Source organism: Rugosimonospora africana (assembly GCF_016862975.1).
GTDB lineage: Bacteria > Actinomycetota > Actinomycetes > Mycobacteriales > Micromonosporaceae > Rugosimonospora > Rugosimonospora africana.
This window is the reverse complement of record NZ_BONZ01000007.1, coordinates 1-56,932: the sequence shown is the minus strand read 5'-3', so window position 1 is coordinate 56,932 and position 56,932 is coordinate 1. Positions and strand designations below refer to the sequence as shown.

General features: G+C 68.0%; 54 protein-coding genes, 1 tRNA gene and 3 pseudogenes (1 of these 58 cut by a window edge). 36 read left to right on the top strand and 22 right to left on the bottom strand.

All coding sequences use genetic code 11. The features are described from left to right. Positions 1-1,253, bottom strand: partial view of a RecQ family ATP-dependent DNA helicase gene (locus tag Raf01_RS03410; protein WP_203916222.1) — the 5' portion only. Its footprint begins 895 nt before the window's first position; only the first 1,253 of its 2,148 coding nucleotides appear in the window; it begins with the start codon at positions 1,251-1,253; its stop codon lies off the left edge, out of view. A gap of 278 nt (positions 1,254-1,531) precedes the next feature. Between Raf01_RS03410 and Raf01_RS03405 the strand changes: the two genes are divergently transcribed. Beyond that, positions 1,532-2,650 (top strand): FHA domain-containing protein, encoded by a 1,119-nt coding sequence (locus Raf01_RS03405; protein ID WP_203916221.1) that lies wholly within the window; start codon positions 1,532-1,534, stop codon positions 2,648-2,650. 142 nt (positions 2,651-2,792) lie between these two features. Here the strand turns inward: Raf01_RS03405 and Raf01_RS03400 are convergent, their stop codons facing one another. Beyond that, complete coding sequence (locus tag Raf01_RS03400) at positions 2,793-4,508, bottom strand: VWA domain-containing protein (RefSeq protein ID WP_239133333.1); 1,716 nt, start codon at positions 4,506-4,508, stop codon at positions 2,793-2,795. Positions 4,509-4,965: 457 nt separating this feature from the next. Here Raf01_RS03400 and Raf01_RS03395 point away from each other — a divergent pair, with 457 nt between their 5' ends. Then, positions 4,966-5,628, top strand: coding sequence for a DUF4097 family beta strand repeat-containing protein (locus Raf01_RS03395; RefSeq protein ID WP_203916219.1), 663 nt, complete (start codon positions 4,966-4,968; stop codon positions 5,626-5,628). A gap of 129 nt (positions 5,629-5,757) precedes the next feature. On the opposite strand, the gene Raf01_RS03390 is transcribed toward Raf01_RS03395, so the two are convergent. Then, positions 5,758-6,309: a beta-class carbonic anhydrase gene (locus Raf01_RS03390; protein ID WP_203916218.1), complete on the bottom strand. Its 552-nt coding sequence runs from the start codon at positions 6,307-6,309 to the stop codon at positions 5,758-5,760. Between the two features lie 229 nt (positions 6,310-6,538). On the opposite strand from Raf01_RS03390, the gene Raf01_RS03385 reads away from it, so the two are divergent. Then, positions 6,539-6,877: an MmcQ/YjbR family DNA-binding protein gene (locus Raf01_RS03385; protein ID WP_203916217.1), complete on the top strand. Its 339-nt coding sequence runs from the start codon at positions 6,539-6,541 to the stop codon at positions 6,875-6,877. 82 nt (positions 6,878-6,959) lie between these two features. Then, positions 6,960-7,658 (top strand): siderophore-interacting protein, encoded by a 699-nt coding sequence (locus tag Raf01_RS03380; RefSeq protein ID WP_203916216.1) that lies wholly within the window; start codon positions 6,960-6,962, stop codon positions 7,656-7,658. Positions 7,659-7,916: 258 nt separating this feature from the next. On the opposite strand, the pseudogene Raf01_RS03375 reads toward Raf01_RS03380, so the two are convergent. Both Raf01_RS03375 and Raf01_RS03370 read right to left on the bottom strand, forming a co-directional pair. After that, positions 7,917-8,117, bottom strand: a pseudogene (locus tag Raf01_RS03375) (aminoglycoside phosphotransferase family protein); the annotation flags it as partial. A 279-nt stretch (positions 8,118-8,396) separates the two neighbouring features. After that, positions 8,397-9,077 (bottom strand): hypothetical protein, encoded by a 681-nt coding sequence (locus tag Raf01_RS03370; RefSeq protein WP_203916215.1) that lies wholly within the window; start codon positions 9,075-9,077, stop codon positions 8,397-8,399. 394 nt (positions 9,078-9,471) lie between these two features. Between Raf01_RS03370 and Raf01_RS03365 the strand changes: the two genes are divergently transcribed. Both Raf01_RS03365 and Raf01_RS03360 read left to right on the top strand, forming a co-directional pair. Further along, the gene (locus Raf01_RS03365) at positions 9,472-10,089 is read left to right on the top strand and encodes a hypothetical protein (protein WP_203916214.1); all 618 of its coding nucleotides are present in this window, start codon (positions 9,472-9,474) and stop codon (positions 10,087-10,089) included. Positions 10,090-10,286: 197 nt separating this feature from the next. Beyond that, positions 10,287-11,480 (top strand): low temperature requirement protein A, encoded by a 1,194-nt coding sequence (locus Raf01_RS03360; RefSeq protein WP_203916213.1) that lies wholly within the window; start codon positions 10,287-10,289, stop codon positions 11,478-11,480. A 345-nt stretch (positions 11,481-11,825) separates the two neighbouring features. On the opposite strand, the gene Raf01_RS03355 is transcribed toward Raf01_RS03360, so the two are convergent. Continuing rightward, positions 11,826-12,296, bottom strand: a complete 471-nt coding sequence (locus Raf01_RS03355) for a hypothetical protein (RefSeq protein ID WP_203916212.1) — start codon at positions 12,294-12,296, stop codon at positions 11,826-11,828. Positions 12,297-12,592: 296 nt separating this feature from the next. Here Raf01_RS03355 and Raf01_RS03350 point away from each other — a divergent pair, with 296 nt between their 5' ends. From Raf01_RS03350 to Raf01_RS50490, 3 genes are all read left to right on the top strand, one after another. Further along, positions 12,593-13,183 carry a hypothetical protein gene (locus Raf01_RS03350; protein ID WP_203916211.1) on the top strand — a complete coding sequence of 197 codons (591 nt, stop codon included), beginning with the start codon at positions 12,593-12,595 and terminating at the stop codon, positions 13,181-13,183. Between the two features lie 130 nt (positions 13,184-13,313). Next, positions 13,314-13,757, top strand: a complete 444-nt coding sequence (locus Raf01_RS03345; RefSeq protein ID WP_203916210.1) for a hypothetical protein — start codon at positions 13,314-13,316, stop codon at positions 13,755-13,757. Positions 13,758-14,552: 795 nt separating this feature from the next. Then, positions 14,553-14,681: a hypothetical protein gene (locus Raf01_RS50490; RefSeq protein ID WP_275412951.1), complete on the top strand. Its 129-nt coding sequence runs from the start codon at positions 14,553-14,555 to the stop codon at positions 14,679-14,681. Here Raf01_RS50490 and Raf01_RS50840 read toward each other — a convergent pair. Beyond that, the gene (locus tag Raf01_RS50840) at positions 14,641-14,856 is read right to left on the bottom strand and encodes a YcxB family protein (RefSeq protein WP_373319455.1); all 216 of its coding nucleotides are present in this window, start codon (positions 14,854-14,856) and stop codon (positions 14,641-14,643) included. The two genes, Raf01_RS50490 and Raf01_RS50840, sit on opposite strands and share 41 nt — an antisense overlap. Before the next feature lie 1,044 nt (positions 14,857-15,900). Between Raf01_RS50840 and Raf01_RS03335 the strand changes: the two genes are divergently transcribed. From Raf01_RS03335 to Raf01_RS03315, 5 genes are all read left to right on the top strand, one after another. Then, positions 15,901-16,299, top strand: a complete 399-nt coding sequence (locus Raf01_RS03335; RefSeq protein ID WP_203916208.1) for a PadR family transcriptional regulator — start codon at positions 15,901-15,903, stop codon at positions 16,297-16,299. Beyond that, positions 16,296-17,306 (top strand): hypothetical protein, encoded by a 1,011-nt coding sequence (locus Raf01_RS03330; protein WP_203916207.1) that lies wholly within the window; start codon positions 16,296-16,298, stop codon positions 17,304-17,306. Before Raf01_RS03335 ends, Raf01_RS03330 begins: the two co-directional genes overlap by 4 nt. 1,633 nt (positions 17,307-18,939) lie before the next feature. Beyond that, a complete protein-coding gene (locus Raf01_RS03325) occupies positions 18,940-19,869 on the top strand; it encodes a hypothetical protein (protein ID WP_203916206.1) in 930 nt (309 codons plus the stop codon). Positions 19,870-20,059: 190 nt separating this feature from the next. Then, positions 20,060-20,428, top strand: a complete 369-nt coding sequence (locus Raf01_RS03320; protein WP_203916205.1) for a hypothetical protein — start codon at positions 20,060-20,062, stop codon at positions 20,426-20,428. A 204-nt stretch (positions 20,429-20,632) separates the two neighbouring features. Next, positions 20,633-22,579, top strand: coding sequence for a hypothetical protein (locus Raf01_RS03315; RefSeq protein WP_203916204.1), 1,947 nt, complete (start codon positions 20,633-20,635; stop codon positions 22,577-22,579). Positions 22,580-22,704: 125 nt separating this feature from the next. Here Raf01_RS03315 and Raf01_RS03310 read toward each other — a convergent pair whose 3' ends face one another. Continuing rightward, entirely contained in the window at positions 22,705-23,415 is a 711-nt protein-coding gene (locus tag Raf01_RS03310) for an HAD family hydrolase (RefSeq protein WP_203916203.1), read from the bottom strand. A 75-nt stretch (positions 23,416-23,490) separates the two neighbouring features. Here Raf01_RS03310 and Raf01_RS03305 point away from each other — a divergent pair, with 75 nt between their 5' ends. The 13 genes from Raf01_RS03305 (at position 23,491) to Raf01_RS49345 (ending at position 35,932) form a co-directional block, all read left to right on the top strand. After that, positions 23,491-24,699: a helix-turn-helix domain-containing protein gene (locus Raf01_RS03305; protein ID WP_203916202.1), complete on the top strand. Its 1,209-nt coding sequence runs from the start codon at positions 23,491-23,493 to the stop codon at positions 24,697-24,699. A gap of 366 nt (positions 24,700-25,065) precedes the next feature. After that, positions 25,066-25,362 (top strand): hypothetical protein, encoded by a 297-nt coding sequence (locus Raf01_RS03300; RefSeq protein WP_203916201.1) that lies wholly within the window; start codon positions 25,066-25,068, stop codon positions 25,360-25,362. Between the two features lie 176 nt (positions 25,363-25,538). Further along, positions 25,539-26,267 (top strand): GntR family transcriptional regulator, encoded by a 729-nt coding sequence (locus Raf01_RS03295; protein ID WP_203916200.1) that lies wholly within the window; start codon positions 25,539-25,541, stop codon positions 26,265-26,267. 55 nt (positions 26,268-26,322) lie between these two features. Beyond that, on the top strand, positions 26,323-26,865 hold the full coding sequence (locus Raf01_RS03290; RefSeq protein ID WP_203916199.1) for a hypothetical protein: 543 nt from the start codon (positions 26,323-26,325) through the stop codon (positions 26,863-26,865). Between the two features lie 98 nt (positions 26,866-26,963). Then, on the top strand, positions 26,964-29,123 hold the full coding sequence (locus Raf01_RS03285; protein ID WP_203916198.1) for an ATP-binding protein: 2,160 nt from the start codon (positions 26,964-26,966) through the stop codon (positions 29,121-29,123). Positions 29,124-29,274: 151 nt separating this feature from the next. Then, positions 29,275-29,697: a hypothetical protein gene (locus Raf01_RS03280; protein ID WP_203916197.1), complete on the top strand. Its 423-nt coding sequence runs from the start codon at positions 29,275-29,277 to the stop codon at positions 29,695-29,697. A gap of 96 nt (positions 29,698-29,793) precedes the next feature. Beyond that, positions 29,794-30,156, top strand: a complete 363-nt coding sequence (locus tag Raf01_RS03275; RefSeq protein WP_203916196.1) for a hypothetical protein — start codon at positions 29,794-29,796, stop codon at positions 30,154-30,156. Next, positions 30,153-30,554, top strand: coding sequence for a hypothetical protein (locus Raf01_RS03270; RefSeq protein WP_203916195.1), 402 nt, complete (start codon positions 30,153-30,155; stop codon positions 30,552-30,554). Before Raf01_RS03275 ends, Raf01_RS03270 begins: the two co-directional genes overlap by 4 nt. Positions 30,555-30,566: 12 nt before the next feature. Then, positions 30,567-31,994 (top strand): FtsK/SpoIIIE domain-containing protein, encoded by a 1,428-nt coding sequence (locus Raf01_RS03265; RefSeq protein ID WP_239133335.1) that lies wholly within the window; start codon positions 30,567-30,569, stop codon positions 31,992-31,994. After that, entirely contained in the window at positions 31,991-32,581 is a 591-nt protein-coding gene (locus Raf01_RS50835) for a DUF2637 domain-containing protein (protein WP_373319454.1), read from the top strand. Before Raf01_RS03265 ends, Raf01_RS50835 begins: the two co-directional genes overlap by 4 nt. Continuing rightward, entirely contained in the window at positions 32,578-34,356 is a 1,779-nt protein-coding gene (locus tag Raf01_RS03255) for a replication initiator (protein ID WP_203916193.1), read from the top strand. The genes Raf01_RS50835 and Raf01_RS03255 overlap by 4 nt, the downstream gene beginning before the upstream one ends. A gap of 29 nt (positions 34,357-34,385) precedes the next feature. Continuing rightward, positions 34,386-34,559 carry a helix-turn-helix transcriptional regulator gene (locus tag Raf01_RS03250; protein ID WP_203916192.1) on the top strand — a complete coding sequence of 58 codons (174 nt, stop codon included), beginning with the start codon at positions 34,386-34,388 and terminating at the stop codon, positions 34,557-34,559. Continuing rightward, positions 34,556-35,932: a tyrosine-type recombinase/integrase gene (locus tag Raf01_RS49345; RefSeq protein ID WP_239133331.1), complete on the top strand. Its 1,377-nt coding sequence runs from the start codon at positions 34,556-34,558 to the stop codon at positions 35,930-35,932. Before Raf01_RS03250 ends, Raf01_RS49345 begins: the two co-directional genes overlap by 4 nt. 202 nt (positions 35,933-36,134) lie before the next feature. Here Raf01_RS49345 and Raf01_RS03240 read toward each other — a convergent pair. Continuing rightward, positions 36,135-36,207 (bottom strand) — tRNA-Arg (locus Raf01_RS03240). A gap of 139 nt (positions 36,208-36,346) precedes the next feature. Between Raf01_RS03240 and Raf01_RS03235 the strand changes: the two genes are divergently transcribed. Next, positions 36,347-36,835, top strand: a complete 489-nt coding sequence (locus Raf01_RS03235) for a hypothetical protein (RefSeq protein ID WP_203916191.1) — start codon at positions 36,347-36,349, stop codon at positions 36,833-36,835. Here Raf01_RS03235 and Raf01_RS03230 read toward each other — a convergent pair. The 5 genes from Raf01_RS03230 to Raf01_RS03210 form a co-directional block, all read right to left on the bottom strand. Beyond that, on the bottom strand, positions 36,825-38,120 hold the full coding sequence (locus Raf01_RS03230; protein WP_373319453.1) for an RNA polymerase sigma factor: 1,296 nt from the start codon (positions 38,118-38,120) through the stop codon (positions 36,825-36,827). The genes Raf01_RS03235 and Raf01_RS03230 overlap by 11 nt on opposite strands. After that, positions 38,117-38,449: a YciI family protein gene (locus tag Raf01_RS03225; protein WP_203916190.1), complete on the bottom strand. Its 333-nt coding sequence runs from the start codon at positions 38,447-38,449 to the stop codon at positions 38,117-38,119. Before Raf01_RS03225 ends, Raf01_RS03230 begins: the two co-directional genes overlap by 4 nt. Beyond that, a complete protein-coding gene (locus Raf01_RS03220) occupies positions 38,446-38,979 on the bottom strand; it encodes an SRPBCC family protein (protein ID WP_203916189.1) in 534 nt (177 codons plus the stop codon). The genes Raf01_RS03225 and Raf01_RS03220 overlap by 4 nt, the downstream gene beginning before the upstream one ends. Positions 38,980-39,078: 99 nt before the next feature. Then, positions 39,079-40,245 (bottom strand): alpha/beta hydrolase, encoded by a 1,167-nt coding sequence (locus Raf01_RS03215; protein ID WP_203916188.1) that lies wholly within the window; start codon positions 40,243-40,245, stop codon positions 39,079-39,081. A gap of 78 nt (positions 40,246-40,323) precedes the next feature. After that, complete coding sequence (locus Raf01_RS03210; RefSeq protein ID WP_203916187.1) at positions 40,324-41,247, bottom strand: LysR family transcriptional regulator; 924 nt, start codon at positions 41,245-41,247, stop codon at positions 40,324-40,326. Between the two features lie 209 nt (positions 41,248-41,456). Between Raf01_RS03210 and Raf01_RS03205 the strand changes: the two genes are divergently transcribed. Together Raf01_RS03205 and Raf01_RS03200 are read left to right on the top strand one after the other, a co-directional pair. After that, on the top strand, positions 41,457-42,710 hold the full coding sequence (locus tag Raf01_RS03205) for an AMP-binding protein (RefSeq protein ID WP_203916186.1): 1,254 nt from the start codon (positions 41,457-41,459) through the stop codon (positions 42,708-42,710). A 114-nt stretch (positions 42,711-42,824) separates the two neighbouring features. Further along, entirely contained in the window at positions 42,825-43,859 is a 1,035-nt protein-coding gene (locus tag Raf01_RS03200) for a lysylphosphatidylglycerol synthase transmembrane domain-containing protein (RefSeq protein WP_203916185.1), read from the top strand. On the opposite strand, the gene Raf01_RS03195 is transcribed toward Raf01_RS03200, so the two are convergent. From Raf01_RS03195 to Raf01_RS03180, 4 genes are all read right to left on the bottom strand, one after another. Then, the gene (locus Raf01_RS03195) at positions 43,843-44,523 is read right to left on the bottom strand and encodes an NADPH-dependent F420 reductase (protein ID WP_203916184.1); all 681 of its coding nucleotides are present in this window, start codon (positions 44,521-44,523) and stop codon (positions 43,843-43,845) included. The genes Raf01_RS03200 and Raf01_RS03195 overlap by 17 nt on opposite strands. A 202-nt stretch (positions 44,524-44,725) precedes the next feature. After that, entirely contained in the window at positions 44,726-46,651 is a 1,926-nt protein-coding gene (locus Raf01_RS03190; RefSeq protein ID WP_203916183.1) for an EAL domain-containing protein, read from the bottom strand. A gap of 7 nt (positions 46,652-46,658) precedes the next feature. Further along, positions 46,659-47,225 carry an RNA polymerase sigma factor gene (locus Raf01_RS03185; RefSeq protein ID WP_203916182.1) on the bottom strand — a complete coding sequence of 189 codons (567 nt, stop codon included), beginning with the start codon at positions 47,223-47,225 and terminating at the stop codon, positions 46,659-46,661. Beyond that, positions 47,222-47,527: a hypothetical protein gene (locus tag Raf01_RS03180; RefSeq protein WP_203916181.1), complete on the bottom strand. Its 306-nt coding sequence runs from the start codon at positions 47,525-47,527 to the stop codon at positions 47,222-47,224. Before Raf01_RS03180 ends, Raf01_RS03185 begins: the two co-directional genes overlap by 4 nt. Positions 47,528-47,826: 299 nt before the next feature. On the opposite strand from Raf01_RS03180, the gene smpB reads away from it, so the two are divergent. After that, a complete protein-coding gene (gene smpB, locus Raf01_RS03175) occupies positions 47,827-48,333 on the top strand; it encodes an SsrA-binding protein SmpB (protein ID WP_203916180.1) in 507 nt (168 codons plus the stop codon). A 69-nt stretch (positions 48,334-48,402) separates the two neighbouring features. Here smpB and Raf01_RS03170 read toward each other — a convergent pair whose 3' ends face one another. Then, positions 48,403-48,891, bottom strand: a complete 489-nt coding sequence (locus Raf01_RS03170) for a DoxX family membrane protein (protein WP_203916179.1) — start codon at positions 48,889-48,891, stop codon at positions 48,403-48,405. A gap of 182 nt (positions 48,892-49,073) precedes the next feature. Here Raf01_RS03170 and Raf01_RS03165 point away from each other — a divergent pair, with 182 nt between their 5' ends. The 4 genes and pseudogenes from Raf01_RS03165 to Raf01_RS49335 all read left to right on the top strand — a co-directional run. Continuing rightward, the gene (locus tag Raf01_RS03165; protein WP_203916178.1) at positions 49,074-50,219 is read left to right on the top strand and encodes a low temperature requirement protein A; all 1,146 of its coding nucleotides are present in this window, start codon (positions 49,074-49,076) and stop codon (positions 50,217-50,219) included. 103 nt (positions 50,220-50,322) lie between these two features. Then, positions 50,323-50,769, top strand: a complete 447-nt coding sequence (locus tag Raf01_RS03160) for an alpha/beta fold hydrolase (protein ID WP_203916177.1) — start codon at positions 50,323-50,325, stop codon at positions 50,767-50,769. Between the two features lie 149 nt (positions 50,770-50,918). Then, a pseudogene (locus Raf01_RS50785) lies at positions 50,919-51,668 on the top strand (PA domain-containing protein); the annotation flags it as partial. Positions 51,669-51,746: 78 nt separating this feature from the next. After that, positions 51,747-52,409: pseudogene (locus Raf01_RS49335) on the top strand (M28 family metallopeptidase); the annotation flags it as partial. A 214-nt stretch (positions 52,410-52,623) separates the two neighbouring features. Here the strand turns inward: Raf01_RS49335 and Raf01_RS03150 are convergent. From Raf01_RS03150 to Raf01_RS03140, 3 genes are all read right to left on the bottom strand, one after another. Beyond that, positions 52,624-54,171, bottom strand: a complete 1,548-nt coding sequence (locus Raf01_RS03150) for an alkaline phosphatase family protein (RefSeq protein ID WP_203916175.1) — start codon at positions 54,169-54,171, stop codon at positions 52,624-52,626. 99 nt (positions 54,172-54,270) lie between these two features. Then, positions 54,271-55,596, bottom strand: a complete 1,326-nt coding sequence (locus Raf01_RS03145) for a glycoside hydrolase (protein ID WP_203916174.1) — start codon at positions 55,594-55,596, stop codon at positions 54,271-54,273. Next, complete coding sequence (locus Raf01_RS03140) at positions 55,593-56,141, bottom strand: SigE family RNA polymerase sigma factor (RefSeq protein ID WP_203916173.1); 549 nt, start codon at positions 56,139-56,141, stop codon at positions 55,593-55,595. Before Raf01_RS03140 ends, Raf01_RS03145 begins: the two co-directional genes overlap by 4 nt. A gap of 124 nt (positions 56,142-56,265) precedes the next feature. On the opposite strand from Raf01_RS03140, the gene Raf01_RS03135 reads away from it, so the two are divergent. Next, positions 56,266-56,823, top strand: a complete 558-nt coding sequence (locus tag Raf01_RS03135; protein WP_203916172.1) for a TetR/AcrR family transcriptional regulator — start codon at positions 56,266-56,268, stop codon at positions 56,821-56,823. Positions 56,824-56,932 lie beyond the last annotated feature (109 nt).

Genomic DNA, 56,932 nt, shown 5'->3' with positions numbered 1-56,932 from the left:
AACCGCGCCCGCCGCAGCTCCACCTTTGTCTCGAGCAGCGCGGTGGACTGCGCGCGCTCGTGTGTCAGGGCGGCGAGCGTCGTGCGCACCTGGTCCTCGGGCGGGAACGCGAGCGAGGCGAAGTACCGCCAGATCGCGGTGTCCTCGGCGCCGGGCAGCAACAGGACCTCGGCGTGGTGCACCGCGCGCCCGGCCCGGCCGACCTGCTGGTAGTACGCGATCGGTGAGGGTGGCGCGCCCAGGTGCACGACGAAGCCGAGGTCGGGCTTGTCGAATCCCATGCCCAGCGCGGACGTGGCGACCAGTGCCTTGACCCGGTTGCCGAGCAGGTCGGCCTCGGCGGCGCGGCGGTCGGCGTCCTCGCTCTGCCCGGTGTAGTCGGCGACCTCGAATCCCCGGGAGCGCAGGAACTCGGCGGTCTCCCGGGCAGCCGCGACGGTGAGCGTGTAGATGATCCCGGAGCCGGGCAGTTCGGCCAGGTGGTCGCCGAGCCAGCCCAGCCGGTGCGCGGGGCTGGGCAGGTCGAGCACGGCCAGCCGGAGTGACTCGCGGTCCAGGCTGCCGCGCAGCACCAGCGTCTCGCCACCGGTCGCGCTGGCGACTGGTCTGGGTCCCTGCGCGGCGCCAGACGCGCCGAGCCAGACTGGTCGGCTCAGCTGTTCGGCGACGTCGGTGACGACCCGCGCGTTGGCCGTGGCGGTGGTCGCGAGTACCGGGGTGTCCGGCGCGAGTTCGGCGAGGAAGGTGCGCAGGCGCCGGTAGTCCGGGCGGAAGTCGTGACCCCAGTCGGATACGCAGTGTGCCTCGTCGACCACGAGCAGTCCGGTGGTGCCGGCCAACTTCGGGAGTACCGAGTCGCGGAAGTCCGGATTGTTGAGCCGTTCCGGGCTGATGAGCAGCACATCGACGGTACCGTCGTGGACCGCCGCGGTGATCTCCTCCCACTCCTGGAGATTGGCCGAGTTGATGGTGTACGCCCGGATTCCGGCGCGAGAGGCGGCCTCGACCTGGTTGCGCATCAACGCGAGCAACGGGGAGATGATGACCGTCGGACCGGCGTGCTGGCGGCGCAGCAGAGCGGTGGCGATGAAGTACACGGCCGATTTGCCCCAGCCGGTGCGCTGGACGCAGAGCACCCTCCGGTGGCCCACGACCAGCGCCTCGATGGCGGTCCACTGGTCGTCGCGCAACCGCGCCTGATCCCCGGCGAGCGCCCGGAGCACCTCTTCTGCCTGATCGCGCACTGTCGGCATCCGTCGACCCTACCGGCGCCGGCGCCCGGCCCAGCAGCGATCCGGATTCGCGGCGCGCTGTGTGACCGGCCCGACACGGCCCGGATCGAACCGATCCACTCCGACCAGTCTGGCTCGGCGCGTCTGGCGCCGCGCGACGACCCAGACCAGTCGCCGTTCCTGCGCCGATCGTCCACTGTGGATATGGTGTGAGGCGATCTGATGTGACCCGGCCCCTGGACATCGATCCGTCGGGCGGCATGATAGGGCCCAGGATCAACTGGCCAGGGGAGCAAATCGTGCGTTTTGGTATCAGTCACGTGCTCGACGCGATCGAGCGGCGGATCAGTACCGATCCGACCGCTGCCGGTGGCGTGACCGACCTCGGCGAGGTCGTACGCCGCGCCGACCTGGACGGTGGGCGTCCGGCACACCTCCTACGCCTCGGTCTGGTCATCGACGCCCTCAGCAAGCACATGGCGGATCCGCGTGTCGCCATCTACGCGGTGGCGGACCGCGCGCTGCTCTCCGACACCGACCTGACGGCGAACGAGCGGATGGTCATCCGGCGCTGGTCCGACGATGGCAAGGTGGAGGTGGTCCGCAACGGCGGTCCGACCGCCGCGCTGCGCGCCCGCGAGATCGCCGCGCTGACCGGGCTCCCGCTGATCAGCCGCAACAGCACCGGCTTCCCCGGCCTGTCGTACGCGCCGGCTCCGACGCCCAACGGCGTGGTGCTGATCCCGCAGATGATCGGACCGGGGCCGGCGGCGCCCGCGGCGGTGCTGGGCCGGCAGTGGCGCTGCCCGGAGCCGGGCTGCGCCAGCTTCGGACCGCCCGGGCAGCGCAACTCCGACCCGTTCGGGCCGCCGCCGGACGAGGACGCCGAGCCCGCCGGTCCCCCGCCGCCCCAGTTGTTGAACGGCAGGCCGCACTGTCCCCGGCACGGGGCGCCGCTGACCGACATCGGCCCGCGTCCCCGGGCGGTGACCCTGGCCGCCCGGGTGGACGGCATGGTCTGGCACCGGTTCCAGGTGACCGAGGCGGAGCCGGTACCGGTCGGTCGGGCACCTGAGGAGCACAACGGGGTCGGGCTCGGCCTGGCACTGGACGACCGCGGCCTGCGCTGGGTCAGCCGCAGTCACCTGCGGTTCGAACTGCGCGGGCACACCCTGCAGGTCATCGACACCAGCACGAACGGCAGCACGGTGCTGCTGCGTACCGGGCCGGCGGACGCGCCCCGACGGGCGCCGCTGAACCGGGGCGAGGTCGCTCCGCTCACCGAGTGGGACACCGTCGAGCTGTACGAGGGCGTCGAGCTGGGCCGCGCCGACCGGGCGTCCGGGCCGGTGACCGGAGCCCCGTCGACCGGTTCGGTGATGGCCGAGGCGCCGACCCAGTCGATCCGGCTCGCCTGAGCCTCGGCTCCCTTAGCCGCCACGCGCTTCCGGCGGGCGCCCACGTGGAGCTTTTCGCGGGCGCCCACGTGGAGCTTTTCGCGGGCGCCCACGTGGAGCTTTTCGCGGGCGCCCACGTGGCGAAGGTGGGCGCCCGCTTCGGTCAGCCGCCCGAGCCGGGCCGCAGCGCGATCGCCTGGAGGAAGATCTGGTTGATCTTCGACGGGTCGCTCGCGAAGAACACCTGACCGGAGGTCACGTTCGTGATCTGCTGCAGTTCGGCCTGGCTCGCCTCACCGATGCCGATCGCGATGACCTCCACCTTGCGCTGCGGGTCCACGGTCTTCTTGAGCTGCTGGATCAGCTGATCCAGGGTGAGCCCGCCGGGGTTGTCGTTCTGCCCGTCGGTCATCAGAACGATCGAGTTGACCTTCGCCGGATCCCAGTTCGCCTGCACCTGCTTGTACGCGGCGAGCACGGTGTCGTACAGGCCGGTGTCGCCGTTCGTCGGCCGAATCCCGTTCAGCCCGGCGGCCAGCGCGGCCCGCTGGCTCGACACCGGCCCGATCGGCACCAGCTGCTTGTACGGGATGCTGCCGTTCAGCTTGGTGGAGAACTCCCACAGGCCGACCGACCAGTCGTCGCCGAACAGGCTCAGGCCGCCAGCCGCCGCCTGTACGGTCACCTCTTCCCGGCTCTTGTTGCCGGCCGTCGGTACCTGCGTCTTCATCGAGCCGGACACGTCGAGTACCGCGAGGATCCGGCCGGCCTGGGTGACCGCGCTCCAGGTGTTGAGGAGCTGGCTGATCACCGCGGGGTCGGCGCTCCCGGCCGGCGTCGCGGACGTCGGCGCGCCCGGCTGGTTGGCGAACCCCGCCGCGGTCGTTCCGTCCGCCGTTCGCAGGCCGTGCTGGGCGAGCGCGGTGCGGTACGGGGCGCCGGTCAACTGGCCGAGCAGGTCGTTGGCCGCGCTCACCGCCTGGTTCGTGGCGCTGGGCAGCACCGCGTACGGGTAGTCCAACGCGGGCGGTGCCGGATTCAGGTACACCGCCGCCAGCGGTACCGGCGGCTGCGCCGCGTTGTACGCGATCACCGCCTGCTCCGACAGCGGCGCGGCGGCCAGGCCGCCGGCCAGTGTGGTGGCGTCCGCCGCCCGCGGGAACCGGCCGACCAGATCCGCGCGTACCGTCGAGCGGTTGTTCGCCAGCCCTCGAAGCGCGGCCACGGTGGCCTGCTGGGCCTGGACGCCGCCCGACGACGCGGCCGCGGCGCTGAGCGCGAGCAGGCCGGACAGCCCGGCGGCGTCCCGCTGGGGATCGACGATGCCCGCCTTGAGCCCTGTGCCGCTGGTCATCTTCTGCAGTAGGCCGGCCCAGGTCACCTTCGCGTTAGGCCAGCCCAGCACCTGCTTCGCCAGCGGCTGCGGCACGGCCAGCACGACCGGGCTCTGCCCGACCGACTGGGCGACCGCCGGCACGATGTTGGCGTTGACCATGCGGATGCGCTCCAGCCAGAACGACGAGTCGGGGATCCACACGTCCGGTACCTGGGTCTTGCCGTTCGGCTGCCCGATCCCGGCGACGGTCGCGCCACCCTGGTGAGCGATCGCGGCGGCCACGTCGGCCGGGTCGGCGGCGGTCAACGCGACGGTGACGCAGGCGCCGCTCTGCTTGTCGCTCCAGGCGTGCGCGGTCGACTCGATGACCGGCGCGATCTCCGGGGCGGCGTCGACCCGCAGGGTGGTGTGCGAGCTGCACGACTGCCGGTTCGCGAACTTGTACCCGCCCCAGCCGACCCCCACGGCGGCGACGAGTACCACGAGCCCGACCAGTGTCCTGATGAGGATGAGACGGTGAGTATTGCGATGACGGCCTGCCACGGGTACCCATGCTGCGGAGTGTTCGGCCATAACGCCATGTACGTTCGGCCGAATCTTCTTCACAAAATTCCCCTGATGTCTCCTGAACCTACGCACCGTTACCTGGGCGTTTCCGACCGTCGAGATTCCGGTCCGGAACGGCGTCCCGGCCGCGGCCGGGAGACCTCGCCAGCGGCGTCCCGGTCGGCGTCGGCGCCTTCGCGGACGGCGTCCCGGTCGGCGTCGGACGCCTTCGGGCACCCGGACGGATCGGGAAAGTCCGGATCGGCTGCGGTCTGGGGTGTTCGCGGTCTTATTCGGATTGATGGGCTTCCGTGGTCCGACCCTGATCCGGCTCGGGGTCGGCGTCCCAGGGGTCTACCGGGGTCGGTCCCCGATCCGTTCGCCCCAGGTAGCCGGCACGCTCACTACATCAGGCGGAGAAGGGACGCAGATGCGACGGGGTGTGCTTGCGCTCGTGACGACAGCCGGGGTGCTGATCGCGAGTGGAGTGGCGGTGGCCGGCTGCTCGGTCACGTCGGCCACGAAGAGTTCGTACGAGATCGGTGACAGCATCAGGAACCTGAACGTGCAGGACCCGGCCGGCAAGATCGAGGTGATGGCGGGTGGCGACCGGGTGAAGGTGACCGAGACCGTGCGGTACAGCGACGGCGAGCCGCGGACCAGCCACACCACGGACGGCGGCACGCTGCGCCTGACCAACGGTGGCTGCGGCGGGCACGTGCACGTCTGCGCGGTCGACTACCGGATCCTGGTACCTGCCGCCACCTCGGTGAACATCACCAACGCCACCGGCCTGGTCCGGCTGACCAACCTGTCCGGCGACCTGAACGTCAGCAGCCACGCCGGCGCCATCGAGGGCACCGGGCTGTCCAGCGCGCACGCGACCGTGCGTGGCAACGCGGGCCACATCAGCCTGCGATACGCGGCGGCGCCGTCCAGGGTGACGGCCACCGACGACGCGGGCGCGATCGAGGTCCGGGTGCCGAAGGACGGGAGCTACGTGGTGGACACCTCGACCGACGCGGGCCACATCTCCATATCGGTACCGCAGGATCCGACCGCCGCTCGGACGATCAGCGCGCACACGCACGCCGGCAAAATCACGATCGGTACCTGAGCCGGTCGGCCTCTCGTCCGCCTTTCTCTGTTGCGGCCTCTCTTTTGCGGTCGCCGGCGCCCCTCTGTTTCGGCAGTGGGTCGGCGCCTCTCTGTTACGTCTGTTGCGGCATTGGGCGGGCGCCGGCGGTCAGGCCGGCACGGCCTGGCGCACCGGCGCCACCTCGCGCAGCCGGGCCGTGGTCACGTCGAAGACGAAGCCGCGGACCTCGACATCGTCGGGGATCCACGGGTGAGACCGGGCCCGGTCGACCTGTTCCCGGACGTTCGCGTCCAGGTCGGTGAACGCGGAGAACCGGGCCGGCTGGCCACCCTCCCCCCGGGCACCCTCCGGCAGCCGGGCGGCCAGGTCGCTGTCGGCGAACGTCTGCAGGGTGCAGTTGGTGTGCCCGACGACCATGATTTCCTTGATGCCGAGTACGTGGGTGGAGACCGCGAGCGACCGTACCGTGTCCTCGTCGATGACCCCGCCGGCATTGCGGAGCAGGTCGGCGTCGTCCGTCGCGAGGCCCAGCATGGACAGCAGTTCGGTCAGCCGCGGATCGGTACAGGTGACGATCGCCAGCCTGGGTTGTGGCATCCTGGCACGCCGCGCGTCGTACCCGTTCGCGATCGTCTCGTTGGCGCTCTTCGCCGCGTCGATGACACCCATGACCAGTCCCCCGCTTCCCCGCTCCTTCACCCCTTTCCCTGCCGGCACCGTGATACACGCCCGTGGCGGGCGCCGTTCGGGACGTGCGGGTCGATATCGGGTACCGGCTGGTTGGTCCGTTGCCGGCGGCTTGCCCGGTGCTGGCGGCCTGCCTGGTGCCGGCTCGATGTCGTACCCGGCCGGTACCGTGCCGGCTGCCGGCTGCCCGCTGCCGGCATGGGCAGGCACGAGCATGCGGCCGGGTGAGAAGGAGGGCGGGATGGTCGGAGTCGAAGACGTGCGACGGATCGCGCGGTCGCTGCCGCGCACCGAGGAGAAGCTGATCCGCGACCGGATCAAGTTCCGGATCGGTCCGATCGTCTACGTCGCGATCGCGCGCGACGAGACCTCGATGGGCTTCGCGTTTCCCAAGGAGGAGCGCGCCGGACTGGTCGCGTCCGAGCCGGAGAAGTTCTTCATGCCGGCCCCGTCCGACGAGCGGTTCAACTGGGTGCAGGTCTGGTTTGCCGCCCTCGACGTGACAGAGCTGGAGGAGTTGGTCGTCGACGCGTGGCGCATGTGCGTGCCGAAGAAGGTGTCGGCGGCGTACCCGCCGTGACGGGGCGCCGGGTTCGATCCGGTACCCGATAATCGGCGCGTGGCCCGAGCGGGTCGATCCGTACCGGACGGGAGGCAAGACCGTGCGCAACCCGATCCTCGACGCGCTCTTCATCCGCGCGACCGTCGTCAGCGTGGCGCCGGCCGGGCGCTTCCGGAAGGTGCGGCTGTCCGCTCCCAAGCTCGCCGGTGTCGACTGGACGCCGGGCCAGCAGGTGCGGATCGACTGCGGACCGGACACCGCGTTCGCTCCCACGCTCCGCACCTACAGCGTCTGGGATCACGAGGACGACTGGCTCGACGGGTACTGCCTGGTGCACGGTGACGGCCCCGGCTCGATCTGGGCCGCGCAGGCCGACGCCGGGCAGCAGGTGCGCATCACCAAGCCCAAGGGCGACTTCGTGATCCGCCCGGCCGACTGCCACGTGTTCGTCGGCGACGAGACCGCTTCGGCGGCGTTCGGCCCGATGATCCGGGCGCTGCCCGACGACGTACCGGTGCACACCATCGTCGAAACCGGCACGGAAGCGGACCGGCTTCCGCTCACCCGGGACGTGACCTGGCTGCTCCGCTCCCCCGGTACGCCTCCGGAGGATCCGTCGGCGCTGCTCGCGGCGGTCGCCGAGGCGAAGCTTCCGGACGTACCGGGTTCGGCGTATCTCGCCGGCGAGGCGCGCACGATCCAGGCGGTACGCAATGTGCTGGTGAACGACCGGGGCTGGGCGCGCAAGTCGGTGTACACGAAGCCGTTCTGGACCCCCGGCAAGCGCGGCCTGGAGTAGCGGCGCCTCCGCGCTATGCCGCGGCGGCCTTACCCGAACGCCCGCGCATCTTGCTGGTTCGAGCCGCAGTGGTTTTGCTCGCGCGCCCCGTGCGCAGCGGCATTGTGACGGCGACGCGCTCCGCCTCCGGCAGGGGCTCGACGGAGATCCGCAGTCCCAACGCCGCCGCTACTTCGGCCAGCGTGCCGAGCGTCGGGTTCGCCGCACCGGCAGAGAACAGTCGCCGGATCGTGGCCGGATCGGCGCCGATCGCACGGGGATGAAGGTGAGGACCTCGCGCCCCTGGTCATCGAGGCCGAGCGGGCGTGGTGCGCCGTGAAAGCCGACAGCATGAAGGTGATCGAGCAGGGCATGGACGGCGGGTGTCCAGGCACCGGCCGGACGGCGCACGGTGTCGCCGACGCGAACGACGGCGCTGCTCATATTGCCGCCTTCCAGCGGTAGCTCGGCGCCGGTCATCGGTTGGCCGCTCCTGCATCTGCTGGTTCGGGTATGTAGGTTTCAGCTGCTGATCCTGCCATTGGCTGACCGGTGCGTGCCACACGATGGCGAACAGTTGCAGGCTCATGTTGGCCAGATCGTGATAGGCCTAGATGCGCCGATGGAACGCGGTGCGGACGAAAACGCTGGATGCGCCACGCCTGCTCTTCACCGGAACCCTCGCACCTACTCACCCGAGGGCTCCACCACTTCGCCTGACCAGCACGTGGCGCGCTATCAGTGCTCGGCATGCTCCTCTTATCCAGAGTGCTCGGACGTACACCGCCATTCCCACTCGATGTCCGACAGGTCGGCCAGGTATTCCATCGCTGAGTGGTCGCGCGCTGCGAGGAACACTTCCCAGTCCGATGCCTCCACTCGGGATTCGTGGTGCTCTGCCGGTCCGGCTATGGCCAATATGCCGTCTCCGGCCAGCAAGTGGGTACCTGAGGTCGGCCATCGCCAAGCAGCGTGGGGTATGGGCTTGAGCGGCGCGAGGATGTCTTGGCATCGATGTCGGCTCAAGCCGGGAGCGCTGGCGCCGTGCTTGGCGCTCCAGATGGCTTCGAAGACAGCGACATGGATCAGGAAGGTCGACAGTCGTACACCGGTTCGTTGCCACGCCTGGCCCGGTTCGTTCTCCCGGTCGTACACATCGGGGTCGTCAACGTTCGGGTCGACGCCCCATTCCCAGACGCCCTGATTCTCCATCCACACCAGCGACTTGCCGTCTTCGACTCTGCTGACAGCGTCCAGGACTTGGTTCTGACTGAGGTCGAGCCCACTCCACCCTGAGATGGTGGCGAACCAGGTCCGTAAAGGACTCGGCAGCTGCCTGCCGTCGACTGCCGACGCACGTGCCGGTCGATCGGGTGGTCCGTACCAGTTCCTTAGAAACGATTCCAGTGCCGGTGGGTTCGGATCGAGCAAGTCAAGCACCCTCGCAGAGTACAGAGATTACCGTCATCCTGTTCACCGTCGACCTACACCCTGTGAAGCCGGGGCTGTCCACCGCGACGACGTCATTCGCGCAATCCCTATCTTCCGATTACAAGGGAAGGGCACGACGCGGTAAGGCCCGCCGACTTGGGTCGGGAGGTCGGTTCCATGGTATGTACGTCGCGGCCGACTGGGGTCATTTGAGCGTTACTGGCGACGGCCTTGGCGACATCCCCGGTCCGTACCGCATGCGCGGCGGCCATACCGGTACGAGGTTGGTGCGACTGGATCGTCTAGTCACGGGGCTTTGGGCGCCGTTCGCTTTCCATAATCTTGGGCCTGACGGAACGCGATATGAGATGCGAACGTGCTGCGTCGGCACTACGGTCTCAGCATGATCAGCAGCAAGGGAGCCGGACTCGGAGAGGAAGCGGCACAGCGCCTGGCGCAGCTCGGGTGCTGCAGGTTGGCTCCCGGTTTGACGGATGCCGAGTTTGACCGCCTTGAGCGGGAGTACGACATCGAGTTCGCCGACGATCACCGATCGTTCCTGGCGACCGGGGTACCAACCAACACCCCCTTCGAGAAAGAGGAGGGAGTGTTTCACGCCTGGGAGCGGCCGTGGCCGGAGTGGCGAGACGGCAACCCGGATTTGATACGACAGCGCCTCGATTGGCCAGTCGAGGGCATTCTCTTCGACGTTGAACACAACGCGTACTGGCACGGTAGCTGGGGCGACCGCCCGAAAAGCCTCGTTGAGGCCCTAGAAACAGCACGTAGCCGGTTAGCCAGGGTGCCGAAGCTTGTCCCGATTTACGGGCACCGATTCCTTCCAGGCGGGCGTGGAACATTCGGCCATCCGGTGTTATCGGTGTGGCAGACCGACATCATCTACTACGGCATGGACCTCATCGATTACGTCCATCAGGAGTTCGGCGGTCCAGGCACTGATCGGATGGACGAGCGCTGGCAGCCGCTGGCTACGGTCGACTTCTGGAAGGACTTCCTGTAACGGATGGTGAGCTGCCTCTGAACTGACGACCTCTTGGGCGAGCATCCCTGGCCGCCGGAGGCGGGATCCGGGTCGTAGTGCCAGTGGCCCTACCTGCCGGAGGCTCTACTCATGACGGCGGCGGTTCGTGCCGCACTGCCTGGATGGCGTGGTACGACTTGGTCGGAAGGCGTGAAACCGGCAGAACGAGCGAGTCGATGACGACGAGTAGAGCACCCGGGCTGCTACACGGACCCGAGGATCAGCAGCGGGCGGCATTCCTGGAGCTGTTCTTCGACCTGGCGTTTGTCTTCGCCCTCTTCCAGCTGTCGCACGGGCTGCTCCAGCGTCTGCACTGGAGCGGCGCCCTCCAGACGCTGATATTGCTGCTGGCTCTTTGCTGGATCTGGGGCAGCACAACCTGGATCACCGACAGGTTCGACTCGCAGCGGTCCGCAATACAGCTGCTGGTCATCGTGACCCTCTTCGGCAGCGTCGTCCTGGCCGCCGTATTACCGGCGGCATTCGGCAAGTACGGCCTGGTTTTCGCGGGCCTATACGTCGCGATCCAGCTCGGCCGCAACGTCTTCCTCGTGTTTGCTCTACGTGGCCACCAGTTGCAGCGCATTTTCACGTGGGCGCTGTTGTGGTGGGGTGCGTCCGCGGTGCCATGGATCGCGGGGGCGCTCGCGCGCGGTATCGGGCGTGAGGCACTCTGGGCACTCGCGGTCATCATCGACTTCACGTCCTACTGGCTCGGCTTCCCGAGGCCAGGGGCACGCCGTGTGCCAGCGTGGGAGCCGCCGGGTGGATCCCAGCACTTGGCCGAGCGCTACCGACAGCTCTTCATCATCGCGCTCGGCGAGTTGATCCTGGTGTCCGGACTGGCGCTCAGCCGCCGGGGCCTCGCGCTCGACCGGATCGCGGCGCTCCTGGTGTCGATCGCCACCACCGCGCTGCTGTGGCGGATCTACATCTACCGTTCCGGCGAGGTTCTTTCCGCAGCCTTAGCCGCGGTACCCGAACCGGCCCGCCTCGCCCGCACAGTGGGGTACACGCACATCGCAATGATCGCTGGCATCGTCGTCACCGCGGTCGCCGACGAACTCGTCATCACCCACCCCTTCGGGCAAACGGCACCGGCCTGGAGCGCTGTCATCCTCGGCGGGCCCGCGCTGTTCCTGATCGGACGCGCCGGCTTCGAACACACGGTGTTCGCCCGGGTGTCCCGGGATCGACCGATCGGACTGCTCGCGCTGGCTACCCTGACCCCGGTAACGCTCGTCCTGCCACCAATGCTGGCCTCCACCGCCGTCACTGCGGTACTGGCCGGGATCGCCATCGCCGACGCAGCCCGTGCCCGGCGCCACCCAGCCGAACCACCGTCGCCGCCGGCACGCGGACCAACATGACAAGCGGGCCGCTGACTGTGCACGGGCGATCGCCCATCGAACCGCCAGACCGTGAGGGCACCGTGGGCCTCCGCACGCAGCGGAATTCAGTGGCGAAGCCTCAGTTTGGAAGGGTGATGATTTCCGGGACCGTACGCAGGAAGGGCCGGTCATGGCGCAAGCGCGGGGCGAATTCGTGCTTGCCTGGCAGCTTTCATCAGTTGTGGGGCGTGCCCCACAGTCGGGGCGGTGGACGGAATCTCCTCGGCCGGGCAGCCGTCTCGGAGTCCTGCCGAGATGCGCCCGCCGGGTGACCGTCCCGCGCTGATTTCCGAACAGAGTGGGGGTTTCGGGGCGGAGCCCCGGCTACGGCAGTGCCAGAAGGGATCGGAGTTGCTTCGCTGCTCGGTTCCAGGTGCTGATGAATTCGGACCGAGGGACGCTCGGTCGGAGCCATGTGCCTACCGGTGGCGCCCACGGTGGCGGCGCACCCCACACTGCGCGGGTTGTGAGAGTGAAGACCACGTCAAGCTCGGTCATCTCTATGTACATGTCCAGGTGATCGAAGGTGTCGCCGAGGTGCGACCGCCTCCGGTGTTGCGGGCCGGGCCGTTCGGCCAGCGCGCATAGGTGGCAGAAGTCCCGGTAGTGCGGGTACGGGGCGGTCGTGCTGCCGTCCCCTAACGGGATCCCACGCACGTAGAGCTGGAACGTCCCGAACCTCTTGTCGCGGCTGGTCGGCGTGAACTCGACCCGGAATGTGTCAGCGAACCCGGCGCCGGTCGCCGAGCCGGGCAAGCCGTTGTCACCGTCGCCTATGCCCGTCTCGTCAGCCACGGGCCGATGTTACGGGGTCGCGGTCGGTCCGTAGCGATCACGTGAGGAGCGAGCCAGGCCATCCACCCGCGTACCTGGTAGTGATCGAGCCCGCCCCGCCCTTGGCGCAACGACATAGCCGCGGTGCACATGATGCAGTTGACGCTGGTCATGCGACCGAACCTGTGGTCATGAACGCATCAGTTACACGCATCCTGCCCGGCGGTGGTCACTGGAAATACCTGACGCAGAATTGGCCTGTTCGTGAGGACACGGTGTCGGGGCTGGCCCTGGCACGCAACGAGTAACCTTCTGCTATGCAGGGCGTGCAGGCCATGGGTTGGGTATCGCGCCGGGAGGCGGCCCGAGACATAGTGTTTCTGGCGCTGGCGTTCCTGCTTAGTGCGGGTGTAGCCGCCCTCTTCCTCGACGATGCTTACGGCACTTGGGCGGGCGCGCACGGTCGGGGCACGCTCGGTACCTGGACTGCGACTTATCCCGCGGGCTCGAAAGGCAGGATCAACTGGTACGGCAACTTCACCCCGAACAACGGTGGCCCGGCCCGGCCTAACGTGGGACTAGCCAACAACGTCATCGGGCTTCACGTCGGTCGCTCGATCCCCGCGGCCATGCTCAACAATGACCGCGTAGCATTCGCCACTACTGACACCCGGGGCTGGGTGCCATCGGCGATCTTCGGTGGCGTCTTTGCAGTGCTTGCCTCAGCCGTCGCCTGGTTCACCGTCCACCATCTGCGCGCACCGCGCCGCGTGGCTGGCCACCAACTCAGCCAGCGCACATATACCAATGGGTTCGTTACGCAGCAGCCCGGACTTCGCCTAACTACTGACGCCCAAGACGCGCGACCCGAGACCGGTGCCGGTTTGCCGGGAGGCTCCGAGCGCTAGAAACGGGTGACTGTCAGCTTGGGAATCATCGAAGATTGAGCCTCTGACCGCACCGGCCTGGGTGCGCCCCGGCCCTGATATACGGGAACGTGGTGTCATGCGCTCGTCCTGGCGGTCATGGTTCTGGAACGTGGTTGCGTTCCTGGTTCTCCTCGTGATGGCGTTGATCGCCGCGGGGTCGTTCGTGGAATCGGTGCAGTCCCGGGAGTGGTTGGGCATGATTGTGTTCGGTCCGATGACGCTCTGGCTTGGGGTTGGCGCCGCCCGCGCCATGTTCCTTGGGGTCTTCGCGCGTCGAAACGGCATCGTGATGCGCGGGCTATGGCGAACCACGGTCATTCCGTGGGACGAGGTCACACAGATCACGGATGGACAGATGACCGGCAGCGCTTCTGGCGCGGGTACCACCGTGGTCGTGCAGCGTCGTCGGCCGAACGGCGCTGAGCCGGAGCGCGTTGAGTTGAACGCGCTGGGCGGCTACGGGCTGAGTCGGGTCCGTCCCACACCCGCCGAACGCGCCATAACCGATCTCAATCAACACCTGGCGACATGGCATAACCAAGGGGCCGCCTAACTTGGCCCTGTGAACCTCAGTTTGGAGTCTTGATCTCCGGGACCGTATCCAGAACGCGCCTGGTCGCGGCGGCTCTGTTGGTAACCATTGGTGCCCGTCCGTGACCGGTCGCGGCACGGGCTACTGGCTCGTGGGTGGCCCGTTCGATCGGGCCCACACGCCGGTCGTAGCCGTTAGGGGCGGCAGTGAGGAGCCGGTTCTCTGCGTGTCTGGTCATACCGAGGGTCGCGGCTCAGGATGACACGAGCGTGCCACCGGACAATTCCCGGCGCAGCGGTGAGAGCGATAAAGAAACCGGCAACGACGAACGGGACCGGGACGCTTGTTCCAACGCTGGAGGTGTGGTGGCCGTCTCGTGTGGCGACGAGCTGAGGGTCGGTGGGTGACACGTAGATGGTCACGCTGTCGCCTCGGGAGTACGGCGGAGAGTCGCCCCATGAACCTGCCAGCGGCACGATCCGCTCTCGGCCCCCAGCGGTGTACTGGACGTGGTCTCCGAACTTGTCTCCGACGGCCACTGCCTGGACAGGTGAACCGGTGGCGACTAGGAAGTGGTTCTCGACTGCGTTGCGGTGCGCCTGGAGGATTCCTCCAACGGTCACGCAGGCTCCGAGGAGGCACACGAGCACGACACGTAGCCGAGACCGAGCGATCCATTCAAACGGGATACGTGCATGCTCGTTCGCCTGATGCCGGCCGACCACCGCGCCACCTTCATCTCATGGGACTTGTCAGGGTAGGCCACCTGTACCCGTTGTCCTGCCATTCCAGAGCTCGGAGCCCCGCCTGCTGGAGGTGACCGACGCGACAGAACGTGCCAGCGATTCGGTGGACGTGCTGCTCAAGGTGTACACGAAGTGCCTCGACGGCCAGGAGGCGACCATCAACCGGCGGATCGAGGCGGCGTTGCGGGACGCGGCGTGAGTTGTTCGGACGGTAAGCCCTGCCTGGGTCGTTCGGCCATGGAGCGCGAAGCGATGATGCTGTCGATCGCGGCCTGCTGCGAAACGTCGAAGGCGGCCCGCGGGAGGAACGCCGCGAACGGTCGGCCGCGGTACAGCAGCCAGAACTCGGGCGTTGACTCCACCCGATCGAACATCACCCATCGCACCATGACGGTGGACAGCTCTGTCCGGACCTCGTATCCATCGCTGGTCACCCGTACTGTCGCTGGCGCGCACAGCAGGGCGGCCATCCGGCTGAACATGCGTCGGTATGCCCACGCGGCGGCGATCGGGGCGGCGACGGCTCCGGCGGCCAACCCGACGCTGGCCGCGACGGCGTGCACTGATGCGCAGATCGCTGCCCCCGCCAGGAGGATCAAGGGCATTCCCCAGCGGACCAGCCTTATCTGGCGCCGCAAGCCCCGCTTGAACGCCCGGGTCACTTCACCCGGACTGAGCCGGTACTCCACTGTGAATTCCACCGAGCGATGCTAGATCATCGCGATAGTGCCCTCGAAGGACGAGATCAGCTCCCGACGCCACAGGTCGGAGTGACACGCCAACGACCACCGGCGTTACGGCCGTGCAACGTCCACTGGCGACCGCGCCTCGTGGGTGCCAAGCTGCCCCAACGGTCACCTGGCGCCGGTCGCCATTCCGGATCTTGCGCCAAACAGCCGGCATGACCTGGGAAAACTCGACCAAGATCCATCTGCGTATATTCCATGGACACCGACAAACGGCCGCTCAGGCCGACCTACGGCTGCGCATTGCGACAGGTCGACCGTTGAATATATCCGCTGCTCAGGTGCCGTTTGGCTGATCTTCGAGGTGCCCCCGGCAGGATTCGAACCTGCGACACACGGTTTAGGAAGGGGCTAGCGTCCAGTCGGGTGCGGGTACCGCGACCTGGGCCAACACCAGCCGATGCGGCCCCCTCGCCCTTGATCATTCCGTATATCTTCCGGATCTTGCCAACCTCGGTGCACGCCCTGGCCTTGACCCACCAGTGGCGCGGGCGGGCATCTCAGAGCGGCCCGGATCCAAGAGTGAGTAGCCCTGACCACCTGAGGCCGGGTCCAAGCGGCAGGGCCGCAGTCCTCCCCCCGCCGCCGGAAGCGCAGGTAGCCGCACAGCCTGCCCCGAAAGTTAGATGGCTTCGTTGCCGGTATAGCTTCGTAGACGTTATATTGCTCGCCATGCCGACACCACTACGCGAGCCAACCTTTCTGATCCTCACGGCGCTGGCCCCTGAACCGCTGCACGGGTATGCCGTAGTCGCCAAGGTCGCCGATCTGTCTGACGGTCGGATCACGCTGCGTCCAGGCACGCTCTATGGCGCGCTGGACCGGCTTGGCGACGACGGCCTGGTGGCCGTTGAGCGAGAAGAGGTGGTTGAGGGGCGACTGCGGCGTTACTACCAGCTCACCGACAAGGGAACGGAGGTCCTATACGCCGAGACCGAGCGGATGCGGCGGAATGTCGACGCGGCCACCCGCCAGATGCGTGCCCGCGACCAGCAAGCCAGTTCTGCCGCGCACCCCACCGCTGGCCGCGCGGGGAAGTCGGCAGCGCGACCGATCGGGGGCCTCGCGTGAGCGGGCGACAGGATCGGCTTGAGCGCCACTACCGGCGGCTGTTGTTGGCTTACCCGGCGGCGTACCGGGTCGAGCGGGGCGACGAGATCGTCGGCACCTATCTGGAGGCGGCCGGTTCTGACCAGCGGCTGCCGAGCGTCGCGGATGCCACGGATGTGCTTCGCGGCGGCATGCGGCAGCACCTGCGCGCCAACAGGGCGGCCGGCCTCGCTGCTGGTGCGTCGGTAGCGGCCACCTTCGCGCTGACTGCTGCCGTGGTACTGGCCGCGGTCTGGCTGGCCTACATCGAGCTGCCCCCGGCGCCGTCGTGGTTGGTCACGAGGCAGGTCAGTCCGTTCTGGTCCCTCGGGGCGGTCGTTTGGATCGCGTGGCTCGGCGCCGGCCTCGCCGCGCTCGCGCTGCCGGCGCGGCTCACCCGATGGGTCGTCCTCGCCGCGTTGGCGGCGACCGTGGCCGCGGAGCCCGTAGCCGCGCTGTCCGGCTATGATCGCCCACCCCTGCTGGTACTGGTGCCACAGTTGGCACTTGGGATGCTGGCACTCGGTTGGCCCACGCGACCGACCTGGACATCCCGGATGGCGCCCGCCATCGCCGGAACGGCGGCCCTCCTGTTCACCGTTCGAATCGGCGGCGCGGGCCACTACTACCGCGGAATCGACTCGGAAGTACTAGCCGTTGGCGCCATAGTCCTGCTGGCCGGCAGCCTCCTTCTCGCGGGTTTTTCCCGAGCACTTCACGGAGACAACCGCGGACTGTGGGCGGTGCTACTCCTGCTGCTCCCGATCGGGTTGCTGGCAATCGACCCCTTGGCCGGGGTCGTAAGCGAGGTCACCGGCCAGGCGGGACCTTACGGCAACCAGCCGAACGAATGGCCGATGCTCGCCGGCGTGACGGTGGTCGTGACCATCCTGGCGACCGGTGCAGTACCGCTCGTCATCGGGCTGCGTGCCCGATTGATCCGGCAGCGGCCAGGATTATGTCCCACCTGTGGCAAGTCGCGAACCTGATCGGACCGCCGGATCAAGCGCGACAATTCGGCTGGCTGCGGCGGTGGGTTACGACGACTACCGCCCGGTCCTCCTCGCCGTTCCCGCCGATTGCCGCGGCCGGGTGATACCGGTGGCAAGCCGCGCAGCGGCGCGGCAGCGATCGCCGGAACTACGTCGAACGCGGAACGACTCCGGCGATCGTCACGACGCCTGGTCGCGCTGCGTGGCCAGCTGGACCGTCGTGGACTCGGTGGTGCGGTGCGCCGCGGTCGCGATGCCGGCGCCCTAGCGCCGCCAGCAGCGTGCCGCGAGCGCGCCGCCGCGCCGCGCATGCGCGGCGCCTTGATCCAGAAGAGAACGAATCGGCAGTGTGGCGAGGCACGCAGGTTGTCGTGTCACGCCTGATGCTGACACCAGCGTCCCACCTGATGCTTGACGACTCTTCTCGATGCAAGCGGTGCCGCGCTCACGCTCTGTCGCATGGCCGCATGCATCGCGGCATTAGCGTCCATGCCGGGCGATCGGCGGCAGGTGTCGCAGGCAAATACCCTTCGCGGGTCGCGACGAAGCAGGGAAGATCGATCACGAGGTGATCCACGTGCGGACGAGACTGCGGCAGGTGCGAATCGGTGCACGGAACTTCGTGTGGCGTGCGGAGATTCGGCACGTGCAGGGTAGCGGTGATTGCCACCGGTGCATTCGGCTGCGGGTGTGGGGAGCTGGGAAGACGAGCCAGGCACTCCAGGCGGATCTGCTGTCGGTTGCCTGGCCGGCGCCATGGGGGGGCATGCGCCACCGACGGTGCCTATCCGACGCCGTCTGACGTACGAGCCGTCATCGGCCAGGCGCTGGGGCACGGATGGCAGCCGGAGAGGCACGGCGGAACGTTCGTGCTGTCCGAGCACGAGCACGCGGCCGGGTTCAACTTGCCCGATTTCCTTTTGACCGATCGGCTACGTACGCCCGAGAGCGCCGATCCCACGGTCCGCGTGATACGCGCCTTCGAACTTCGTCACAGTTGCCCTCCCATGGAGGCAGGGCACGTCGCACCTGGCTGACGGACGTGATCACCGACGTTAGATGCCTCGGCGAAAAGATTTAGGCCACTCGTTAAGGATCTCCTGGGGACGGATTCGTCAAGCATCAGATGGGACTCGACAGGCGAGACACGCAGGCAAGCGCGACGGGCATGGCAGGCAACCGGACAAGATCACTGTCTCCAGCGGGACGTCTAGTCCGGGACAACGAGATTCGTACCCTTACTTGGACCCGCAATCGGCTGCGTGACCCATCTCGCACCGCTACCCACCAGCCGGAGGCCAGCCCATGCAGACTGGCTCGCTAGATCGTCAACGTGGCACGTCCAGTCGCTGACGTCTGAGTAGCGGCAGCCGCGGAACCGGCCTGACTCGCGAGCTCGCGATGGAGCTGGTCAACAGCATACAGAACGAAGGCGGGGCCATTCGCCGTCAACGATCACTCGGCAGAGGAACGCCTCATAGCCACTCCGGCTCGCCATCACGTACCTCGGAGGGATACCGAAAGCCAACTGGATGGGCAGGCGTCAGCCGCGCAGACGGACTACGCCGAAAGCGGGGGGTAGCGAGACGGGGACCTTCCGTAGAGAGACCTAGGCCGATAGCCTGATGCGATGAGCGGTGCACTCTCCGGCTTGCAGGGCATGGATGGCGGCGCCTGGCAGCGTTTATGCATGCAGGTTCTGCACCGTGAGCACAAGGAGAAGTTAGTTCCAGTACCGGACACCTCCGACGGTGATGCTGGGCTTGAGGCTTACACGCACTGTGGCCTCGCCTATCAATGCTATAGCCCGAGGGAACCGTTGGCTGTGCAGCAACGGTACAAAAAGCACCGAGACAAAATGACCGAGGATGTCGGCAAGTTTATCGATAACCAAGCAAAGCTAAAAGCAATGCTGGGTACAATCAAGATCCGACGTTGGATCCTCTTAGTTCCGGTCTCGGATAGCAAAGATATAAACGTGCACTGCACAAATCAAACAACGCGGTTGCGGCAGGCCCAGTTGAGCTACGCCGATCCGGACGCCTTCGTGATGGTTCAAACCCTAGAACACTACCAAATTAGCTACGATGCGGTTGTCAATTCGCGACTCGCCCAATTGCACCTTCCGCCACTTCATGACCCGGATTTCTCAACGGTTGAAGCGGCGCTAGTCGGCGTTATGCATAGAAAGCTTTCGAAGGTTCCCAAGCTGGCCCGACTCGAGCGCCGCGGCAGGTACGTGAAGAGGCTCCTATCCTCCCTCCTCGGAGGCCGAGAGCAGAGGGACTACATTCGCGACCACTATCCAGAGCTTGACGGCGAACTCGAGCAACTACTCAACGACCTCGAAGAGCGTCTGGATGGGGAGTTCATTCTCTCTGATGACCCGCCCGAACGCATGCTCTTAAGGGTTATGGGCGATGCAGAGGAGCGAGTTAGACGCGCCTTGCCGTCGATCCGCGACGCCCATGCTCGTGCGATCTCAGAGGCCCAAATCGCGGATTGGCTTATGCGTTGCCCCTTGGATTTCGACGAGCCTGAGGCAACTAATGCAGCCTAAGCAGCCAGGAATCGGCGGGATTATGGCGCGGGACGCGTCTTTAGAACCGGCCTGGCCAGCTCCGAGCTTGGACAATCTAGCTGGTAGCGGCGATATCTTTGAGCTCGACGCCCCGGTCCGATTCCGCCGCCAACCGCGCCCTCTGCCGGCGGAACAGCGAATCTCGTATCGCATCGCGACTCTGGTGCTCATGCTCAGTCGCTTCAATCGTGCGGCAGCAACCGTCGATAGCTTGCATCTGATTAGCTGGGCTATCAGGTCTAAGCGAAGCCGTGCGATGTTATTTTCCTGGTGGGACGGTCGAAGAATCGCCGATACGGTCACCGAACGACTTGATCCAAATCTGCCCGTTACGGTGAACCTGATAATCGTCCACGGCCTTGCTCGAGTAACCAATGTCAACGGCAGACGCGTCGGCTTGACAAGCGAAGGTAAGTCGCTCGCAGCGCGGCTTGACACAGAAGTTGAGCTTTTACGCGGAGAGAAGGAGTTCCTCGCCAGGCTGGCGCCTCTTAGCGACCGCCGCATTACCGAGGTGCTGAATGCCGTGCGATTATGACCGGCGACGTTTTCTTTGCACATTCTCCCTCAGGGAAGGTCGGAGGTGCTCGCGTTGAGCCTGTTGGTCAGGGCGATTCGTCTTCGAGTTCGCACAAGATCCGGTGGTGCGGGCGCGAGCATCCGTTTCATGCCCGGGATGAATATAATTCGCGGTGAGAACACGAGAGGAAAGTCCCAGAGTCTGCAAGCTATCATCTTCGCGTTGGGCCTTGAGGGCATGTTTGGCCCCGGTCAAAGCTCACGTCTTGGAAGCGCTCTGACTCAGCAGCTGATATTTCCTGGAACCGGCGACTCGGGCGACGAGGTCACCGAAGAGGTGGAAAGCAGTTGGTGTGCTGTAGAAGTCCAAAACGACTCAGGTGACGTGCTTACCGCGCAAAGGCCAGTCAAGCATGCGACGCTGAGCCGGAACCTTGTAAGGGTGTGGAATGGCCCTGCTCTCACGCGATCGCCTGCCCAGCCGGCGGAGGACTATTTCGTGCGAGAAAGCGGTGCAACACAAAGAGCACGCGGCTTCCATACGCTTCTGGTCTCATTCCTCGGGTGGGAGCTTCCGCTAGTGCCCCGATTCACCGGCGGTGAGGTGCCTCTATATCCTGAGGTGATCTTTCCGTTCGTCTACGGCGACCAGCGCGCATGGAACTCTGCCAGTGCCAGGCAAGTTACGCATTTTCAGATTCGAGAGCCATCGCGCCGGGCAGTCGAGTTCTTGCTGGCCTTTCAGGGCCCCGCAGCTCAATCTGAACGCCAACGGCTCGAAGACACTGCCAAGTCTCTTCGTGCTGAATGGACGGCGGGCCGGCAATCGGCATTGGCGGCAGCAAGCGTAACCGGAGCTCGGATATTTGGCATTCCCGACCTGCCTGCTGGTACGCGTGCAGGCTCGAAGGGAGGGGTTAGTCCAACCTCCCTCGCCGAGGCCGGCGTCGAGGTATTGGACGGAGGGGAGTGGCGCCCACTCCCTGAGGTGCTCCGTGGGCTGATTGAACCAGGTGGCGGGCGGACGGCTGTGCTCGAAGAGCCGGCGCGAACAGTCGCAGACGTAGGGATTGAACGGCTGCAAACGCAACTGCGGCGAGCAGAAGATGAGCTGGGCGATATGCTCGCGACCGCCAGTGCGGTGGAACAGAAGTTGTCAATCAATGAATCGCAGCTTGCTGCGTTGGACCGTCGTATCACTGCGCTCGAAGAGGAGCGTCAGCGGAATCTCGATGTTAAGACCCTTATACGTCTTGGTAGCGACCATCCCGAGGACCATCTAGCTGATAATGATTGCCCAACCTGCCATCAGTCGCTAGCCTCCGTCGAGATTGATTCGCTTGGCCCTTCCCTTAACGTAGATGAGACCTTGGGACTCCTCAATGCTCAGTTAGCAACCATGCGCGGCATGCGGGAGCAAATGGGCGCTGCGGTGGACCAAGGCCGTGGTGCGTATGCTGCACTTCAGCGAGCAGCAGATTCGAGCCGAAGTCATATTCGCTCTATACAAGACGACCTCGTTGCGCCCGAGGACTATCCGAGTGCTAGTGATATCACGCAACGAGTAGTTTCTGGAGTGAGGTCAAACGAGCTTGAGCGGTTAAACTCGGCAGTCGCCGCTCAGCTAGAGCAGTTACAGCATATAGCCATCGAAATGGCTGAGACTCGCACGGAACTCAATCGCCTTCCGACTGTCGTGCCTGATGAGGATGTTCGTCGACGAACCGAACTTGCAGATCTGATGAGGGAGCAGCTGAAATCGTTCGGGTTCAGCAGTTATGACAGTGCGAAGGTCGATATCAACGAGGAAACGCTTCGCCCAGAGCGGCCCGGCTTCGATCTCGACACGGATGTGAGTGCCAGTGACGTGGTGCGCATCAAGATTGCGTACTTAAATGCGGTTCGTGAGTTGTCGAGTCGAGCGGGAGGTCCTCATCCCGGTCTTTTGATGCTCGATGAGCCGCGCCAGCACGAACTCGATGAGGCTCATTTCCGCTCAGCCATCTCTCGCTTGGCGTCCGGATCGGGCAGGCAAGTAATCATCACGACGGCGGCCTCCACTGAAGCGCTTGCCGGCCTACTGAAGGGCAATGCCGCGAATGTCATCGACTTCGGCTCCGCTCGTCTGATGCGACGGGAAGAGCCGAATGATCCACTCGACTTAATCTAGTTGTAGCGACCCGGTGGCGGTTAGGGACGATTAGTGGCCCCTCGCTTAAGGCGGCGCGGGCCGTCCGTTTGGGGCTGCCCTTGAATTCGAAGATTGTTTCGGCCTCAACAGCTTCCGGTCATGGCCTATTTGGAAGCGACGGCGTCTGTGACTGCGATTGTATCGGTAAGGTCGTTGAACACACGGTCGGCACCTGCCGCCCGTAGACGCTCGGCGGAGTCGTTGCCGGAGGCGATGGCCACGATCCTTGCTCCGCCGTTGTGTGCGGCGGCAACGTCGTGAGTGGTGTCGCCGATGACGATGGTGTTCTGGTGGGTAAACGGGCGCCCGTACTTGTCGGCGGCGCGTCGCTGGGCGACTTGGACCAGGTCGGCGCGCTCGGCACCGTCGTCCGCATAGGCGCCGACTTCGAAGTCGAGGCGGGAGTCCAGGGTGAATGTCTGGAGTTTGGTCGCCGCTACCGCCTTGTAGTTGCCGGTCAGGACGGTCTGAATAACGCCGGGGACCTGGGCCAGGGCGGCGATGGCGGCGGCGGCGCCGGGAAGCGCGCGGCCTCGTTCGCGTAGATGGTCGGCATGTTGCTGGTACTGAGCCGGTAGGGCTTGGGCGTACCGCTGCTGGTGCTCGTCGGTGGGCTCGATGCCGTGGGCACGCAAGCTTTCCGCGAGGATGACCCGTTCGGTCTTGCCGTTCGCGTCGGCCATCTCTTCGGGCCGGATACCGGTGATCTCCTCGAACGCGGCCCGCGCGAACTCGCCACCGGCGCCCCTGGTCTCGATGAGCGTGTGGTCGATGTCCCAAAGGATCAGGCGGGGGCGGGCGTCGTCGTTCGTCACTGGGGAAGTGTCTCATCTGGCCGGTACGCTGCAATGTGAGCGGACCACCAGCGCCGAGACCTGGGGACGGTGTCGATGGAAATCGACGAGTGGGCGATCGGTCAGCGCATCGCGAACCATCGCGCCCGGCGGGGGCTGACACAGGACGAGCTTGCCGGCCTGGTCGGGATCAGCCTATCGATGATGAAGAAGATCGAGTCGGGCGATCGGCAGGTGACCCGGTTCTCGCAGCTGGTCCAGTTCGCGCAGGTATTGCGGGTCAAGGATCTGCGGGAGCTGACCGGAGTTCCGTTGTCGTTGATGCCGGATGGGCACCGTGGGCATCCGGCGGCCGCCGAGGTACGCGCGGCGATGATGGATCGGGGCCGGGTCGTCGGCGAGGCGCCGAACCTAGACGAGCTGGCGCGAGGCATCGAGCGGGCCTGGCGGTCGTGGCAGGCGGCGTCGGCGTTCCGGTACGCCATGGTGAGCCAGCAGCTCCCGGCGCTGATCCGCCAGTGCGAGAGCGCGACGCGGGCGCATCGCGGCGGGGACCGGCGGCGGGCGCTGCGGGAGACGAGCAAGCTGTATCAGCTCGTGCGGACCTGGACCAAGCGGGTCGGTGAGCATGAGTTGTCCTACCTGGCGGCAGACCGGGCGGTGACGGCGGCGCTGGACGCGGACGATCCTGATCTGTCGGCCGCGGCGGCGTGGAATCTGGCGATGATCCTGTCCGCGCAGGGTAAGACGGAGCCGGCGCGGGGCGTGGTGTACCGGGCGATTGACGAGCTGCGCCCGTACCTTGACGATGCCGGGCCGGCGCGGCTGGCTGTGTTCGGCGGGCTGCATCTGATGGGCGCGACGGAGGCGGCTCGGGAGGACAACGCCGATCAGGCGCATCGTCTGCTGGAGGTCGCGGACGGTCTGGCTGCGCGAGTCGGTGAGACGAATCATTTCCGGATCGTCTTCGGGCCGACGAATGTCGCGCTGCACCGGGTGTCGACGGCGGTCGAGCTGGGCCGGACGGGTGAGGCGCTGGAGCTAGCCGAGCGGGTGGCGATCGAGGCGTCTCCAGCAGTGGAGCGGCGGCTGACGTACCACCTGGACTCGGCGCGGGCCTACGCGCGCAAGCACAACGACATCGCTGCGGTGCACATGATGCAGCGCGTCCATCGGGACTCGCCGGAAGAGCTGCACTTCAACGTCATTGCGCGGGAGACGCTGCGGCAGTTGATGGGCAGGGCCAAGCCAGCGGTGCTGCCCGACCTGCGGCCGTTGCTGGCCGCGGCGAACCTGCCAGATTAAGGGCTTCGCGCCGCGCTGAGGAACACTGGCAGTGTCCCTCACTTGTCGTGACAGCTGGTGCCGGTTGTGTGACCGAACCTGTTGTCATGACCGCATCAATCACATGTCTCTCGTGTGGTGGCAACCGTTGGAAGTACCTGACGCAGCGAACGCTTGTCCGTGAGGACGCGGTGTCCGGTGGTGCCTCGCGCTCGGTGAAGCGTCGGGCGTGCCCGGACTGTGCAGGTACCGGTTCGATGACGGTCAGGTCGTTGTGAGTCGGCACCGGGTCGGCGTCGGGGTGGTCCGCGCCGTCCGGGCCTGGCTGCTGGAACGAGGCACGGCCGGGTAACGGGGTCGTGCTGCTACCTGATGGGAGGGCGACCAATGACGTTGACGTTGCCGGAATCGCCGTGGATCGGCGGTCCTGACGAGATGTTCCATCCGGCCTGGTGTTCGCCGGCGCATTGCCGGGCGGACAGGGTGAGTCGACGCCATGAGTCCGCTCCGCTGGAGGTTGCCGGTGTCATGGTGACGGTGACCCGGTCGGTCACCGGGAATCTGTCCGATGCGCTGGTTCTGATCGACTCTGACGCTGCGGGAAGGGGTCCCTCGGTTGTGTTGAAGATGGGCGAGGTGCCAGCGTTGGCGGACCTGCTGCTGACGTTGCACCATCGGCGGTAGGGACGAGCAAGATCACGGCAGGTCCGGGTGCGTCGCGGGCCTGCCGTCTCTGCTGTTCGGGTCGGACAGGCGTGGCTTGATTGACCCGTCTTGCTTGCTTGTCTTTACAGACTGTAGTCTCATGACTTGACACGTACGTGTCAGGCGCGTTGTTGAGCACGAGGTCAGGTGAAGCCGTGGCGGCTTATGAGGTGCCGACGCCGAAGTATCTGCGGGTGCTCAACACGCTGCGTGAGCGCATTGAGGAGGGCACGTACGGCCCGGGGGCGGCGCTGCCGTCCGAGAGTCAGCTATCGACGGAGTTCGGAGTCAGCCGGCCGACCGTGCTCAAGGCGCTGGGCATCCTGCGCCAGGACGGCTGGATCGAGTCCCAGCAGGGCCGCGGGCACTTCGTGCGCGGCCGCCCACCGATCGGCCGAATCTCGCCACAGCGGGCGCGCGACGCCCTGGAGGTCGACGAGAGCGCAGCGGCCGAGCTGCTGCACGTCGGCCCGATACTTGCGCCGAGCCGGATCGCGGCCGTGCTGCACCTCCCCGAGGGAACACCGGTGTACGAGCGGCGGCGACGTACCGTCTCGGAGTTTGGCCCGGTGGATCTGGTCTCGACTTTCGTTCCGGTCGACATCGCGGTCGGTACCGACGTCACGAAGCCGGACCCGATCGCGGGCGGCCTGTTGGAGCACATCGAGCGGCGCAAGGGCCTGCGCGGGGACTACGCACATGAGTGGCTGACCACGCGTAAGCCGACTGAGGATGAGGCGAAGCTGCTCGACATCGACGCGGGCGACCCGGTGCTGAGCCTGGTCATCGCGGTCCATCAGGCGTCCGGGGAACCGATCCTCGCCTCGGTCGCGATCCTGCCGGGTAGTCGTCACGAGATTGAGGACACCTACCCCCTGCGTTAGGGCCGTGCCTCAAGTCCGAGGGCCGGCGTGACCCGCACGGTCGGTGGATGCTGCGGTGGCGGTGGCGGTCGACAATGCAGTGATGACCGTGCGCGGTGGTAGACGGTGGTGGGTTGTCGGCGGCCTGGTAGTCCTCGGGCTGGCGGTGTTCGCGCTTGCCAGGTTCTTGGCAGGTCAGCATTTGGCAAAGGCGGACCAATGGGCCAGCGTGTTCGGCTTGTTCCTGGCTATTGCCGGGCTGCTGGTGGGTGTTTACGGGGTAGTTCAGGATCGCCGTGGCGCATCGTCGGAGAACAGCGAGCGGCCGGTAGGGAAGGTCAGTAACACGATCACCGATGCCGACGTGGCCGGGCCGGCGCTGCTGGTGCGGGACGCGCGGCGGGTAAGTCTGGCCGGTACTCCGGTCCCGGCTCCCACCGATCCTGGCCGGCAGGGCGAGCCGGATCCGGCTGCGGGCCGGACGCCGGGAGAAGTGAAGAACCGGGTTGAGGGCGGCACCTTCCACGGCCCGTTGATTATGGGCCGTGACCTGCGCGACGTCGTGCTTCCCCCGCGATCCCAGCCAGATGGGCACGGCGGAGACGGGACCGTGCGATGACCACCACCGCGCCACGATCGGGCGACGATGCGGTGACGAACAAGATCACCGGTGGGGTGTTCTTCAGCGCGGTGATCCAGGGCCGCGACATCCAGGTCGTGCTGCCGGCGGAGGTCCGGCCGGCATTGACTGGCCTGCCCCCGGCATCGACGGTGTTCAGCGGCCGCGACCACGCGGTTACGACCTTGCAGGAGGCGTTGCGGCCTGGCCAGCAAGGCGGCGTTCAGCTGGTGTCGGCGGTGGCGGGGATGGCCGGGGTCGGTAAGACCGAACTGGTGCTACACATTGCGCATCGGGTGTTGGCCGAGGGCTGGTTTCCGGGCGGTGTGTTGTTCGTCGACATGTTCGGCTACGACCCTGACCGCCAAATGTCAGCCAGTGATGCTCTGGCCGGGTGGCTGTCGGCGATCGGGATCTCCGGCGAGTACATCCCCGCCAGCCAGCAGGACCGGTCCCGTTTGTGGCGCAGCGTCCTCGACGCCTACACCGCCCAGGACCGGCGGCTGCTGCTGATCATCGACAACGTCGCCGGCGAGGACCAGGTACGCCCGCTACTCCCCGGCGACGCCCGGTTGCCGGTGCTGGTGACCTCCCGGCACACCCTGGACCTTGACGCCCGTTTGCATGACCTGGAAGTGCTGGACCCGGACGCGGCACTCACACTCATCCGCGAGGTCCTCGCCAGCCGTCGCGGCGTCGGCGACCCTCGCCTAGCGCAGGGCGCTCGGGACGGCCTGGCCGCGTTGGCCGACGTGTGCGGCGGACTGCCGCTCGCTCTGCGGATTGTCGCCGCGCTGCTGGCCGACCGCCCCCACCTCCAGCCCGACGTATTGGCTGGGAGGCTGCGCAACGACCAACACCGGCTCGACGGCCTGACCCGGCAGCAGGCCGCGGTGCGTGCCGCATTCGACCTGTCCTACCAGCACCTCAGCGACGCGCAGTCCCGCCTGTTCCGGCTGCTGCCGGTCAACCCCGGCCCGGACATCGCCACCGCCGCTGCTGCCTGCCTCGCCGACCTGACCGAACAGCAGACCGCCGGACTGCTAGCCGACCTGCACCGAGCACACCTGATCACCGAACCCGCCGCTGAACGGTGGGCCATGCATGACCTGCTCCGCCTGTACGCCACCGATCAGCAGAGCGGCGACAACAGCGGAGAGAACACTGAGACCGTGCAGGCCCGGCGACGCTTATACAGCTACTACCAGGACACCACTCGGACAGCGAACACCCACCTCGTGCCCACCGGCCTCGCCGATACCAGCCAATTCATCGATCGGGCCCACGCCTTGGCCTGGCTCGACGCCGAACACACCAACCTCATCGCTACCGCCATCACCGCTCCCGACCAGCACATGGCCGAGGTCGCCGTCGACCTCGCGTTCGCCCTCCCCTACTTTCTAGACTTCCGCCGCCACTTCACCGACTGGATCACCATCACTGCCCACGCCCGTGACATCTTTCAACAAACTGGCGACCGGCACGGGGAAGGCCGAGCGTGGAACAACCTCGGGTTCGCCTTGCAAAAGGTGCGGCGGTTCGAGGAGTCCATCCAAGCCAACACCCAGGCCCGCAACCTCTACCAGGAGGCCGGGGACCGCCATGGGGAAGGCCGAGCGTGGAACAACCTCGGCGTCGCCCTGCGAGAGGTGGGCCGGTTCGAGGAGTCCATCCAAGCCCACACCCAGGCCCGCGACCTCTTCCATCAGGCCGGTGACTGGCACGGGAAAGGCCAAGCGTCGAACAGCCTCGGCGTCGCCCTGCAACAGGTGGGCCGGTTCGAGGAGTCCATCCAAGCCCACACCCAGGCCCGCGACATCATGCAACAGAATGGCGACCGGCGCGCTGAAGGCCGAGCGTGGAACAACCTCGGTCTTGCCTTAGCTGAGGTCGGCCGGTTCAGTGAGGCCATCGACGCCCACGCCCACGACCTAGAAATCTGCCAACAGATCGGTGACCGGCATGGGGAAGGCGAAGCGTGGATCAATCTCGGCGCCGCCCTGCACCAGACGGACCGGCTCGATGAGGCCATAGAAGCCCACACCCGGGCCCGCGACATCTTGCAGGAGTCCGGTGATCGGCACGGGGAAGGCAAGGCGTGGTTCAATCTCGGCGTCGCCCTGCGCGAGGTGGGCCGGTTCGACGCGGCACGTGCCAGTGGCCAGCAAGCGATTACCGCGTTCGTCGAGGCTGGTGACGCATCCCTTGCGCGTTTCGTTCATGGTTGGCTCGACGACCTTCCGGACGGCGGCAGCTGAAACACCGAGATAGGACCGCGCAACGGTCAGTCTGTTTCGTCGGAGATCGCAGATCGTGAGAACAATTTCGTAGCTTGTAATCACATGCTGACGTAGCCTATGTGTACAAGAGGATGAGCGATCACGCATCCGACGCATAGGAGGTTCGACTATGGTTCCCGGCAGTTTGAAGATCCCGATGCCGTTCGAGTACGCGTTCCCGCACGGGGCGCTGTTCCGCGGTGTGCAGAAGGCGACCGACTTCGACAAGCGCGGCAAGGTCGACGACGACCAGGCGCGTGACAAGGAGACCGGGGAGCGGATCTGGTCCGTGACCCTGCTCGACCTGGATCCGGACGCGGCGAGGTTCGGCCGTGACCTGGTGAAGGTCAAGGTGATCGCCCCGGTCCAGCCGGTACCCCCGGAGTCGACGGTGCCGGGCTACCCGCCGGCTGTCGAGCTGGAGGGCTTGGTGCTCGTGCCGTGGGTTGACGACGGCAAGTGCAAGGGCGGTCCGAATTGCCGTGCCCGGTTGGCGTACTCGATGCGCGCGACCGGCATTCGTCCGGCCGGCGGTCTGCCGGCGCAGCGCTGATCCTGTTCAACCACGCGGGGCGGGCTCCCTCTCGCCAAAGAAGCGCCCGCCCCGCGTGCCCAACCCCTGTATTCCCCTCACGAGGAAGGGCTGTTGATGCCCACGGTATCGGAACTCGCCCGGGTCACGACCCGGGACGGGGCGGTGTGGCGGGCCTGCGTGTGCTGCGGGCTGCTCGCTCCGCTGGCCCCGGACGTCGACCGTTGCGACGGATGCGCCACTCCGACCGGCCAGGCGTCCCGGGGCGGCATGGCCACCGTTCGACTCATTACGTCGCTGCTGCGCGACATCCCGCCGGCCGGCGCGACCGTGCTGGAGCGGGCCGAGTGGTTCGACCGTAAGGCGGACGTGTTCGATCGGATCACGTCGGAAGACGTGGCGCTGTCCGAGGAGGCGGCGCGGCTGGCTGAGGGTGCGCGGGCTGAGGCTGACCGGTTGCGGCGGGAGGCGGCAGCATGAAGACGCATCGTCGCACCGTCGCCGTGCTTGCCGGGCCGGGTGTTCAGGCGGCCCGCGATGTCTACACGCGGGTTCCCTCGGACGTGTTGCGGGTCGCGGCCCTGGTCGAGATTTCCTCCTCGGCGGCTGCCCTGGCGCGCACCATCGTCAGACTGCGTCGGCTGGATCCGGACCTGATCGCCCCGCATGTGGCTGATCGGGTCGACCTGCGGGCGGTGCTGGTCCGTGGCCGGTGGCTGCCGACGATGACCCGGCACGTTCCCGAGGCCGCGACCGGCCCGGTCGAGGTGGGCGCGGTGGTGCCGTTGGTGGCGGCGTCGCTGCGCCACCGGGTAGCCCGGCGCGCGGTGGCTCGGGGTCAGCTGTCGCTGTTCGCCTCCGCCGTGGGCGGGAGGTGAGCTGCGGTGCCGATGGTCAACGTGATCCGGGGTGAGCAACTGCCGGATGCGGTGTTCAACGTTCGTACGCCGATTCTGCGGATTCCGTTGTGGATGGCCGTGGTCTGGTGGCTGGTCAAGGGTCTGGTCCGGACCGTGGTGCTGTACATGCGGTTCTGGTACGCGACGGTGCCCGCCTCGGTGCTGCTGTACCTGTGGGCGCGGTTCGGGTGGGCCGGCCCGGTGACCCTGGTCGGCGGCCTGGCCTGTCTGGCCGGGGTGTGGCTGTTGGTGCACCGGGTGTCGTTCTTGCGGTTCGGCTGGTACCCGGTGTTGGGGCGGTGGCGGCGGATCGGGTACCGGCGGCGTTGGTATCCGGCGATGGCCACGGCCCGGCTGGTGGTGAACTTCGACGGCCATGTGGTGGTGCCGGTGTTGCGGCGGGTCAAGGCGACCGCGTCGGGGGATGAGCTGACGGTCCGGATGGTGACCGGGCAGATTCCCGATGACTTCGCGGCGGTTGGGCTGCGTCTGACTCACACGTTCGGTGCCCGGTCTTGTCGGGTCGCTGCGGGTCGGCGGGCGGACCTGGTGGTGTTGACCCTGCAGCGGGCTGATGCGCTGCGCAAGACGATTCCACCGGCCCCGGTGCCGGTGGTGCCGGATCTGGCCGGGCTGGTGCTGGGTCGGCTCGAGGGCGGGGAACCGTTGCGGCTGCGGCTGTTCGGGACGCAGATCCTCGTGGCCGGGGCGACTGGGGCGGGCAAGGGGTCGGTGATCTGGTCGGTCATTGCGGCGCTGGCCGGTGGGGTGCGCTCGGGGCTGGTGAAGCTGTGGGTCTTCGATCCCAAGGGCGGCATGGAGATGGCGGCCGGTGATCCGCTGTTCGAGCGGTTTGCCTGTGAGGACTTCGCGGCGATGGCCGATGCGTTGGAAACGGCGGTCGGTTTGATGCGGGAGCGCACGAGGCGGCTGCGCGGCGTGACTCGCCAGCACATCCCGACCGTTGATGAGCCGCTGGTCGTGATTGTGGTTGACGAGCTGGCGGCGCTGACCGCGTACCTGACCGACCGGCACCTCAAGGATCGGATCAAGGCTGCGCTCGGCGTCCTGCTGACCCAGGGTCGGGCGGCCGGGGTGCATGTGGTTGCGGCGGTCCAGGACTCGCGTAAGGACGTGCTGCCGTTCCGGGATCTGTTCCCGACTCGGATCGCGCTGCGGCTGACTGAACCGGCTCAGGTGGACATGGTGCTCGGCGACGGTATGCGGGACCGGGGCGCGGTCTGCGACCGAATCCCGATGAACATGCCCGGCGTCGGATACCTCGTCCTCGACGGCGACCCGTCCCCGGTGCGGGTCCGGTTCTCGTACTGGGACGACGACCGGATCGCGGAACTCGCCGGGACCTACAGCGGGGCGCGGGTCATCGACGGTCAGGTGATCACCGGGGAGGTCCTGTGAACACGAGCCGGAGCCGGGGTGAGCGGGTCGAGGGCGTGGTCCAGGTGCTCATCCTGCTCGCGATCGGGAGCATGGCGGCGGCGGCTTCGTTCACGCACGTGCACAACGTTGCGGCGGCGCACGGGCAGCCGGGCTGGCTCGCGTGGGCGGATGCCGTGGTGTTGGAGCTGATGTCGATCGCGACCGGGTTGGAGATCCGGCGGCGGCACCGAGCCGGCCGGGGTGCCGGGTTCGTGCTCTGGGTGCTGATCGGCGCGGTCGCGCTGTCGATGTCGGCTCAGGTGGTCGAGGCGGAACGGTCGGTCATCGGCTGGCTCGCTGCGGCGCTGCCGGCCGCCGGGTTCCTGGCCCTGGTGAAGATCGTCCTCACCCGGACCCCGGCCGGAACCGATCCCGCAGCGGCCCCGGCGCCTGTGCCCGACCGGGCGTCCGTGCCGGTCGATCAGAGCACGACCGGCGACCCGGTGAACCGGCCAGCAACCGACCTGGTCCCGGCCATGAGTCCGCGGACCACGACAGTGCCGGTACCGCCGGACGCGTTCGCCCGCGTCAACGGCTCCACCCTCCACAGTGGAGCCGCCCAGTGAACCAACCGACCCTCACGCCGACCCCGGCCGAGTCGACGGAGCCTCGGCCGGGCTCCCGGGCCACTCGAATGCGGCAACCACTCGCCAAGGAAACGCTGCGCACCCTCGCCGAATCACACAACGTCTGTGTCCGCCCCCTCGCGATCCGGCGCACCGACACCGTGACCGGGCTGACCGAGGTCATCGAGGTGCCCTGCGGCGCCACCCTTGCCAGCAAGTGCAAGCCCTGCGCCGAACGCGGCCGGCGGCTGCGCATCCAACAACTCCGGGAAGGCTGGCACCTCGCCGACGAACCGGCCGTGCGCCCCGACCGGGCCGGCGAGGATGTGCTGTCGCTGGTCCGGGTTCGGGCGCATCTGGAGTTCGAGCGGGCCGACGCCGAACGGCAGGCCATGTGGGACCAGCTGCCCGATCTGGACGAGGCGATCGAGGACGTGGACGAAGCGCTCGCCGCGACCGGGCTGCGGGGGCACCTCACGCCCCGCGACCGTGACGAGAAACCGCGCAAAGCCCGCTCGACCCGGCGCCGCAAGGACTCCCCCGACCTGCCTCGGCTGCCCGTGGACGGTCGGACCATCGGCCGGTCCTACGCGGGCCGAGACGGCAAGACCTACCGGCCGTCCATGCTGGTCTCGCTCACCCTCGGCTCGTATGGGCCGGTGCACTCCTCGATTCGGCGCGGCGCGTACCTGGTGCCGTGCGAGTGCGGCCAGCGCCATGGGGAACGGGACGACCTGCTCGGCACGCCGATCGATCCGGCGGCGTACGACTACCGGCGGGCCGCGCTGGATGCCATCCATCTCGCCCGCGTGCTCGACCGGTGGTGGCAGAACCTGCGGCGGGCGGCCGGTTGGAACGTCCAGTACGCCGGGTGTGTCGAGATGCAACGACGGTTGGCGCCGCACGGGCACTTCGCGGTGCGGGGCACGCTGCCCCGGCGGCTGCTCAAGCAGGTCGCGGCGGCCACGTACCACCAGGTCTGGTGGCCGGCCTTCGACCGGCCGGTGTACTCGGTGGAGCGGCCCCCGGCCTGGGACGCCGACCAGGGCGCGTACGTCGACTCGCGCACCAAGCAACCGTTGACCACCTGGAGCGCGGCCGTCGACCAGCTGGACACGCCGGACGCGGAACCGGCGTACGTGGCTCGGCTGGGAACGATCGACGCCCGGGGCATCGATCAGGGCACCAAAGACGCCGAACGGTCCATCCGGTACGTGACCAAGTACGTCACCAAGGACATCGCCGACCAGGTCTCACCCCGATCCGAGGCACAACGGGCGCACTTCGACCGGCTACACGCCGAACTGTCAACCCTGCCTTGCTCCCCAACCTGCGCGAACTGGCTCCTCTACGGCGTGCAACCCGACAAGACAAAACCGGGCCTCGTCCCCGGCCGCTGCACCGGCAAGGTCCACCAGCGGCGCACCCTCGGGTTCACCGGCCGGCGCGTGCTCGTGTCCCGGCAATGGTCCGGGAAGACCCTCGCCGACCACCGGGCCGACAACCGGGCCTGGATCCGTGCGGTCCTGGCCGGCGCCGTCGACGGAGAGGACCAGGACCAGGCCGCGGTGCCCGACCCGGCCGACGGAGCCAACCGGTACCACTTCGAGCTGGCCCGCCCCGACGACCCGGACGTGCCACCCGTCGAGCACCGCATCCTGCGGGCCATCTCCACCCGCATTCGCTGGCGCCAAGCCCTGGCCCAAGCGCGGGAGAACCCGCCCGGCGCTGGTTCGGCAACTCACGACGCGACGACTTTGACTCAAGCGGCTTAACGGGAGGATTGTCCACAGTGGATCAGCTGATGACAGTGCCGCAGATCCTTGCAGAGCTGAACAACGTGTCGCGGCGAACCTTCTACCGCTGGCGGGAACTCGGCATCGCGCCGGAGTGCATCCGGCTGCCCAATGGTGAGCTGCGGGTGTGGCGCAGCGAGTTTCAGACCTGGCTTGAGCAGTTGCGGGACCGGGCGGCATGAAGTCGCGTGATGTGCGGGTCTGGGACATCCGGCCCAACAAGGGGCAGGGCAAGAAGCGCTCGTATACCGTGCGCTGGATCGTCGCCGGTCGGGAGAAGTCCAAGACGTTCGTGACCCGGGCGCTGGCCGACAACTTCCGATCGGACCTGATGCAGGCAATCAACAAGGGCGAGAGCTTCGACATCGACTCGGGTCTGCCGGACTCGATGGTCGAGGCGAAGGAGGCGACGAGCTGGCTGGAGTTCGTCCAGTCGTACGTCAGCATGAAGTGGCCCGGCGCGGCGGCGAAGTCGCGGGACAGCATGACCGATGCTCTGGCGACCGTGACGCCGGTGCTGGTCCGGGATCTGCCCGGCCGGCCCGCCGTCGATGCGATGCGAACCGCGCTGCGTGACTTCATGCTCCCGCCCGCGTTTCGGCAACTCGATCCGCCGGCCGAGCTGGCCTCGGTGATTCGCTGGCTGCGGCGGGCCTCGCTGCCGCTGACCGACCTCATGGAGGCGACGGTTACCCGGTCCGCGCTCGACGCCCTGGCGCTGAAGCTGGACGGCAAGCCGGCGGCGGTCACCACGATGCGACGCAAGCGGTCGGTGTTCTACAACGTCTGCCAGTACGCGGTTGAGTTGGAGGTGTTGTCGTTTAACCCGATCGACAAGCTGCGGGTGCGGTCGCGGCGTACCAAGGTGGTCAACGCAATCGACCGGCGGGTGGTCGTCAACCCCACTCAGGCGCGAGAGCTGCTGGTCGCGGTGACCTACGTCGGGCGGCGGGGCAGGGGCGAGCGGTTGCGCGGGTTCTTTGCCTGCCTGTACTTCGGCGGGCTGCGGCCGGGCGAGGCGCTGGGGCTGCGTGAGCGCGACTGCTATTTGCCCGAGACCGGTTGGGGACGGCTGACGCTGGAGAAGTCGCGGCCCCAGGCGGGCAAGCGGTGGAGGGACAGCGGCGAGGCGCACGACGAGCGCGGGTTGAAGCATCGCGGCGAGGATGAGCCGCGGGTAGTGCCCATCCCGCCGGAACTGGTCACAATCCTGCGGAAGCACATCGCACGGTACGGGGTGGCGCCGGACGGCCGGCTGTTTCGCAGCGAGCGGGGCAACGTGGTGAGCGCATCGACGTATTACCGGGTGTGGGAGGAGGCGCGGACGTACGGCCTGACTCCGCGTCAGGTGGCCTCGCCTCTGGCGGGCCGGCCCTACGACCTGCGGCACGCGGCGCTGTCGCTGTGGCTGAATGCCGGGGTGCAGGCGACCGATGCGGCGGAGCGTGCCGGCAACTCGGTGGACGTGCTGCTCAAGGTGTACGCGAAGTGCCTCGACGGCCAGGAGGCGACGATCAACCGGCGGATCGAGGCGGCGTTGGCGGATGCCGCGTGAGTACCCTCGACCAGGACGCCGCCATTCCGGATCTTGCCGCGAACAGTGAGCGCGACCTGGGAAAACTCCCCATGATCCATTCCGTGTATATTCCGTGGACACCGACAAACGGCCGCCCAGACCGGCCTACGGCTGCGCATTGCAACAGGTCGACCACCGAGAATATCTGCTGGTGAAGTGCCGTTTTGGCTGATCTTCGAGGTGCCCCCGGCAGGATTCGAACCTGCGACACACGGTTTAGGAAACCGTTGCTCTATCCCCTGAGCTACGAGGGCGACGGGCACAAGGGTACCTGCCTGTGGGTACCCGTTCACGTCAGGGCTCACCGAGGGCCGCCCCGCAGGACCCCGCCCCCGAACCCGGTCTGGATCCGGGGCATCCTTGACGGAAGTCGATCCCTCCGGAGGAGGTCCGGTGACCGCCGACCTGCCGTTCATCGACGAGCACCAGGTGCTCGTACCAGCCCCCGCGCCGGCCGTGTGGCTCTCCCTGACCAGGCAGCTCACTCCCGCCCGGCTTGACGGTAGCCGGGCGCTGGCGTACCTGCTCGCCACCGATCCGCGGTCGGTCACCGGTACGCCGCTCGACGAGGGCTCGACTCTGCCGGGGTTCGCGGTGTCGGAGGCTGTACCGGAGCGACTGGTGCGGCTGACGGGCCACCATCGATTTTCCCGGTACGAGCTGGTGTTCAGCCTCACGACCCAGCTGGACGGAACGCTGCTGAGTGCCCGCTCGTATGCGAAGTTTCCGGGGCTGCACGGCTGGGCGTACCGCCAACTGGTCATCGGCTCCGGCGCCCACCGCGTCATCGTTCCACGCATGCTGCGCGCGGTGCGCGCCCGGGCAACGCGTGGAGGCGTCGACCGAGAAGCGACAGCTAGCGGTGAGGCAATCAACCCGTGAGCTCTGCCCTGCGCCCGCTCAGGTAGTCGCGCTCGGCGGCGGTGGGGGCGAGTTCGATGGCGGTGCGGTACGCGTCGGCCGCCTCGGCGTGACGGCCGAGCCGGTGCAGCAGGTCGGCACGTACCGCGGCGAGTGGCGGGTACCCGACCAGCCGCCCGTCGGCTTCCAGGCGCTCGACCAGGGTCAGGCCGGCCGCGGGTCCGTCGCTCATCGCGACGGCCACGGCGTGGTTCAGCTCGACGACCGGGGACGGCATGACCCGCAGCAGTTGCCGGTACAGGCCGGCGATGGCGGACCAGTCGGTCTGCTCGGCGGTCGGCGCGGTGGCATGGTGTGCGGCGATCAGCGCCTGGAGCTGGTACGGGCCGGCACTGCGGTGCTCCAGGGCGGCCTCCAGGGTCGCCACTCCTTCGTCGATCTGCGGCCGGTGCCAGCGGGTGCGGTCCTGGTCGGCCAGGGTCACGAGCCGGCCGGCGCTGTCGACCCGGGCCGCGCGGCGGGCATCGTGCAGCAGCATCAGGGCGAGCAGCCCGGCCACCTCGGGATCGGTGGGCAGCAACCGGGCCAGCAGCCGGGTCAGCCGGATGGCCTCGGTGCACAGCGGCGGGCGCATCCACTGGTCGCCGCCGCTTGCCGCGTATCCCTCGTTGAACAGCAGGTACAGGACGGCGAGTACGCCGGAGGTGCGCGGGCCGAGCTGGTCGGCCGGGGGTACCCGGTACGGGATGCCGGCGTCACGGATCTTTGCCTTCGCGCGTACCAGCCGCTTGGCCATGGTGGCCTCGGAGACCAGGCAGGCGCGGGCGATCTCGGCGGTGCTGAGCCCGGCGACGGTGCGCAGGGTCAGCGCGACCCGGGACTCCAACGCCAGCGCCGGATGGCAGCAGGTGAAGATGAGCCGCAGCTGATCGTCGGGCAGCGTTTCCCAGCCGGTACCAGAAATGGTGGCGGACGCGTCGTCGACCACGGTGACCTCCCGCAGGTGCAGGCTCTCGCGCAGCTTGGCGGCCTCCAGCCCGCGCCGCCGCAACAGGTCGACGGCCCGGTGGCGGGCGACGGTGACCAGCCACGCGCCGGGTGTGCGCGGCACTCCGTCGGTCCGCCACCGCGCCGTTGCCTGGGTGAACGCGTCCTGGGCGCACTCCTGCGCCAGGTCCCAGTCGCCGGTGACCCGGATCAGGGTGGCGACCACCCGGCTCCACTCCTCGCGGAAGGTCTCCGCGAGGAGTGCCTCGACCTCGTCGGGTTCACCGCCGGTGTGCTCGACGAGGCGTCCGTCACTCACCCGAAGAACGGCCGGACTTCGATCAGCCCGCCTTCGGCGACGGGATGTCGCGCCGCGATGGCGATCGCCTCGTCGAGGTTGGTGCACTCGATGACGTCGTAGCCGATGATGACCTCCTTGGTCTCGGCGAACGGGCCGTCTCCAAGGAGCACCTCGCCGCCGCGGACGCGCACGGTGGTCGCGGCGTCCGGCGACCGCAGCCGATCGCCGTCGAGCCGGATGCCGGCCGCGTTCAGTTCGTCGGCCCACGGCATGGGCCCCTCGACCGGCTTCTCGGGCAACGTCTCCAGTGCGGCGGTGTCGACGCAGATGAAGAGCATGAACTTCATCGGGCAGCCACCGCCGGCGTGACCATGGCGTGCAAGGTGACCGTCATGTATCCGTGCAGTTGCTCCAGGCGCTCCCGCACGGCCGCGTCGGCGCGTCCCGGGTCGGCGTCGGCCTCCGCCCGGAGGCCGGACATGCCCCGGCCGTGGGTGAACCGGTGCCTGACGGCGGTGGTGCCGGCGCGGGTGCCCGGCCGCAGCTCGTACCGCCAGATCGAGCCTGGGCGGCCGACCTCGCGCTCGCCGTCGAGCACCACCCACTCGAACACCGACGGCGACTGGGCCTCGGTGACGACGCACTCGACGGTGCCGGTGTGTCCGTTGGGGAATTTGTTGCGGCCCTCGAACCGGGCGCCGGCGATCGGCGGATCGCCCGCCCCGTCCAGCCAGGCGGCGTGCACGCACTCGGGACTGCACGATCCGACCAGGCCGACGTCGCTGATCAGCTTCCAGACCTGCTCGATCGGCAGGTCAATCTCCATGTCGATCTCGGTGGTCGCGCCGGTCACCGAGTCCGCTGTGTCTGTCCGCACTCGTCCTCCTCTGCTCCGACCCCTGAAAGGGTCACACATAGGTGCGACGTTCGCCGGGCGTCGAGATGGACAGGGTCCGGAAAATTCGGAGGAAGATTTTCAAGAGGCTGCTGGCAGGAAGTCGTTCAGTGCGGCGGCCACCAGCTCGGGCTGTTCGAGTGTCTGCATGTGCGGGGTGCCGGGCAGTTCCTGGTACCGGGAGCCGGGGATCCGGTCGGCGATCGTGGACATGATGGCCGGTGTGGTCGACGCGTCCCGTTCTCCGGCGAGTACCAGGGTCGGCTTGTCGAGACCAGCGAGCCGGCCCTGGACGTCCACTCCGGCGAAGGCACGCCAGGCGGCGGCCCAGTCGGCGGGGTTGCCGCGCAGTACCCGCTCCCGGGCGTACCGGACGCCGGGCCCGTTGACGGCCAGCGCCTCGGCGGTGAACCAGCGGGTGAGCGACGGCACCACCTGGGCCGCCATGCCGCTGTCCTCGGCCGCGCGAGCCCGGCTCTCGAACGCGTCGAACGGATGGTCGGTGGTGGCGAGCAGGGCCAGCGAGGCGAACCGCTCCGGGTGGGTGACGGCGGCGGTCTGGGCCACTCCGCCGCCGTACGAGAGACCGACGACGTGAGCCCGGTCGACCCCCACCGCGTCGAGCACGCCGACCAGGTCGGCTGCGGTGTCGGCCATGCCGAACGGGTTCGGCGAGCCGGTTGCCCAGCCGTGCCCGCGCAGGTCGTACGCGAACACTCGCCGGCCGGCCTCGGCGAGTGTGGCCATCACCGGCTCCCACATCCGCCAGTCCAGCCCGAGAGCGTGGACGAGCAGGACCGCGGGTCCGCTGTCGCCGTACGCGGCAACCAGGGTCTCGTGGTCGGCGAGGCGTACCCGGCGCAGTGTGGCCGGCCGGGGCTCGCCGGTCTCGGTCAGTACCTGGTCGATGACCGCCAGCGCGTTGAGAGCGCGCGGGAAGCCTGCGTAGAGGGACACGTGCTCGGCGAGTGCCCGCAGTTCGGTCGGGGTGATGCCCTGCCGCAGCGCGCCCCGGATGTGGCTGGCGAGTTGCGGTTCGGCGCCGCCGAGGGCGGACAGCATCGCGACCGTGGCGAGTTCCCGGTCGGTCCGGCTCAACTCGGGGTGCGCGAGGGTGCCGCCGAACCCGCCCTCGATCAGGGCGTCGTACAGCTGCGGTGACCGTTGGCGGACTGCGGCCAGGTCCTGGTCCGGTGCGCCGCCCATCAGTCCCTGGTACTCGCGGTCGCCGCGCTCGTAGCGATTCATCCCGTTGTCTCCTCTTCCGGATCCCGTCGCCACCAGCATGATCGCGCAGGGGGTGAGATGTCCAAGACATGATCGAGATCATGGTGAGCTGTTTTGCTTATCAAGTTCGGGGATCGACACGAGTTCCGGGTGCCCGATGACGAAGCCGAGGAACGCGGCCAGTGCCGGGGCCGGGCGGCGGTTCGCCGACCAGGCCAGCATCGGCGCCCAGGTCGGCTCGGGGTCCAGCCGGGCCACCCGTACCGGCGGCCCGGGCGCCTCGGCCACGGACCGGGGCAGGATGGCGGCGGCGAGACCGACGCTCGCCAGGGTGCGGGCGGTGCCGTACTCCCGGGTCTCGAACCGGACCCGGGGCGTGGCGCCGGCTGCGGCGAGCGCGGTGACGATCAGCTCCCGGACGGCCGACCCGGGGCTGTACAGCACCAGGTCCGCGCCGTCGAGGTCGGCGACCGGTACCCGGTCCCGGCGGGGCGCGCCGCCGCCGCGCTCGGTGACCAGTACCAGCGGCTCCCGACCGAGCGGATGGGTGGACAGCCGGCCGCCGGGCTGGCGTGGCGGGCCGGCCAGCGTGGCCGCGTCAAGCCGGCCGGCGGTCAGGTCGGCCACCATGTCGTCGCTGCTCTCCTCGCGCAGTTCCACGTCCACGTCGGGGTATCCGGCGCAGAACTCGGCCAGCAGGCGGGCCAGTTGCGCGGCCAGCCCGCGGGCGGCGCCGAGCCGGATCTGCCCCCGGGTGCCTCCCGCCCAGCCACGCATCTCCGCCTCGACCGCGGCGAGGTCGGACAGGACCCGCTCGGCGTGGTCCAGCAGGGACGCGCCGGCCGCGGTCAGCTCGACCCGGTGCTTGTCGCGCTCGAACAGCGTGACGCCGAGTTCCCGCTCCAGCTTGCGGATCTGCTGGGACAGCGCGGGCTGCGCGATCCGCAGAGCCGAGGCCGCCCGGGTGAAGTGCAGTTCCCGGGCGACGGCGCGGAAGTACTCCAGCTGGCGGGAGTTGATCATAAGAGAAGTATATTGCCGTACCGCTGGTCAGTGGGTTCCGGCATCGGCCGCGAATACCACGCACGGTGGACCGGTATTCAAACCAACGGGGGACGACCGGCGACGGCCCTCGCCCTAGCCTCGCCAGGAAACGGTTTTCCGACCGGTCTGGCTCGGCGCGTCTGACGCCGCGCGATGACCCCGACCGGTCGATCCTGAGGCGGGAAGCGATGATCGGTAACGCCCTCACGAGCCCGCCGCTGCAGCACCCCGGCAACGTGCTGGACCTGATCGAACCGTGGCTGGACACCGACCGCCCGGCGGTGGCCGACCCCCGGATCGAACTGTCTTACCGCGACCTCGACACGATGTCCCGGCGGATGGCGGCGGCGCTGATCGACCGTGGTGTCGTGCCGGGCGAGCCGGTATTGGTCCACGCCCGGCTGTCCGCCTGGGCGGTGGTGGCGATGCTCGGCGTACTCCGGGCCGGCGCCCGGTACGTCGTCGTCGACGCGGCGTTCCCGATCCACCGGCAGCAGGAGACGGTCACCGCCAGCCGGGCGGCGATCGCGCTGGTCGAACCGGGGCTGGGACGGCTGATCCGGGTCGAGGGCGCCGTGCTGCCGGCCGGCGGAGCGGTGCTGGCGCCCGATGTCCTCGCGGCGGCGACCCGGCGCGGTCCGCTCGCGTACACCCGCGTCGCCGGCGGGAACCGGCGGCCCGTCACCGTACCGTCGGCGGCCCTGGCGTACTCGACGACCGCCCGGCTGGCTTATTACACCGAACCGGTAAGCGGATTCCTGCTCTGCTCCTCCATCTCGTCCGACAGCGCGGTCGCCGGCATCTACTGGACTCTGGCGTGCGGCGGGCTGCTCGCCATTCCCAGCGACCGGCCGACGGATCTGGCCGCGGTCGGTCGGTTCGCCGCGCGCTACCGGTGTACGCACCTGTCGATGGTGCCGTCGCTGTACGCCGCCGCGCTCGCCGGTGGGGTGGCCGGAGCGCTCGAGGATGTGTCCACTGTGGTCGTTGCCGGTGAGGACTGCCCGCCCGAGCTGGTGGCACGGCACTTCCAGGCGGTACCGAGCGCGCGGCTGTTCAACGAGTACGGGCCGACCGAGTGCACGGTGTGGAGCACGGTGCACCGCTGCGTACCGGCCGACGCGACCGGCCCGCGGGTACCGATCGGGCGGCCGATCCCGGGCACCTCGGTGTACCTGCCGCCGGGCGGTACCGGCGAGCTGTCCATCGGTGGCCCGGGTGTGGCGGACGGCGGCGTCTACCGGACCGGGGACCTGGTATCCCTGCGCAATGACGGGCTGCTGGTGCGGCACGGCCGGATCGACCGCCAGCTCAATCTCGGTGGCGTCGAGGCCGGGTCGGCGTCGACCACGGCCGGCCGCACCGGTCACCGGTGGCCGGTGACGCAGAACCGGCTGCCCCCGGTGTCCGCGAATACCGCGGAGTCCGCACCCTCCGGATAGCCCCGCCGGCCACTGCCGCGCCTGGCACGCGTGATCGGCGCGAACCTGGGTACGACAGGGCCACACGGTCGCAGGGGGTCCGAAATACGGCACGGCACGCATCGTTGGCGCAGGGTGGTCGTACCTCCGGTCACCCTGGCGGTGCTCGCGGCCGTGGGCGTCGGCATCTTCCCCAGGTTCGCCAACTACTCGCAGGCGTGGTCGTCGGCACTGCGGATCCCGCCCTCGGCCCTCATCGGTCTCGCCGCCGCGGCGGCCGTCAACATCGCGGTCGGTGCCTGGCCGTTGCAGGCCGCACTGCCGGGGCTGCGCTACCGGCCGGCGTTCGTGGTGGGGCAGACCTCGTTCGCGGTGAGCAACACGGTACCGGCCGGTGGCGCCATCGGGCTCGGCGTCGAGTACGACATGCTGGAGTCGTACGGCTTCGCCGCCGGGCCGGCGGCGAGTGCGGCGGCCATCTCCAGCGTCTTCAACGTGTTCGCCACGCTCTTCATGCCGATCGTCGGCATCCTGGCGCTGCTCATCGAGGGCGAGGCGGGATGGAACTTCGTCCTGATCGCGATCATCGGTGTGCTGACCGTCGGCTTCGCGCTCGGCGCGTTCGCGGTGATCCTGCGCAGCGTCCAGGGCGCGCGCCGGGTCGGGCGCTTGGCCGACCGGGCCGTCAACGCGACACTGCGGCGGCTGCGGCGCGGCCGCACGGTCGACCTCGCCGGGAAGATACTCGACTTCCGGTCGGGTGTGATCGAGGTGATGAAGCGGCGACCGGTGGCCGTGCCGCTGTCGACGCTGCTGCCGCAGTTCACCTCGTGGGCGGTGCTGTACGTGGCGCTGCGCGGCCTGGAAGCCCGTACCCCCAATGGTTTCTCGCTCAGCTGGCCCGAGTCGCTGGCCGCGTTCTCGTTCGCGGCGGTGGTGTCTTTCATTCCCATCACCGCCGGCGGCCTGGGTACCGTGGACGCCGCCCTCACCGGGCTGCTCGCCGCGTTCGGCGCCACCGGTAGCCAGGCCCTGGCCGTGGATCTGGTGTGGCGTACCGCGACCTTCGTGCCGCAGGTCGTCGTCGGCGCGCTGATGTTCCTGCTGTGGGAGACGACGGCCGGCCGCCGGCGGCACGCGGGCGGACGCGGGACTACGACAAAATCTTGATGGCGCTCTGCTGGTTCAGGCCCAGCCGCTGCTGCATCGTCATGTGCAGGAACTCGAACGCCTCGAGTTCTCTGGCCCGCCGCAGCGGCCCGACGTCCAGCGGTCGCATGTCCGTCGACGACGCGAACTGCGACACCATCATCTTCGCCGACTCGTCGTCGCCCGCGATGAGCACGTCCAGCGGTTCCCCGCCGCCCTCGCCGGCCTCCAACAGGTCGGCGAAGATGGTGTTGAACGCCTTCACCACCCGTACGGCCGGGCCGGCGACCTGCTGGATCTGCTCGGCCGCCGAGCTGTCCGCCGGCACCACGAGAGAGTCGAATGAGCCCATGTCGACCGGATTGCTGATGTCGACCACGATCTGGTCCGCGAGCCGGTCGCGTGCCTCCTGGACGACCTGCTTGCCCGTCGGGTAGTGCACGGCGATCACGTTCAGGTCGGCCGGCCCGAGCTGCTCCCCCACGCCGATGTCGAACCCGCTGAAGCGCTGCCTCAGGTCGGTGACGAGATCCCGGGCGCTTTCCAGATGGGGATTGATGATGCGTACCTGATGGTCCCCGAACGCGGCCCTCGCGGCGATGGCCCTGGCCATGTTTCCGGAACCGGCGATGTTCAACAGCATGACGCGCTTCTCCTGACCCTCGAAACCGTGTGGTGTCCGCATCAGGTGCTTTCCCGGAAAACCGGAGGTGATGCGGGCCGCGCGAGGCCGTGCGGGCCGCGCAGGCGGGGCCGCGACGCGATTTGGTACCGGCCGTCCGCATCGGCGCCCAACATCCCGTTCCCACCCGATCGATGCCGGGCAGGTCGACCTGCCGCTGGACTCGGGTGCCCGGCTGAGCAACGGGCACGAGCCGTTATCGCGGTCAACCAGCGGCGCTCCTCGGTATATCTCTCTTCGCGCTGCGCTCGCCCAGTGTCGGCAGAGCGAGCGAGGATACGGTCCGGCTCTGCGCGATCGGGGCCGGCTTCCCGATCGCGTAGCCTTGCGCGAACTCGATTCCGTAGCCTCGCAACAAGTCCACGGTGGGGGCGTCTTCAGCGAACTCGGCAATGGTTCGGATGCCCAGTGCGGCGCAGATGTCGACGACCGACCGGACCATGACTTGGTCGACCTTTGTCGTACAGATCTTCGAAATGAAGTCTCCATCGATCTTGACCAGATCGATGGGGAAGTACTTCAGGTATGTGAAGGATCCGTACCCCGAACCAAAGTCGTCCAGTGCAAGTTGGCAGCCGAGCTCGCGAACGCTGTGAGCGAAACGCCTGGCTTCGGTCATGTTGCCGATGACTGCCGTCTCGGTGATCTCGAACGTGAGCTGACCGGCGTCGACATTGAGCCGGCGAATCTGATCGTCGACATGACGGAGCAACCGGTCGTCACCGAGCGAGCGGCCCGAGAGGTTGACGTGATAATGCGCCGTTTCGGGTCCTTCCGCGATGAGTAGAAGGGCTCGGTCGAGGACCATCATGTCGATGGCGAGTATCTCGTCGACCCGCTCGGCGATGTCCAGGAATCCGGCCGGAGCCACCGGTGCGTTCGTGTCGTCCAGCAGCCGCAGGAGAATCTCATGACGGGTGACCTGATTGAGGTTCAAGTCAAGGATCGGCTGTGCGTACAACGTGAAGCGGTTGTCCTGGATGGCCGTAAGAATCCTGCCGCGGCAGGTGTCCCGGCGTTCCGCGGCAGGCGCCGGTTCAGTGAGTACCTTTAGCGCAGCACCCCTTGCCTTCGCCCGCCGCCAGGCACTCTCAGCGTCGACCAGCAGGTCGAGGCTGTCGGCTTCGGTACGGGCGCTGTACCGAACCAAACCCCCCCACGCCTGGGCGCGTACCCGGCTGTGACGCACCAGGAACTCTTGACTGCGGAGCGTCTCCAGCACTGCTTCGGCCGTCGCGCGCGCCAGTCGAGTCGGCGCATTGTGCATCAGCACGCCGATTTCGTTCGCACCGACCCGGCCGCACATGTCGCCCCTGGAAACCAGGTTGGTGACCAGAGCGGCGACCGATCCGACAAGCTGTTCGTTCATGACCGCACGCGCAGTGCCGCCTGGGGTCGTCTGCGGATGCGACTCACCGGCAGTTTCGACAGACAGGACGAGAAGAGCGCCAGAGCCGGCGCGCAAGGCTCGGTCAATTTCGTCCAGGAAACGGCGCCGGGTGAGCAGGCAGGTGTCGGGTTCGCGGTCGGCCAGCACGGTCAGCACCGTCTCACACCGGCGCTTGAGCCGTTCCATCTCGCGCCGCGCAAGTTCTCGATTGGTGACGTCCTGTCCAGTGCCGATGATCCCGCTGGGCTGGCCGTCCTCGGTCACCAACACTTCTATGTGGCAATGCATGTGTCGCACAATTCCATCGGGCCGTACGACGCGGCAGGTAATCTGCCGGACACTGCGCTGCTGCCAGGAGTGCTTGATCGCCTCCCGAAAGTCGTCGTGATCTTCCTCGTGGATCAGGTTGAACAGCAGCTCCGCAGAGGGTTGTACCGCACCCGGGGCGTACCCGAGAATCATCGACATTTCGTCCGACCACGACATGTGGCCGGTCTCGCCGCAGGTCCAGGTGAACGTGCCCAGCTTGGCCATCTGCGCCGCCCGGGTGATACGTGCAGCCTCGTCGGAGTCGATGGTCAACGGATCACGCAGTTCCAGGTCCTCGATCAGGCTGTGCCCCATGGCCGTGGCGTGCTTGTACTCCCGTTGGATGCGGCGCGCAGTGCGCCGCGCCTGGCCAGCCTCCAATGCGCTCGGCTGGGCGGCGTGCGCCAACTCAACGAGTTCGTCGAGGTTCATTGGTGCCTCACTCCCCTGCCGACGTCTGCGGTCGTTCGCCCGCGAGTAACTGCTGTAGGGCGTGCCGCGCCTGGTACCGATAGGCATGCACCGTGTTCCGCGCAATGCCGAGGATCCCGGCGATCTGATTCTCGGCGAAGCCCTCCGTCGCGAGAAAGAACACTTGCGCCTGGCGAACGGGTAGCCGCGATAGCAGTCCGACAAGGGTTTCCTGCGCTTCACGGGCATCACTGGGTTGGACGATCTGCTCTGCCGGGACATCCTCGATGCTGAGATCACGTCTGGCCCGCTCTAACTGCTTGCGTAGCTTGTACCGTGCGGCGTTGTAGACCCAGCCCATCGGTTCGTCATATTCTCGGATCTTCGGCCATGCCTCACGAGCGGCCAGAAACGTCTCTTGTAACGCGTCCTCCACGATTTCCGGGTCACGACACTGGCCGCGCAGGAAGTTCCGGACCCGGGACAGATTCCGCTCGCAGAAGGCGGCAAATTCCGCCTCGATGGCGTCCGGCGAGCCGAGAGGACGGCCCGGCCGGTAATGCTGTGCCTGCTTTGCAACGCCCGCGACGCTCATGCCGCGTCCTTCCAGTCGCGGTCTTCGGTCTGCGTCGGATCACCGTGCAGGTGGATCACCCGCCGATGCCCATCGCTATCGTGCTCCACGATCTCGCAGCCACCGCGCGATGCGGAGACGAGACGGACGATGTGCATCGCGCGGATCCTGGTCCGATTCGAAAGCTCCTTCGCCAACTGGATCCTCGTGCGGTACCTGAAGTAAGCCCGCACTAATCCGAACACGCCGCCCGAGCCGGCCAGCCCAACAAGGGCGGTCGCCACCCCACTCTCCGTGTGCATTCTCCTCAGAAGCTCGATCAACTCTGCCTCTCTCCCCACAAAGGAATGACTCTGACAGTTACTCCTCGTGCCGGGCCGAAAGGTATATGCCAGCCTCACTGAGGTACGGCCTATTGATCTACTTGAAGCTCATGGTCTGGGATATGTCCACCGATCAGGTGGATATAATCAACCGATCATCCGAACCCATCGACCGTCGGGAAACAATTACGTTCGGTAACCGCTTCGACGTCGCGTCGAACCGTTACGGAACGTACTCCCATCAGCCGCACGGTCGGTCGGATCAGACTCAGGCGATGCCTGCACTCTCGATACGATGAGTGGCGCATCGCCGACGGGAGGCCGCCACGTCCAGGGAGTCCGGTCACAAGCTCATCGCCTCGAACAAGAGGGCGCGGCACGACTACGCCGTCCTCAAGACGTACGAGGCGGGCATCGCCTTGCGCGGCACCGAGGTCAAGTCCTTACGAGCCGGCCGGGCCTCGCTGGTGGACGCGTTCGCGCAGGAGCTGAACAACGAGATCCTGTTGTACGGGCTGCACATCCCGGAGTACGGGTACGGGACGTGGACCAACCACCAACCCCGCCGCACCCGCAAGCTGCTCCTGCACCGGGTCGAGATCGACCGGATCCTGTCCCGGCTCGGGGAGCCCGGCATCGCGCTCGTACCGCTGTCGCTGTATTTCGAGAACGGCTGGGTGAAGGTCGAGGTCGGACTCGCCCGGGGAAAGCGGTCCTACGACAAGCGGCAGGCTCTGGCCGAACGCGACGCGAACCGGGAGATCGCCCGCGAGTTCAGCCGCCACCTCAAGGGCAGGCGCGCGTAGTCCGGCACGCGCAATCCGGTGCGTTTGGTCCACTGTGGACTCCTGCGCGGGATCCGCGAACGCCGAGCCTCAGCCATGCGCCGCACGGGAGCCGCGCCCAAGCAGCGTCGCGCCGCGTGCCGCGCGGGAGCCGCGACCGCGGAGGCGGCGCTTGCCGTTCATCAGATCGTCGAGGACGAGCGTCAGGCCGGCACCGAGCAGCCAGGAGTCCTTGGCCAGCGGTACGCCCTGCTGCGTCGGCCGCGGGTCGCCGGGCCGGTGCATGGCGGGAGTGGCCCAGTACAGCCGCATCAACCCGCCGCCGAACCCGCACAGCCCCAGCCCGACCAGCGCGGACGGAACGACCGGGACGACCAGCGCGGTGCCGATGACGACCTCGCTGGCGGCGAGCAGCCGGTTGAAGACCCCGGGCCGGAAACGCTGGAGCTGCGGGACCGCCCCGACGGCCATGGCGTGTGTGGTCTCCACAGCCTGGCCTTCCAGGTTCCACTTCGACATCCCGGAATTCAGGAAGAACGCGCCGATCGCGACGCGCAGGGGGAAATGGGATACCTTCATGATCGCTCCGCTCTGCCGATGCCGGTAAGGGCGGACCTACCCGGACCGGGAGGCTCCACACTCACCGGCATGTCCCGCCCCGCACGGGGTACGGCGTGCCGGTGGGGATGCAGCCGACCGGCGAGGGTAAAACCGGGCCCGCCGAGGCGTCGGCCACCCTCACCCGAAGCCATCGAACCCCTTTGCACGCCACGTTTCTGGAGCTGTTCTTCGACCTGGCGTACATCTTTGCCTTCACCCAGCTGTCCGACTACCTGATCGGGAATCTCGACTGGGCCGGGGCCGGCCGCACCCTGTTGCTGCTGCTGCCGCTGTGGTGGGTGTGGACCACCACGGCATGGGTCACGGACACCTACGATCCGGACCGGTCCACCGTGCAGCTCCACGTGATCCTCGTGATGGTCGGCATCCTGATCATGGCAGTATCGGTGCCCCACGCATACGACAGAACCCGCTGGGTCTTCGCCGGGGCGTACGTCGCCGTCCAGGTCGGCGCCGCCTCGTACTACACCTTCATCAACCGCCACAACCGCTTCCGGGGGCCCAACCTGCGGGCGCTGTTCTGGGGTTGCCTTTCCGCCGTGCCGTGGCTCGCCGGCTCGTTCCTGTTCGGAGGCGTGGGGGAAGCATTGTGGGCGTTCGCCGCCGCAGTCGACTACGCCGCACCGAAGCTGCGATGGCCCACCCCCTGGATCGGTCGCCTGAAACGGGAGGACTTCCAGCCGACCGGGGAGCACGTCTCCGAGCGGTACCGCCAGTTTTTCATCATCTCCCTCGGCGAGACGATCCTGACCAGCGGACTGGCCCTCAGCCACAACTCCTTCAGCGTCGCCCGGACCGGAGCGTTCCTGATCGCGTTCGCCACCACCGCACTGGTCGCCCGGATCTACATCTACCGTGCCGGTTCGATGCTGGAGGCGGTCATCAAACAGGCGCCCGAGCCGCTGCGCCCCGGGCAGCGGGCCGCGTTCGCCCATCTCCTCATGGTCGCCGGCGTGGTTCTCATCGCCGCGGGCGACGAGATAGCGATCGCCCATCCGATGCACCACCCGCGAGCGACCTGGGCGGCGCTCATCCTGAGCGGTCCGGCGCTGTTCCTCGCCGGCCGCGCCGGACTGGACCAGACGGTCTTCGCGCGGGTGTCCTGGTCGCGGGTGGCCGGGCTGATCGCCCTCGCCGTGGTCTCGCCGGCGATGCTGTTCGCTCCGCCGCTGGCGGCGGCGGCGGCCGGAACGCTGACGCTGCTCGGCGTCGTCCTGTCGAACGTGGCGACCTGGCGCAGGACCGGTCGCCTTCCGGTGGCCGGCGAAGTGGCCGGCGAGGCTTGAGCGGGTCACCGCCATCTGCACGCTTGCGCTGGCGTACCAGCCACGCGGCGCGTTCACCATTCCCGATTTCGCGCAGGCCCGGGCATTCTGGTACCAGTGGCTGATGCACGTGGACGCCGGGGCGGAAGCGGTGCGTAACGATCCCGTCGGGTTCGCCAGGATCCAGTGGGACACCTGGAGCCCGCCCGGCTGGTTCTCCGACGACGAATTCGACGCGATCGCGACGGCTTTCCGCAATCCCGACTGGGCTGCGATCACCCTCAACGCGGACCGTTCGCGATTCCTGCCCGGCGAGCCGCGGGACCCTCGGTACAACGGGCTGCGCGAACGGATCGCCGAGACCGATCGCCTGTCCACGCCGACCCTGATGGTGCAGGGCGGATCCGATTACTGCGACTATCCGGAGCACTCCGAGGGGCTGGCCGACCGGTTCACCGGCGGGTACCGGCGCGAGGTGCTCGACGGTGTCGGCCATTTCCCGCATCGGGAGGCCACCGACGCGGTCGTCGAATTGGCACACCGGCACCTGAGCACGCACCACCAGGCGTGATCCGTTGGCGGATGCCGCCGCGGACACGCAGCGTCTCCAAACGAAAAGGCAATTGAAGAATTGCGGAAAAGACCAATAGCGGTCTGACCAACGCCACGGAAAATGAATCTTCCGATTCGGGATTGTCTATTGCCGCGGTTCCCGGCAGCATGCGTGCCATGAGCGGCGGCCCTCGGGGGCCGTTGCGCGAACAGGAGGCGATACCGTTGCCCCGATTCAAGGTCACGCAATGGCGCGCGGTCTCTTTGATCGCGGCCGGCACTCTGGCCCTGGCCGTCGCAACGCCGGCGCAGGCCGCGCCGGCCGCTAAGGCAACCGACCCGACCAAGCTCGCCAACAGACTCGTCAAGGCCGTCACGGTCGACCACATCAACCGCCACCTCATCGCTCTGCAACGGATCGCCGAGACCAACGACGGCATCCGCGCGGCGAGCACGCCCGGCCACGAGGCGTCGGCCCAGTACATCGCCGACAAGCTGACCGCGGCCGGCTATCTGGTGCGGATCCAGAACTTCGAGTTCCCGTTCACGCAGACCCTCGCGGAGACCGCCACCGAGACCAGCCCGACGGCGCGGACGCTGAGTCCGGTCGTCATGCAGTACTCACCGAACACCCCGGAGGGCGGCGTCACCGCGCCTCTCACGGCGGTGCCGGGCCTGGCCACCGACGCCACCCCGGGCTGCGAGCCCGCGGACTTCACCGGCAGCTACACCGGCACGATCGTGCTCATCCAGCGCGGCTCGTGCACGTTCCAGCAGAAGCACGACAACGCCGTCGCGGTCGGTGCGGTCGGAGTGCTCGTCTACAACAACGCGGAGGTGCCGACCGATCCGGTCAACGGGCGGCTCACGGACGCGGCCAGCGGCCGCATCCCCACCGCCGGCATCCCGCGCGGCGAGGGTGAGGCACTCGCGGCGGACGTGGCCGCCGGACCGGTGACCGTCCACCTGGAACTGCGGGTGCTCAGCGAGACCCGGACCACCCACAACGTCATCGCCGAGACCCGTGGCGGGCGGGCCGACAACGTGGTGATGTCCGGCGCCCACCTGGACAGCGTCACCGAGGGCCCGGGCATCAACGACAACGGCTCCGGCTCGGCCGCACAGCTCGAGCTCGCGTTGCAGCTCGCCGACCAGAAGGTGACCAACAAGGTGCGCTTCGCCTGGTGGTCGGCGGAGGAGTTCGGGTTGCTCGGCTCGCAGTACTACGTGTCGCAGCTGAGCTTCGAGCAACAGCTGGACATCGCGCTGTACCTCAACTTCGACATGATCGCGTCACCGAACTACGCGCGGTTCGTCTACGACGGCGACGACTCCGATGCCGTCGGGTCCGGCCCGGGGCCGTACGGCTCGGCGCAGATCGAGGACGTGTTCACGCAGTACCTCGACGGTAAGGGCCTGACCCACGAGGGCACCGACTTCGACGGCCGCTCGGACTACGGCCCGTTCATCGCGGTGGGCATCCCGTCCGGTGGGTTGTTCACCGGCGCCGAGGTCCGCAAGACGGAGGCGGAGGTCGCGCTGTTCGGCGGTACCGCCGGTGTGCCGTTCGACTCGTGCTACCACCAGGCGTGTGACAACCTCGGCAACATCAACCGTACGGCGCTGGGACAGAACGCCGCGGCGATCGCGTGGGCCATCGGCCTCTTCGCGACCGACACCTCGGCCGTCAACGGCAACGGCAGCGCCTTGGCCCGGCAGGCCCGTCGCGCGGCTGTGCAGGCCAAGGGATTCACCGCTCACCGGGTGCAGGTCGGGGCTCCCGGTCGAGCGACCGCCTGACTCGCTCCCCCGGAAGACGAGGGGCGCCGGCACTCATGCCGGCGCCCCTCGATCGGGCCACCCCTGTGGTGAGCTACGACCGGCCCGGTGTCCGGCCCTGGCGCAGCTCGCGGCCGAAGTTGTCCATGCCGGCTCCGGTCGGAGTACCGGACCGGTGCGTCTTCGGGCCACCGTGGCCGTGACCGTGTCCAACGTGGACCGGGGCCGGGGACACCGACTGGACGCTGTCCGCGCCGCACACCGCGTCGGCATCGGCGACCGGGCCGATGACCTGGCCGCTGGTCGGGATGGCGCCGGCCGGAACCGGCCGCCGCGGCTTGTGCTCCAGCACCTGGGCCAGGTTTTCGGTGTGGGCGTCCCGGGCGGTCAGCGCCGGGAGCCCGAACGTGGACTCGATGAGCTTCAGCGTCGAGGTGTGCTCGAACGGTCCATGGTGGACGACCCGCGCCGGCGCCAGGTTGGACACCACGATGGCCGGTACCCGGAAGCCGAGCTGCCGGTAGTCGGGCATGAGCCGGCCCTCGGTGGGCGTCGTGGCGTCACCGGTGTGGTCGACGCTGGCTGGGTCGGTGTCGTCGACGACACGCGGCGGCGGTACGTGGTCGTAGAAGCCACCCCACTCGTCGAAGGTCACCACGAACACGGTGTTGTCCAGATATCCGGCGTCGGCCAGCGCGTGGTACGCGTCGGCGATGAACCGCTCGCCGAGCCGGATGTCGGCCAGCGGGTGGTCGTCGGCCGAGGTGCCGTTGCCCTCGCTGTTGAACGCCGGGTCGATGAAGCTGACGTTGGGCAGGTTCCCCGCCGCCACGGTGTCGATGAACGACGGCGTGGTGACCGGGATGCCCAGCGCGTCCGTGTCGCCGTCGGCGAACGGGTGCCAGAACGGGAAGTACTTCGTTCCCCACAGGGCCAGGAACGGACTGTCCCGGAAGAAGTAGCCTCCGGTCGGTACCCCTTGGGTGTTCGGGATCGGCGACAGCTTGTCCCAGATGGTCGGCAGCGTCGACAGGGTGGTCGAGTTGTGGTCCCGGTCGGTCCGCGCCGCGTGCTGGTAGAACCGGTTCGGGAAGGTCTCGCCGGCAAACGAGCAGAAGTACCGGTCGAGGACCGTGTAGTGCTCGGCCAACGCGCCGATCACCGGCAGGTCCGGGACGGCCTTGTGCTTGTGGTGCTTGTCAAGGTTGGTGTAATAACCCACCGGGAATGTGTTGGCGGCGGCCAACGTCACTCCGGGGTTGTCGGCCGGGGTGGTGGGCCGCTGGAGGAACCCGTCCATCTTGCCGCCGTTGTGCTGGACCAGGAAGCCTTCCCAGCTGTGGTCCGGGTCGGTGTACCCGCAGCCCTGAAAGTCAGGTGCCAGCGGGTAGTTGGGGTAGGTGTTGCCGTCCGCGGACCGGAACGTCAGGTCGAGGCGGCCGTCGGCGCCGGGCAGCCAGCCGAGGAAGTGGTCGAACGAGCGGTTTTCCATCATGAGCACCACCACGTGCTCGACGCCGTTCGAGCCGTGCGGAAAGTGTGCCGGCGTCGCGCTGGCCGCCGCCTGGGAGAGCAACTCCGAGCCGGTGACCGCGAGCCCCGAGGCTCCCATCAGCTGGAGAAGTGTTCGCCTTGTCAGCATGGGCGCCAGCGTGCGCGCCGGCCATAAACACCAGACCGGCGGCGCACGACGACGGGGTGACACCCGGGTGACCGAAACGCTTTTCCAGGCCAGTTCGACCTACCCGGCGGGCGTGGGCAGCGGCAACCAGCGGATGCCGTCGGTCGACCGGTACACGGTGTCGTTGTCCCAGACCAGATAGACGCCCGGCGCGGCCACGAACCCACGCGGATCCGTCAGCCTTAAGAGACCGGGCACCCAGGCTGCGGGCCGGTAGCTCGTCCCCGCGTCGCTGCTGGCCGGCCACGACGCCGGCGGGCTGCCCAGGTTGTACACGATGTGGGTGCCGTCCGCGGCGACGTACGAGGTACCGGCCATGTGGTCCGCGTACGGCAGCGTGTGGTTGGGATCCGTACGCTGCCAGGTCGCCCCGCCGTCGACGCTGCGGTACACGAACGCCTGCCCCGGTCCGTGCTGCGCTCGGGACACCACGACGACGTAGACGGTCTTCCCATCGGCACTGGCCGGCACGGCCCCCTGGACGTGGAGCCCGTCGCCGGGATGGTCGGACTCCCCCGGGCCGAACACGTGCACGCTCCAGGTGCGCCCCCGGTCGGTGCTCACCCCGACGGCGGGATAGCCGCTGGGCCGGTCCTGGCCGCTGACCCACAGCCCGGCCCCGGCGGACAGGTCGTCCACCTGTTCCACGTTCATCGGCGGCTGGTGTGCCAGCGGGGACGACCTGCCGGTGGCGGGATCGTTCGCGGTCAACGCGCAGCCGGTCGGCGGCCGGATCCAGTGGCACGCGAGCCAGTCTCCGGCCGGTAGCGCCGCCAGCGGCGTCGGGTCGTCCTTGGGCGTCCAGCGCGTCCAGGTGCGGCCGCCATCCGAGCTGATCAGCGCCGAGCTGTCACCGTTCAACGTGTCCGGGCTCGTCGGCTTTTTCTGCCACGGGATGAACGTTGACGAGCCCGGGAAGCCGTCGTGTTCCACGGCGTCCGGGTCGGCAGCAAGCACCCCCGGTGCTAGCACACCCACGCTCTCCCGGTCGATGTCCGGGTTGCGCAGAGTCCAGGTGCGGCCGGAGTCGTCGGAGCCGAACAGCCGGTCGGTGCAGTTCTCCGGCTCGGAGTAGTGCGGATCCTTCGACGGGCAGGCGGCGATCACCTCGTACAGGTGGTTCCGGTCTGCGGCTGCCACCGAGAGCACCGCGCCGTCGTGGATGTCGTTACGGGACGGTACCGGCCCGGGGCCGCCCTGGCCGGCGAAGCCCAGCCCGGCGAAGGATCCGGCCGCCGCCACCGCGACGGCGGACACGGCACCCGCCGCCGTCATCCGGAACCGCGCCCGGCGCCGGCCCCTCGCGTACACGGAGGCGGCCGACAAGCGGCTCGGCGGCGCCGGCACGCCGGCCGCTTCCTCGAACAGTTGCCGCAACTGGTTCATGGCGTCACCTCTATCGCTGTCAACTGTCGCGACCGCGGTTCCTCGACCGGGTCGTCGAGCAGGTCGCGGAGCTTCGCCAGAGCCTTGGCGGTCTGGCTCTTCACCGTCCCCGGCGAGCACCGCAGGGCCGCGGCGGTCGCCGCGACATCGAGATCCTGGTAGTACCGGCACACCAGCACCGCGCGTTGTCTCGGCGGCAGCTGGCGCAGCGCGGCCACGAACTGCACCCGGCGGGCCACCGATTCCGCGCCGCCCGTGCCGGTCGGCCCGTCCGGGGGCTCGGCCACGGTACGTTCGCGGCGACGCCACATCCGCCTGGTGTCCGACAGGTACGCGCGCATCAGGCACGTGCGTACGAAGGCGTCCAGCGCCCCTCGGTCGCGTACCCGCCGCCAGCCAGCCGCCAAGCGCATGAACGCGGCCTGGGTCAGGTCGTCGGCCCAGTACCAGTCGCCGCACAACAGGTACGCGGTGCGGCGTACCGCGTCCCGGCGTGCCGTGAAGTACTCCCCGAACTCGCGTTGCTCCACGTCGTCTTTCGGCATCACACCTCCTCTGAAGGTTAGGTGCGCGCGGGCGGCCGATTCGGTTGCCTTCCCCACCCGCATCAGCGGAGTCGCCTGGAGACACGGGGCCCCGGGGGTATCATGCCGTCGCGAAGGAGGCGGTGTGGCTCAGGACGACAGCGCACGGGAACGGCTGCTCACCGCGACGATCGACCACGTGGCGGTGCACGGCATGGCCGACATCAGCCTGCGCTCACTGGCCGCCGCGATCGGCACCAGCCACCGGATGCTCATCTACCACTTCGGGTCGAAGGAAGGGCTGCTGGTCGAGGTCGTTCGCGCGGTCGAGGCGCGCCAGCGCGAGGCGTTCGAGGCGCTGAGCGCCGATCCGGCGGAGAGCCTCGCCGAGGTGATGCGCCGGATGTGGCACGACCTGAGCGACCCGGTCCGGTGGCCGCACGAACGGCTGTTCTTCGAGATGTACGGTCAGGCGCTGCAGGGCCGGCCGGGCACCGCCGCGTTGCTGGAGGGCATCGTGGACTCCTGGCTCGACGAGGCGTCGGACGTCGCCGCCCGGCACGGTCTGGATCCGGCCGCCACCCGGGCCCACGCCCGGCTCGGCATTGCGACGATGCGCGGTCTGCTGCTCGACCTGCTCGCCACCGGCGACCGGGCCGGCGTGGACCGGGCGATGGAACAGTTCATCTCGTTCTACGAGTAGCCCTCCGGCGCCGACCGTCAGCGGTCGCAGCCACCCATCACCGGGTCGAGGGACGCGCCCCCGGCGATCACGTCGGCGATCAGCGCACCCTCCGAGACGGCCGGAAGCG

What these genes read in the sequence shown, in the direction of transcription:
- Raf01_RS03385 (WP_203916217.1), top strand. Translation starts at nt 6,539, where the DNA reads ATGGTCGGAGTCGAAGACGTGCGACGGATCGCGCGGTCGCTGCCGCGC.
- Raf01_RS03365 (WP_203916214.1), top strand. Translation starts at nt 9,472, where the DNA reads ATGATCAGCAGCAAGGGAGCCGGACTCGGAGAGGAAGCGGCACAGCGC.
- Raf01_RS03360 (WP_203916213.1), top strand. Translation starts at nt 10,287, where the DNA reads ATGACGACGAGTAGAGCACCCGGGCTGCTACACGGACCCGAGGATCAG.
- Raf01_RS03350 (WP_203916211.1), top strand. Translation starts at nt 12,593, where the DNA reads ATGCAGGGCGTGCAGGCCATGGGTTGGGTATCGCGCCGGGAGGCGGCC.
- Raf01_RS50840 (WP_373319455.1), bottom strand. Translation starts at nt 14,856, where the DNA reads ATGTTCGATCGGGTGGAGTCAACGCCCGAGTTCTGGCTGCTGTACCGC.
- Raf01_RS03335 (WP_203916208.1), top strand. Translation starts at nt 15,901, where the DNA reads ATGCCGACACCACTACGCGAGCCAACCTTTCTGATCCTCACGGCGCTG.
- Raf01_RS03325 (WP_203916206.1), top strand. Translation starts at nt 18,940, where the DNA reads ATGAGCGGTGCACTCTCCGGCTTGCAGGGCATGGATGGCGGCGCCTGG.
- Raf01_RS03320 (WP_203916205.1), top strand. Translation starts at nt 20,060, where the DNA reads ATGCTCAGTCGCTTCAATCGTGCGGCAGCAACCGTCGATAGCTTGCAT.
- Raf01_RS03305 (WP_203916202.1), top strand. Translation starts at nt 23,491, where the DNA reads ATGGAAATCGACGAGTGGGCGATCGGTCAGCGCATCGCGAACCATCGC.
- Raf01_RS03300 (WP_203916201.1), top strand. Translation starts at nt 25,066, where the DNA reads ATGACGTTGACGTTGCCGGAATCGCCGTGGATCGGCGGTCCTGACGAG.
- Raf01_RS03280 (WP_203916197.1), top strand. Translation starts at nt 29,275, where the DNA reads ATGGTTCCCGGCAGTTTGAAGATCCCGATGCCGTTCGAGTACGCGTTC.
- Raf01_RS03275 (WP_203916196.1), top strand. Translation starts at nt 29,794, where the DNA reads ATGCCCACGGTATCGGAACTCGCCCGGGTCACGACCCGGGACGGGGCG.
- Raf01_RS03270 (WP_203916195.1), top strand. Translation starts at nt 30,153, where the DNA reads ATGAAGACGCATCGTCGCACCGTCGCCGTGCTTGCCGGGCCGGGTGTT.
- Raf01_RS03265 (WP_239133335.1), top strand. Translation starts at nt 30,567, where the DNA reads ATGGTCAACGTGATCCGGGGTGAGCAACTGCCGGATGCGGTGTTCAAC.
- Raf01_RS03250 (WP_203916192.1), top strand. Translation starts at nt 34,386, where the DNA reads ATGACAGTGCCGCAGATCCTTGCAGAGCTGAACAACGTGTCGCGGCGA.
- Raf01_RS49345 (WP_239133331.1), top strand. Translation starts at nt 34,556, where the DNA reads ATGAAGTCGCGTGATGTGCGGGTCTGGGACATCCGGCCCAACAAGGGG.
- Raf01_RS03225 (WP_203916190.1), bottom strand. Translation starts at nt 38,449, where the DNA reads ATGAAGTTCATGCTCTTCATCTGCGTCGACACCGCCGCACTGGAGACG.
- Raf01_RS03215 (WP_203916188.1), bottom strand. Translation starts at nt 40,245, where the DNA reads ATGAATCGCTACGAGCGCGGCGACCGCGAGTACCAGGGACTGATGGGC.
- Raf01_RS03210 (WP_203916187.1), bottom strand. Translation starts at nt 41,247, where the DNA reads ATGATCAACTCCCGCCAGCTGGAGTACTTCCGCGCCGTCGCCCGGGAA.
- Raf01_RS03205 (WP_203916186.1), top strand. Translation starts at nt 41,457, where the DNA reads ATGATCGGTAACGCCCTCACGAGCCCGCCGCTGCAGCACCCCGGCAAC.
- Raf01_RS03195 (WP_203916184.1), bottom strand. Translation starts at nt 44,523, where the DNA reads ATGCGGACACCACACGGTTTCGAGGGTCAGGAGAAGCGCGTCATGCTG.
- Raf01_RS03190 (WP_203916183.1), bottom strand. Translation starts at nt 46,651, where the DNA reads ATGAACCTCGACGAACTCGTTGAGTTGGCGCACGCCGCCCAGCCGAGC.
- Raf01_RS03185 (WP_203916182.1), bottom strand. Translation starts at nt 47,225, where the DNA reads ATGAGCGTCGCGGGCGTTGCAAAGCAGGCACAGCATTACCGGCCGGGC.
- Raf01_RS03170 (WP_203916179.1), bottom strand. Translation starts at nt 48,891, where the DNA reads ATGAAGGTATCCCATTTCCCCCTGCGCGTCGCGATCGGCGCGTTCTTC.
- Raf01_RS03160 (WP_203916177.1), top strand. Translation starts at nt 50,323, where the DNA reads ATGCACGTGGACGCCGGGGCGGAAGCGGTGCGTAACGATCCCGTCGGG.
- Raf01_RS03150 (WP_203916175.1), bottom strand. Translation starts at nt 54,171, where the DNA reads ATGCTGACAAGGCGAACACTTCTCCAGCTGATGGGAGCCTCGGGGCTC.
- Raf01_RS03145 (WP_203916174.1), bottom strand. Translation starts at nt 55,596, where the DNA reads ATGAACCAGTTGCGGCAACTGTTCGAGGAAGCGGCCGGCGTGCCGGCG.
- Raf01_RS03140 (WP_203916173.1), bottom strand. Translation starts at nt 56,141, where the DNA reads ATGCCGAAAGACGACGTGGAGCAACGCGAGTTCGGGGAGTACTTCACG.